The sequence below is a fragment of the Thiomicrorhabdus hydrogeniphila genome (assembly GCF_054656895.1).
Map to the genome: position 1 here is coordinate 1 of NZ_BAAHXL010000002.1, position 55,995 is coordinate 55,995.

At 36.2% G+C, this 55,995-nt stretch carries 69 protein-coding genes (1 of these 69 only partly in view); 48 read left to right on the top strand and 21 right to left on the bottom strand.

What is annotated here, in order from left to right:
* The 14 genes from ACYQ0E_RS13150 to ACYQ0E_RS13215 all read right to left on the bottom strand — a co-directional run.
* On the bottom strand, positions 1–837 hold an 837-nt coding region (locus ACYQ0E_RS13150; RefSeq protein ID WP_460188718.1), incomplete at its 3' end, for a conjugal transfer protein TraH.
* Complete coding sequence (locus ACYQ0E_RS13155) at positions 837–1,670, bottom strand: conjugal transfer protein TraF (protein ID WP_460188719.1); 834 nt, start codon at positions 1,668–1,670, stop codon at positions 837–839. The genes ACYQ0E_RS13150 and ACYQ0E_RS13155, both read right to left, overlap by 1 nt.
* Positions 1,667–2,035 carry a hypothetical protein gene (locus tag ACYQ0E_RS13160; protein WP_460188720.1) on the bottom strand — a complete coding sequence of 123 codons (369 nt, stop codon included), beginning with the start codon at positions 2,033–2,035 and terminating at the stop codon, positions 1,667–1,669. The genes ACYQ0E_RS13155 and ACYQ0E_RS13160 overlap by 4 nt, the downstream gene beginning before the upstream one ends.
* Positions 2,036–2,039: 4 nt before the next feature.
* On the bottom strand, positions 2,040–4,679 hold the full coding sequence (gene traC, locus ACYQ0E_RS13165; protein WP_460188721.1) for a type IV secretion system protein TraC: 2,640 nt from the start codon (positions 4,677–4,679) through the stop codon (positions 2,040–2,042).
* A gap of 12 nt (positions 4,680–4,691) precedes the next feature.
* Positions 4,692–5,132, bottom strand: a complete 441-nt coding sequence (locus ACYQ0E_RS13170; protein ID WP_460188722.1) for a TraV family lipoprotein — start codon at positions 5,130–5,132, stop codon at positions 4,692–4,694.
* 11 nt (positions 5,133–5,143) lie between these two features.
* Entirely contained in the window at positions 5,144–5,851 is a 708-nt protein-coding gene (locus tag ACYQ0E_RS13175) for a DsbC family protein (protein WP_460188723.1), read from the bottom strand.
* A 14-nt stretch (positions 5,852–5,865) separates the two neighbouring features.
* Positions 5,866–7,320, bottom strand: coding sequence for a TraB/TrbI/VirB10 family type IV secretion system protein (locus ACYQ0E_RS13180; protein ID WP_460188724.1), 1,455 nt, complete (start codon positions 7,318–7,320; stop codon positions 5,866–5,868).
* A 10-nt stretch (positions 7,321–7,330) separates the two neighbouring features.
* Positions 7,331–8,068 carry a hypothetical protein gene (locus ACYQ0E_RS13185; RefSeq protein ID WP_460188725.1) on the bottom strand — a complete coding sequence of 246 codons (738 nt, stop codon included), beginning with the start codon at positions 8,066–8,068 and terminating at the stop codon, positions 7,331–7,333.
* 2 nt (positions 8,069–8,070) lie between these two features.
* Positions 8,071–8,664 carry a TraE/TraK family type IV conjugative transfer system protein gene (locus ACYQ0E_RS13190; protein ID WP_460188726.1) on the bottom strand — a complete coding sequence of 198 codons (594 nt, stop codon included), beginning with the start codon at positions 8,662–8,664 and terminating at the stop codon, positions 8,071–8,073.
* Positions 8,665–8,668: 4 nt separating this feature from the next.
* On the bottom strand, positions 8,669–8,959 hold the full coding sequence (gene traL / locus ACYQ0E_RS13195; RefSeq protein WP_460188727.1) for a type IV conjugative transfer system protein TraL: 291 nt from the start codon (positions 8,957–8,959) through the stop codon (positions 8,669–8,671).
* A gap of 11 nt (positions 8,960–8,970) precedes the next feature.
* Positions 8,971–9,261, bottom strand: a complete 291-nt coding sequence (traA, locus tag ACYQ0E_RS13200) for a TraA family conjugative transfer protein (RefSeq protein ID WP_460188728.1) — start codon at positions 9,259–9,261, stop codon at positions 8,971–8,973.
* Positions 9,251–9,466, bottom strand: a complete 216-nt coding sequence (locus ACYQ0E_RS13205) for a hypothetical protein (RefSeq protein ID WP_460188729.1) — start codon at positions 9,464–9,466, stop codon at positions 9,251–9,253. Before ACYQ0E_RS13205 ends, traA begins: the two co-directional genes overlap by 11 nt.
* Positions 9,467–9,582: 116 nt before the next feature.
* The gene (locus tag ACYQ0E_RS13210; protein ID WP_460188730.1) at positions 9,583–10,122 is read right to left on the bottom strand and encodes a hypothetical protein; all 540 of its coding nucleotides are present in this window, start codon (positions 10,120–10,122) and stop codon (positions 9,583–9,585) included.
* 16 nt (positions 10,123–10,138) lie between these two features.
* Entirely contained in the window at positions 10,139–10,420 is a 282-nt protein-coding gene (locus ACYQ0E_RS13215; RefSeq protein WP_460188731.1) for a hypothetical protein, read from the bottom strand.
* A 97-nt stretch (positions 10,421–10,517) separates the two neighbouring features.
* Here ACYQ0E_RS13215 and mobH point away from each other — a divergent pair, with 97 nt between their 5' ends.
* The 8 genes from mobH (at position 10,518) to ACYQ0E_RS13255 (ending at position 22,586) form a co-directional block, all read left to right on the top strand.
* Entirely contained in the window at positions 10,518–12,881 is a 2,364-nt protein-coding gene (gene mobH, locus ACYQ0E_RS13220; protein WP_460188732.1) for a MobH family relaxase, read from the top strand.
* Positions 12,874–14,730 (top strand): conjugative transfer system coupling protein TraD, encoded by a 1,857-nt coding sequence (gene traD / locus ACYQ0E_RS13225; protein WP_460188733.1) that lies wholly within the window; start codon positions 12,874–12,876, stop codon positions 14,728–14,730. The genes mobH and traD overlap by 8 nt, the downstream gene beginning before the upstream one ends.
* The gene (locus ACYQ0E_RS13230; RefSeq protein WP_460188734.1) at positions 14,730–14,945 is read left to right on the top strand and encodes a hypothetical protein; all 216 of its coding nucleotides are present in this window, start codon (positions 14,730–14,732) and stop codon (positions 14,943–14,945) included. The genes traD and ACYQ0E_RS13230 overlap by 1 nt, the downstream gene beginning before the upstream one ends.
* A 2-nt stretch (positions 14,946–14,947) precedes the next feature.
* Positions 14,948–15,577: an IncC plasmid conjugative DNA transfer DtrJ family protein gene (locus ACYQ0E_RS13235; RefSeq protein WP_460188735.1), complete on the top strand. Its 630-nt coding sequence runs from the start codon at positions 14,948–14,950 to the stop codon at positions 15,575–15,577.
* A 13-nt stretch (positions 15,578–15,590) separates the two neighbouring features.
* Positions 15,591–16,289 carry an OmpA family protein gene (locus tag ACYQ0E_RS13240; protein WP_460188736.1) on the top strand — a complete coding sequence of 233 codons (699 nt, stop codon included), beginning with the start codon at positions 15,591–15,593 and terminating at the stop codon, positions 16,287–16,289.
* A 9-nt stretch (positions 16,290–16,298) separates the two neighbouring features.
* Positions 16,299–18,230, top strand: a complete 1,932-nt coding sequence (locus tag ACYQ0E_RS13245) for a putative bifunctional diguanylate cyclase/phosphodiesterase (protein ID WP_460188737.1) — start codon at positions 16,299–16,301, stop codon at positions 18,228–18,230.
* Between the two features lie 95 nt (positions 18,231–18,325).
* Complete coding sequence (gene traN, locus ACYQ0E_RS13250; RefSeq protein ID WP_460188738.1) at positions 18,326–21,880, top strand: conjugal transfer protein TraN; 3,555 nt, start codon at positions 18,326–18,328, stop codon at positions 21,878–21,880.
* Positions 21,881–21,965: 85 nt separating this feature from the next.
* Positions 21,966–22,586, top strand: a complete 621-nt coding sequence (locus tag ACYQ0E_RS13255) for a hypothetical protein (RefSeq protein WP_460188739.1) — start codon at positions 21,966–21,968, stop codon at positions 22,584–22,586.
* A gap of 114 nt (positions 22,587–22,700) precedes the next feature.
* Here ACYQ0E_RS13255 and trbC read toward each other — a convergent pair whose 3' ends face one another.
* From trbC to lepB, 4 genes are read right to left on the bottom strand one after another with little or no spacing between them, the layout of a single operon-like run.
* The gene (gene trbC, locus ACYQ0E_RS13260; RefSeq protein ID WP_460188740.1) at positions 22,701–23,417 is read right to left on the bottom strand and encodes a type-F conjugative transfer system pilin assembly protein TrbC; all 717 of its coding nucleotides are present in this window, start codon (positions 23,415–23,417) and stop codon (positions 22,701–22,703) included.
* Between the two features lie 8 nt (positions 23,418–23,425).
* Positions 23,426–24,466 carry a TraU family protein gene (locus tag ACYQ0E_RS13265; protein ID WP_460188741.1) on the bottom strand — a complete coding sequence of 347 codons (1,041 nt, stop codon included), beginning with the start codon at positions 24,464–24,466 and terminating at the stop codon, positions 23,426–23,428.
* Positions 24,463–25,134, bottom strand: coding sequence for a hypothetical protein (locus ACYQ0E_RS13270; RefSeq protein ID WP_460188742.1), 672 nt, complete (start codon positions 25,132–25,134; stop codon positions 24,463–24,465). The genes ACYQ0E_RS13265 and ACYQ0E_RS13270 overlap by 4 nt, the downstream gene beginning before the upstream one ends.
* Positions 25,122–25,622 carry a signal peptidase I gene (gene lepB / locus ACYQ0E_RS13275; RefSeq protein WP_460188743.1) on the bottom strand — a complete coding sequence of 167 codons (501 nt, stop codon included), beginning with the start codon at positions 25,620–25,622 and terminating at the stop codon, positions 25,122–25,124. Before lepB ends, ACYQ0E_RS13270 begins: the two co-directional genes overlap by 13 nt.
* Positions 25,623–26,117: 495 nt before the next feature.
* Between lepB and mobI the strand changes: the two genes are divergently transcribed.
* The 7 genes from mobI to ACYQ0E_RS13310 all read left to right on the top strand — a co-directional run bounded on the left by mobI (position 26,118) and on the right by ACYQ0E_RS13310 (position 29,506).
* Positions 26,118–26,645: a conjugative transfer protein MobI(A/C) gene (mobI, locus tag ACYQ0E_RS13280; RefSeq protein ID WP_460188744.1), complete on the top strand. Its 528-nt coding sequence runs from the start codon at positions 26,118–26,120 to the stop codon at positions 26,643–26,645.
* Positions 26,632–26,946 carry a hypothetical protein gene (locus tag ACYQ0E_RS13285; protein ID WP_460188745.1) on the top strand — a complete coding sequence of 105 codons (315 nt, stop codon included), beginning with the start codon at positions 26,632–26,634 and terminating at the stop codon, positions 26,944–26,946. The genes mobI and ACYQ0E_RS13285 overlap by 14 nt, the downstream gene beginning before the upstream one ends.
* A complete protein-coding gene (locus tag ACYQ0E_RS13290) occupies positions 26,915–27,736 on the top strand; it encodes a hypothetical protein (protein WP_460188746.1) in 822 nt (273 codons plus the stop codon). The genes ACYQ0E_RS13285 and ACYQ0E_RS13290 overlap by 32 nt, the downstream gene beginning before the upstream one ends.
* Positions 27,733–28,005, top strand: a complete 273-nt coding sequence (locus ACYQ0E_RS13295) for a hypothetical protein (protein WP_460188747.1) — start codon at positions 27,733–27,735, stop codon at positions 28,003–28,005. The genes ACYQ0E_RS13290 and ACYQ0E_RS13295 overlap by 4 nt, the downstream gene beginning before the upstream one ends.
* The gene (locus ACYQ0E_RS13300) at positions 27,968–28,339 is read left to right on the top strand and encodes a hypothetical protein (RefSeq protein WP_460188748.1); all 372 of its coding nucleotides are present in this window, start codon (positions 27,968–27,970) and stop codon (positions 28,337–28,339) included. The genes ACYQ0E_RS13295 and ACYQ0E_RS13300 overlap by 38 nt, the downstream gene beginning before the upstream one ends.
* 180 nt (positions 28,340–28,519) lie before the next feature.
* On the top strand, positions 28,520–28,828 hold the full coding sequence (locus tag ACYQ0E_RS13305; protein WP_460188749.1) for a hypothetical protein: 309 nt from the start codon (positions 28,520–28,522) through the stop codon (positions 28,826–28,828).
* A gap of 411 nt (positions 28,829–29,239) precedes the next feature.
* Positions 29,240–29,506 carry a type II toxin-antitoxin system TacA family antitoxin gene (locus ACYQ0E_RS13310; protein ID WP_460188750.1) on the top strand — a complete coding sequence of 89 codons (267 nt, stop codon included), beginning with the start codon at positions 29,240–29,242 and terminating at the stop codon, positions 29,504–29,506.
* Between the two features lie 890 nt (positions 29,507–30,396).
* Here ACYQ0E_RS13310 and ACYQ0E_RS13315 read toward each other — a convergent pair.
* Together ACYQ0E_RS13315 and ACYQ0E_RS13320 are read right to left on the bottom strand one after the other, a co-directional pair.
* Positions 30,397–30,591 carry a type II toxin-antitoxin system Phd/YefM family antitoxin gene (locus ACYQ0E_RS13315; RefSeq protein WP_460188751.1) on the bottom strand — a complete coding sequence of 65 codons (195 nt, stop codon included), beginning with the start codon at positions 30,589–30,591 and terminating at the stop codon, positions 30,397–30,399.
* Positions 30,592–31,200: 609 nt separating this feature from the next.
* The gene (locus tag ACYQ0E_RS13320) at positions 31,201–33,057 is read right to left on the bottom strand and encodes a UvrD-helicase domain-containing protein (RefSeq protein ID WP_460188752.1); all 1,857 of its coding nucleotides are present in this window, start codon (positions 33,055–33,057) and stop codon (positions 31,201–31,203) included.
* A gap of 173 nt (positions 33,058–33,230) precedes the next feature.
* Between ACYQ0E_RS13320 and ACYQ0E_RS13325 the strand changes: the two genes are divergently transcribed.
* The 16 genes from ACYQ0E_RS13325 to ACYQ0E_RS13400 all read left to right on the top strand — a co-directional run bounded on the left by ACYQ0E_RS13325 (position 33,231) and on the right by ACYQ0E_RS13400 (position 42,805).
* Complete coding sequence (locus tag ACYQ0E_RS13325; RefSeq protein ID WP_460188753.1) at positions 33,231–33,761, top strand: hypothetical protein; 531 nt, start codon at positions 33,231–33,233, stop codon at positions 33,759–33,761.
* Positions 33,754–34,257 (top strand): RDD family protein, encoded by a 504-nt coding sequence (locus ACYQ0E_RS13330; protein ID WP_460188754.1) that lies wholly within the window; start codon positions 33,754–33,756, stop codon positions 34,255–34,257. The genes ACYQ0E_RS13325 and ACYQ0E_RS13330 overlap by 8 nt, the downstream gene beginning before the upstream one ends.
* A 59-nt stretch (positions 34,258–34,316) precedes the next feature.
* A complete protein-coding gene (locus tag ACYQ0E_RS13335; RefSeq protein WP_460188755.1) occupies positions 34,317–34,775 on the top strand; it encodes a hypothetical protein in 459 nt (152 codons plus the stop codon).
* Positions 34,754–35,479: a DNA/RNA non-specific endonuclease gene (locus ACYQ0E_RS13340; RefSeq protein WP_460188756.1), complete on the top strand. Its 726-nt coding sequence runs from the start codon at positions 34,754–34,756 to the stop codon at positions 35,477–35,479. The genes ACYQ0E_RS13335 and ACYQ0E_RS13340 overlap by 22 nt, the downstream gene beginning before the upstream one ends.
* 9 nt (positions 35,480–35,488) lie before the next feature.
* Positions 35,489–36,088 (top strand): hypothetical protein, encoded by a 600-nt coding sequence (locus tag ACYQ0E_RS13345; protein ID WP_460188757.1) that lies wholly within the window; start codon positions 35,489–35,491, stop codon positions 36,086–36,088.
* 229 nt (positions 36,089–36,317) lie between these two features.
* Positions 36,318–36,797 carry a hypothetical protein gene (locus tag ACYQ0E_RS13350; RefSeq protein WP_460188758.1) on the top strand — a complete coding sequence of 160 codons (480 nt, stop codon included), beginning with the start codon at positions 36,318–36,320 and terminating at the stop codon, positions 36,795–36,797.
* 95 nt (positions 36,798–36,892) lie between these two features.
* Positions 36,893–37,093, top strand: a complete 201-nt coding sequence (locus ACYQ0E_RS13355; RefSeq protein WP_460188759.1) for a hypothetical protein — start codon at positions 36,893–36,895, stop codon at positions 37,091–37,093.
* A 9-nt stretch (positions 37,094–37,102) separates the two neighbouring features.
* Complete coding sequence (locus ACYQ0E_RS13360) at positions 37,103–37,639, top strand: hypothetical protein (RefSeq protein WP_460188760.1); 537 nt, start codon at positions 37,103–37,105, stop codon at positions 37,637–37,639.
* Positions 37,636–38,025: a hypothetical protein gene (locus tag ACYQ0E_RS13365; protein WP_460188761.1), complete on the top strand. Its 390-nt coding sequence runs from the start codon at positions 37,636–37,638 to the stop codon at positions 38,023–38,025. Before ACYQ0E_RS13360 ends, ACYQ0E_RS13365 begins: the two co-directional genes overlap by 4 nt.
* 54 nt (positions 38,026–38,079) lie before the next feature.
* Entirely contained in the window at positions 38,080–38,310 is a 231-nt protein-coding gene (locus ACYQ0E_RS13370; RefSeq protein WP_460188762.1) for a peptide chain release factor-like protein, read from the top strand.
* 121 nt (positions 38,311–38,431) lie between these two features.
* Positions 38,432–38,620 carry a hypothetical protein gene (locus ACYQ0E_RS13375; protein WP_460188763.1) on the top strand — a complete coding sequence of 63 codons (189 nt, stop codon included), beginning with the start codon at positions 38,432–38,434 and terminating at the stop codon, positions 38,618–38,620.
* Complete coding sequence (locus ACYQ0E_RS13380) at positions 38,610–39,506, top strand: DNA adenine methylase (RefSeq protein ID WP_460188764.1); 897 nt, start codon at positions 38,610–38,612, stop codon at positions 39,504–39,506. The genes ACYQ0E_RS13375 and ACYQ0E_RS13380 overlap by 11 nt, the downstream gene beginning before the upstream one ends.
* A complete protein-coding gene (locus ACYQ0E_RS13385; protein ID WP_460188765.1) occupies positions 39,499–40,776 on the top strand; it encodes a type II restriction enzyme in 1,278 nt (425 codons plus the stop codon). Before ACYQ0E_RS13380 ends, ACYQ0E_RS13385 begins: the two co-directional genes overlap by 8 nt.
* Entirely contained in the window at positions 40,760–42,106 is a 1,347-nt protein-coding gene (locus ACYQ0E_RS13390) for an ISL3 family transposase (protein WP_460188766.1), read from the top strand. The genes ACYQ0E_RS13385 and ACYQ0E_RS13390 overlap by 17 nt, the downstream gene beginning before the upstream one ends.
* Before the next feature lie 93 nt (positions 42,107–42,199).
* Positions 42,200–42,574 carry a hypothetical protein gene (locus ACYQ0E_RS13395; protein WP_460188767.1) on the top strand — a complete coding sequence of 125 codons (375 nt, stop codon included), beginning with the start codon at positions 42,200–42,202 and terminating at the stop codon, positions 42,572–42,574.
* A gap of 3 nt (positions 42,575–42,577) precedes the next feature.
* Complete coding sequence (locus tag ACYQ0E_RS13400) at positions 42,578–42,805, top strand: hypothetical protein (RefSeq protein WP_460188768.1); 228 nt, start codon at positions 42,578–42,580, stop codon at positions 42,803–42,805.
* Here the strand turns inward: ACYQ0E_RS13400 and ACYQ0E_RS13405 are convergent.
* The gene (locus tag ACYQ0E_RS13405) at positions 42,802–43,065 is read right to left on the bottom strand and encodes a hypothetical protein (RefSeq protein WP_460188769.1); all 264 of its coding nucleotides are present in this window, start codon (positions 43,063–43,065) and stop codon (positions 42,802–42,804) included. The genes ACYQ0E_RS13400 and ACYQ0E_RS13405 overlap by 4 nt on opposite strands.
* Before the next feature lie 224 nt (positions 43,066–43,289).
* Between ACYQ0E_RS13405 and ACYQ0E_RS13410 the strand changes: the two genes are divergently transcribed.
* The 17 genes from ACYQ0E_RS13410 to ACYQ0E_RS13490 all read left to right on the top strand — a co-directional run.
* The gene (locus tag ACYQ0E_RS13410) at positions 43,290–44,945 is read left to right on the top strand and encodes a DUF4942 domain-containing protein (RefSeq protein ID WP_460188770.1); all 1,656 of its coding nucleotides are present in this window, start codon (positions 43,290–43,292) and stop codon (positions 44,943–44,945) included.
* A 37-nt stretch (positions 44,946–44,982) separates the two neighbouring features.
* Positions 44,983–45,912: a hypothetical protein gene (locus ACYQ0E_RS13415; RefSeq protein WP_460188771.1), complete on the top strand. Its 930-nt coding sequence runs from the start codon at positions 44,983–44,985 to the stop codon at positions 45,910–45,912.
* Complete coding sequence (locus ACYQ0E_RS13420; protein ID WP_460188772.1) at positions 45,913–46,233, top strand: hypothetical protein; 321 nt, start codon at positions 45,913–45,915, stop codon at positions 46,231–46,233.
* 148 nt (positions 46,234–46,381) lie between these two features.
* On the top strand, positions 46,382–46,618 hold the full coding sequence (locus ACYQ0E_RS13425; protein ID WP_460188773.1) for a hypothetical protein: 237 nt from the start codon (positions 46,382–46,384) through the stop codon (positions 46,616–46,618).
* Positions 46,619–46,661: 43 nt separating this feature from the next.
* Positions 46,662–47,117, top strand: coding sequence for a hypothetical protein (locus ACYQ0E_RS13430; RefSeq protein ID WP_460188774.1), 456 nt, complete (start codon positions 46,662–46,664; stop codon positions 47,115–47,117).
* A gap of 3 nt (positions 47,118–47,120) precedes the next feature.
* Positions 47,121–47,375, top strand: coding sequence for a hypothetical protein (locus ACYQ0E_RS13435; protein ID WP_460188775.1), 255 nt, complete (start codon positions 47,121–47,123; stop codon positions 47,373–47,375).
* 12 nt (positions 47,376–47,387) lie between these two features.
* Positions 47,388–47,933 carry a hypothetical protein gene (locus tag ACYQ0E_RS13440; protein ID WP_460188776.1) on the top strand — a complete coding sequence of 182 codons (546 nt, stop codon included), beginning with the start codon at positions 47,388–47,390 and terminating at the stop codon, positions 47,931–47,933.
* Positions 47,934–47,947: 14 nt separating this feature from the next.
* Positions 47,948–49,900, top strand: a complete 1,953-nt coding sequence (locus tag ACYQ0E_RS13445; RefSeq protein WP_460188777.1) for a DEAD/DEAH box helicase — start codon at positions 47,948–47,950, stop codon at positions 49,898–49,900.
* Positions 49,897–50,169, top strand: a complete 273-nt coding sequence (locus ACYQ0E_RS13450; protein WP_460188778.1) for a hypothetical protein — start codon at positions 49,897–49,899, stop codon at positions 50,167–50,169. Before ACYQ0E_RS13445 ends, ACYQ0E_RS13450 begins: the two co-directional genes overlap by 4 nt.
* Positions 50,156–50,686, top strand: a complete 531-nt coding sequence (locus tag ACYQ0E_RS13455; protein ID WP_460188779.1) for a hypothetical protein — start codon at positions 50,156–50,158, stop codon at positions 50,684–50,686. Before ACYQ0E_RS13450 ends, ACYQ0E_RS13455 begins: the two co-directional genes overlap by 14 nt.
* Before the next feature lie 11 nt (positions 50,687–50,697).
* On the top strand, positions 50,698–51,051 hold the full coding sequence (locus tag ACYQ0E_RS13460; RefSeq protein ID WP_460188780.1) for a hypothetical protein: 354 nt from the start codon (positions 50,698–50,700) through the stop codon (positions 51,049–51,051).
* Positions 51,052–51,106: 55 nt separating this feature from the next.
* Positions 51,107–51,616 (top strand): hypothetical protein, encoded by a 510-nt coding sequence (locus ACYQ0E_RS13465; RefSeq protein WP_460188781.1) that lies wholly within the window; start codon positions 51,107–51,109, stop codon positions 51,614–51,616.
* Positions 51,617–52,422: 806 nt separating this feature from the next.
* Entirely contained in the window at positions 52,423–53,640 is a 1,218-nt protein-coding gene (locus ACYQ0E_RS13470) for a RepB family plasmid replication initiator protein (protein ID WP_460188782.1), read from the top strand.
* A 161-nt stretch (positions 53,641–53,801) separates the two neighbouring features.
* Complete coding sequence (locus ACYQ0E_RS13475; RefSeq protein WP_460188783.1) at positions 53,802–54,746, top strand: coiled-coil domain-containing protein; 945 nt, start codon at positions 53,802–53,804, stop codon at positions 54,744–54,746.
* A 387-nt stretch (positions 54,747–55,133) separates the two neighbouring features.
* The gene (locus ACYQ0E_RS13480; RefSeq protein ID WP_460188784.1) at positions 55,134–55,436 is read left to right on the top strand and encodes a hypothetical protein; all 303 of its coding nucleotides are present in this window, start codon (positions 55,134–55,136) and stop codon (positions 55,434–55,436) included.
* A 122-nt stretch (positions 55,437–55,558) separates the two neighbouring features.
* Positions 55,559–55,918, top strand: coding sequence for a hypothetical protein (locus ACYQ0E_RS13485; protein ID WP_460188785.1), 360 nt, complete (start codon positions 55,559–55,561; stop codon positions 55,916–55,918).
* 22 nt (positions 55,919–55,940) lie between these two features.
* Positions 55,941–55,995: the 5' end (the start) of a hypothetical protein gene (locus ACYQ0E_RS13490; protein WP_460188786.1), read on the top strand. Its footprint extends 431 nt past the window's final position; 55 of the gene's 486 nt are visible here — the first part of the coding sequence; its start codon is at positions 55,941–55,943; its stop codon lies off the right edge, out of view.

Genomic DNA, 55,995 nt, shown 5'->3' on the forward strand with positions numbered 1-55,995 from the left:
AGGCATCCAATTAGTTGCTTCAGGAAGACCAGCATCCCCACTGCCCTCGGTAATAATTACTGTACCTACCATTGACATAATAATTAATTTCTCATCATCGGATAAACCAGTACCACCGCTTGTAACTTTATCCATCGCTCTCCAGAGAATATTTCCTGGTTCTACCCAAAACTTCTCATCTTCCGTTAAAGGAGAGCCTGAAGATAATAAAGTGTTTTTGGTTTCCTTGACTTTTTCTGGGTTTTTCTGAAAGGCCTCTTGGATACCTGACCAATCAGAAGCCGTTCCTAGCAAACTTGTACCCATTTCTTTCATGTTATTAAAGAATCCATCTTCGAGAGAAGCATTTTTTGTCGCTGTCACAATCCCTTTTGCGGCCTGACAAGAATTAATGTTTGTCGAGTTTATTTTATTAGCCATATCCTGAAAATATTTCATTATGGATGATAATTGGGGTGATACAGACTCTAGGGCTAACTGGAAAGTTGCACCAACGGCATTGTTACCAATGTTTTGAAGCATTTGAACCAATTGTTCAGAGTTTATGAAACTGAAACTACCTGCATAAGCATCAATACCACCGCAAGAAGCTGATAATCGTGGCGGATCAAACGTTGCAAGCTGATAGTTTTTTTCTGGGATGCGAACTGAAAGGCTACCGCCTGTTACATAGTTACGAGTTTGACCCTGAAAAGTATTTGCACCAGAAGCATTGCCATAAACACCAACTTCGTCAAAAAAGGACTGCATATCAGACAAATCGGCATAAGCAGAAGTATTCACAGAAATAGCCAAGGCCATACTTGCCAGAAGAGAATTGAGTTTAAACGACTTCATTAGTAGTTGTCTCCAGGTTTAGTTGCGGTAAGAACATAGATGCGTTTCTCTAGCTCTTGCAATGACACCCATCCAGTCGAAATAGGTTGAATATCTTTGGTTTTAGTATTAACAAGCATGATAGTAGGTGTTTGCGTTACACCTAGACTTTCAGCTTGTCCATTATCGGCCACACTGTTAGGGAATTGGTCAGAGATATTGCCATCGACCGCAATAGACATGACATCCATTTTTGTACTCTGTGCAAGAAGACGTAGAGGGTATTTCATTTGATGACAATATTGACAATCATTTTTATAGAAGAAGAAAATTCCATAACCTTCGGCCTTTAAATGCTCTAAATTAAAATCCCTATTCTTGTTGAGAGTTTGGTTACTAACCGCTTTGGCCATACGAGCTGTTGGATGTTTTTGAGAGTAGTCTAATTCAGGACTTAACCACAAAACACGTTGCCATTTATCAGCAAAGATAGCCGCTTTATTTGTTACTTGGTTTTGAAATGCAATATAGTTGTAAAGGTTTTCATCACTTGGATTAACGTATGCGATATGTAACAACTCTTTAAGTTTTTTCTGAATATTTTCAAATTCACTTAATTCGGGAGCTTTCTCTTCTTTTTTTTCAGGTACGAGCTTCTCTTCTTTAACTTCCTTTTTAATCTCTTTCTTGATGGGAGGTTTTTTTTGTTCTTGCTGCTTAAGTTCATCGCAATACCAGTTGAACTTGTAATTGCCTTCGCATTTAAAAGCCGACTTATAATCCAACATACTATCTGCTTGAGCATAAAGTGAAACCACCATCATTGAGATTAAGAAGAAAGGTTTAAGCATCATTTTTTCCCATTTAAGATTTCTAATTCATACTGTTTGTTTAAGTCAACAACGTCACCAAACAATACATCACCTTTAGAGAAGACAACACAAGGGGCAGCACAGTGAGCTTCTAATCGTGTTTCAAGCCAGTTTTCAACTTGATTTCGACCACCTGACACAATACTTTTAACTTTATTGTTATCAGTGTTTACCTGAAGTTTTTTAACGACTGTTTTGCTAATAGCATCTTCAATATCCAAAACAGCGTAGTGCGTTTTCACTTCTTGTTGAGAGAAATGAAACACTGCTAAACTAACTGGAACGGACAACACTAATATTAATACGATTGATAGAAGAATTTGCTTTGGATTTACTACATTTTTCATAGAATTACTCATATTTTATAGGTTGAACAATAGGAAGGCCGAAATCTTTCATGGTCATTTCAACGGCTGAAATAACGTCATATCCCTGCTTTTTATAACCTGTAACGCTTTTAAAATGGTCATGTTTTGAAGAGAACAAAATCTGCTTAAATGGGTCAGCAACAAAACGAACAACCCCCGCCCCATCTGGATAGTTAATAAATACTTCAGAGTATTGACCTTTAATCATTTTAAGGTCATTAATAACTCTTTTACGGAAAGGGTCGTTTGCTATGTTCAAGATGTTCTTCTGCTCCATAGCAACAATAGATTCATCTTTTTGGCGTAGTGTTAGAGTCCAATCCGCATTTTGAAGAGCGGCTGCTGCCCCACCCTTATAGTCATCATAGTTCTGAGTGGCTGTACCAAAGCAACCTCCATATCGTCTAGCACGTCTATAACCATTTTCAATAAACTCTTCCGTTCCACCTCCTGTCATCAATGACCAGGCCTCATCAATTAGAACCACTTTTTTACGGTCACGAGTAAGGTACATTTCTTGAGAAATTCGATACATCATAATCATTAAAACAACGGCTTGAAGTGCCTTTTTACTCTTAAGCTCTTCAAGTTCTAGGACGGTAAAATCATTTTGGAAGGTGATATTTGCTTCACCATCAAAATACTTACCGTAAGCACCATCTCTCGTCCAAGGGAACAACATAACGCCTAAATCTTTCTTACGCTTATCAGAACCACCTTCATCACTGAGTAAGTATTCAGCTAGTTCAGTTACAGTCATTTTATTACCGTGCTTTTTATAAACAAAAGTAATAGCTTGTTCGATTGTTGATTTTTCCCAAGCAGAAAGCTCATGGTCTGGACTCATCATTTGACAAATAAGAGGTTTAAGCATATCCATTTCATCATCAAGGTCTTGTATGTGACTAAATGGATTAATAATAATGGCCGACTCCTCTGTAAACTCAACAAACTCACCATCAATCATTTTGCAAATATTCTCATACCCTCGGCCAACATCAATTACCCAAATCTTGGCTCCAACCGCTCTGTATGAAAGTAAAACTTCCTGGGTTATAAATGTCTTACCAGAGCCAGAGCTACCTACGATTGCAAAGTTAAAGTTTCCTGCTTCGTTATCAAAGAAATCTAATGAAACTAATTGGCCACGCCTTCCAACGAATGTCATAGTCGGCGTTTCTGTACCTTTCCACTCTGCAATACACGGAGCAAGTGAAACGGCATTTTGACTATATTTAGTAGATAGACGGTGCATTTTGTCTAAATCACTAATCATCGGCTTAGTAAGAGACATTGGAACACACGATAAAAAAGAAACTAATTGCTGGTACTTGTCATCTGCTAATCGAAAGCCTTTAGATCGCCAAATAGCCATAGCATCAGATTTTGCCTTGGCCATATCTTTTTTCTTCGTGATAAGAGTTAAAGTGGTTGATAATTTAATAAGTGTTCCGCCATCCTCAATCGAGCTTAAGGCATACTTCCATTCTTGGGCTTCATCAGCAAGTCGTGAATCAAGTTTCGCCATGTAACCTTCGGATTTACGCACTGCCGTAGCGGTCTTTAGTGTTGCCTTATTTCGCATTGAATCATAATCTTGCACAACGGCTGAAGTTGTAATCATAAATGGACATGGATAGGCTAAAGAGCTTTGAAAGAAGTCACCAACCAAGGATGTCATTTCGGCTAAATGAAAATGCTTTGGGAACTGTGCAACAGATAATTGAGCTAAACAAGTTGACTCTTTTGACATGGAATTATCAATCTGAATACAATCTGTTTTTACATGATATTCTTGTTCTCTTGAAGAGATTTGTCTGCGAATTTTTTCATTACTGTTGTATTCCTTATAAACTTTACTAGGAACATGAAACACTCGTGAATGGTCTAAGAAATCAGACATGAAATTAATTAAATCTGCGGGCTTCCACATAAAAGAAGGGAATCCAGCCGAATTTAAGGTTGACTTAATTTGCTCACGGATCAGTAGCGTTTTTTCAATATTAGATTCATTTTTAACTGAATATGGAGTTACCACAGAGACCACTAATCTAAAGTCTCTTATCAAGAAATTATTACCATTTTCAAATAATGGCTTGTACGTACCGTGCAGTAAATAATCTGTTGACCTACGTGCTACGGCCTGGTAAATATTTTTATTACGCTTTTCGTGTGGTTCTTTTTTAATACCTAACTGTGTGTCGCTGTATCGCTTACGAGCTGAAGCTTTTAATGTAGGCAAGATGTCAGGTGAAGCATACAAGTGTGTGCTAACAGAACTGCCAGGAGGTGCTTGAAGATACAAAGATTGCATAATGCTTTCCATTGAATCATTTGCACCTGTTTGTGGGTTACACTCTAATGTAAAACCAAGATACCCTTTAGAGCTTTCTTTTATTTCTTTAGATTTCGGATTAATAACATCACCACTATCTAAAATAAATAATTCAGAAGTTGGTTCCCACCCTAAATACGGTAACAGAGAGTTAATACTATCCGTGTTTAAAGACTTCTTATATTCTTTACGAGTTTTTAAGTCATCATCAATTCCAAGAACTATTTTCAAAGAATCAAGAACCTCAGCCCCTTTCTCTTTGGCTTGTTCAACTAAAGTATTTACCACAATGAATCCTTTTTATTGGTTTAAAGAAAAACCAGAACGATATTTAGCATCTTTAAAATGCTCTATATCCCACTTCGCTTTTTGAATTAAAAGATAAGAATATTGTTGGTCGTGTAAAACGCCTTTATCATCTTCCCAAGGTGAAAACCAAACTCTTAACGTGACAGGTTTTTGAAATAAAGGTGTACCACTGGCAGGTGCTTGGCCAGTAACAGAACGGCTCACTTTTTCAACCTTTTGGAAAGAAGTTCCAGAAATATGTCTCTCTGCTTGTTGAGAAGGTAAATTACCTTGTTCTGCATTTTGATAAACACCTGAAATAGATTTACATGACACACCAGGTTGAGCTTTACAGGCAAAATCACTAGACGCATCAAAACCGCTTAAAGTTCCACAGCCAGAAAGAAGGGTTATTGCGGAAACGATAAGAGATGTTTTTAAGATTATTTTCATTTTTAAATACCTTATTTACTGTGAGTATTCAGCCAAAGATTTAGCTGTGGTGCAGGTACATAACCTGGTGCAATTTTGCCTGTTTTAGAAAGTAAAGCTGGAGTACCGCTTACACCAATCTTATTCGCCAAGCTCAAAGCTCTTTGGATTTTATCTGTATGGCATTGACCTTTACTGTTTGGTTCAATACCTTTGGCCATCCAGTCTACCCATGCCTTGCCAGGGTCTTTTTCACATAAAATACGCCCCATCATTGTTCTGCCTGAAGCATGGAACGCTGATGGAAAAACATACATTGTGTAGTTGTCTAACTTAACAAGTTCTTTTTCTAGTTTTTTGCAGTACGGACAAGTTGGGTCACTAAATACAGCAAACTCTCTTGAGCCATCGCCTTTGACAACTTTAACGGCATCCTTAAATGGAAGGTCTGAATATGAATAAGTCGAAAGGGAATCTATCCTTAATTGCGTAACATCTGCATTATTACGGGCATCAAACACATGGCCGATAACAAAGTGTGAACCTTCCTTATTGGTGTAAATAATTTTGTTTTTATCAATTATTAACTCAACCAGGCCTGGAATCTCAACCACATAATCCGCACTTGTTATTTTCGTGTTAGGAAATTTCTCTTGTAGAGATTTTGTAAGCTCCCAATTTGTAGCGAAAGCGGATGTTGTTGCTAATGATAAAGCGAGTGTTAAAAGTGTTTTTTTCATCGTTGGATTCCCTTTTAGCGTGGTGTAATCATGTTTTGAACTTGAGTAATCGTTTGGCCAGCACCTTGAGTTAATTGGCCTATCGTTATATCGTTACCACTAGGGGCATTACTACCTTGTGTTGTAGAAGAAGATGAAGCTGTATTTTGTTTACCTGGTTTTAATTCAAACCCACTTGTAAAGACAATATCAATCATTCGTCCTGCATCGACTTCAATAACAGGAAACATCTGCTCTGCTAATTTAATGTAGTATTTAGAGAGACGGTCAAAGGCTGTTCCTACTCCTGATCCCAAACCTGCTACAACAGCATCGTTGGTTGAAGGAAATGACATACTAGAAGTGCCTAAAGCGTTATTACTATATGTTGTAGATGATTGAGAAAACGCCTTACCTATCCCTGAACCAATTCCCGCAAGTAAACTGTTTGCTAAAATCGTTCCAGTTTTCGACACTAAACGCCCTTTCGCTCCAAATTTACCAGTTTCGTCATACACTCCACCCTTGATAAAAGTTTCATAAACACGGTTCTTATCATCAATACAAGAAAGCTTCTCCATGCGGATCATAGCCCTCTCTGAAGAGACATCTCCGTACCCTGCTCCAATTGCACGACAAGAAACAAAATCATATTTCTTACTGTTTGGAAGATTAGCGATATCTGAAATCTCAACAAGAACTGGAACAGGGTTTTCCTCTGCCTGACCACCTGTGGGGGCATCAATACCACCCAAGATAATTCCTCTCACAAAACTACCTGCTGGTACATAGTTGTTTTGAACCACTTCAGTAGATTCTTGTTCTGCCATTGCTTGTCTTTCAGCCTCAAGAGCTATATTTTTTAACTCTGTATCAGTATCAATAATATCGACACCTAGCGTTAGCGACTGAAGAGCGGGTTCTGGTTTTTTGGTTAAATCATCTGAATTGAATGTAGCTAAACCAGGGTTATCCAAACCAGGATTTTGACGTTCAAAAACTTTTCGAGTAACCGAAATTTGATTTGATGGAGTTGATTTACCAACGATAGGATTTGCCACGACAGTCTTCTTGGCTTGTTCTTTATCCTTATCCATTTGATTCTTTAGCTGTTGAATTTGAGAGTTTTGTTTTTGCTCCATTTCCTCTTGAAGTTTGACAGTTTTGTCTTGAACGGCTTTTTTAACTTCTTGTTCAATGCTTCGTTTAAAAGTTGATAATTCATTTTTAAGCGTTTCATTTTGTTTTTTTAGAGAATCAATTTCGTTTGATGATGTTGCTCGCCAAATCTCGTCAGGGTCAACATTAGAGCCAATACCTGAATATCTCTCTAGCACAATATCATCATCAATAATCGGTTTTTGAACGTCATCATCATTACTCTTTTTACTTGTTGCTACGACAAGCATTGAACCACCAATAATGGCTGTCATAATCACACCAATAAGTAGAAATTGTTTCTTTTTTATCGTTTCATTCCAATTAGCCATTTTTATCTACCTACTTAGATTTAACTATGTAAATTAAAGTTTTATCTGATGTATCAAGAACACTCTTTTCAATAGAAACCGCTAAAGTATCTTTATTGAATGGATAGAATTCAGCTTCAGAAAGAACCATCGGTTTATTACTGGCATTCGTTAATTCGTATGAAATACCAATTAAATTGCCTATTTTGTAATTATTCCGCTCAACAATACGTGCTTCATTCCAATATTGAAATTCCTGATTAATCTCAACAATATCAACATTTTTAGGCGTTGAGCCATTTGCCATAACACGCATTAGGTCTAAAATTACGGCTTCATGACCATCCGTTAAATCTACTGCTTTAATTGTGCTTTTTTGATATTTAAACTCTGCCGATTCAACTGCTTTTTTCTTAAGTTCAGCGTCAACATTTTTAATCGTGTACAAGTCTGGCTTTTTATTTTTATCTACCTTCACTTCCACTGTGTATGTATCTTGATGATTATCTGTTAAGAAGATAGTGAAAGGTTTATCGCTGGCTGGTTTGAATACAAGCTTACCAATACTCTTTGTACGTTCACTAGCAACCTCACATTTACTTTGGTCAACATCAACGTGTAAAACTTTACGGTTTAAAACGTCAAGCATTGAATGTTCATTCGCTCCAACAGTAATTGATATTTTTTTGCTATGTATAACCTCTAAGTCTTCTGCAATTGCATTGCATGAAATAAGCCCTAAAAGAAATATTGGTAGGATTTTATTCATTTTTATTCCTTAACTTTCGCTGTGAAAGGGTTCTTAATATTAGTTACATCAGAAAACGATGCGAGAGTAACGTTCTGATTGTAAATATTGAAATTAAACAGATAAGATGCCTTTCTATTTAAAACAGGTTTTTCACCCGAAAAGGTTTTTAGTATTCCTGTAACAACAACATCATTACCGACTAAGCTATATTTGAATTCCGTAGGGAAAAATACAGAGCTTAAATTAGATTTAGCAACTTCTTCTTTTTTCTTTAGAAGAGCTTTATTTAACAAACCGTAATATATGGGATCAGACATCTGTAAAAGACTGTCAAATTTTTGGTCAATTGTTTTCGGACTAAAAATAAAAGCATTGCTAATAACTTTTTCCGCAATCTCTTTTAAATATGTTTGTGACGCATTATTCTTTGTAACCCATCGGCTTACATCATCTGTGCCAATCGGTGTAAGTATTGTCTTGGTGTCAGTTGACTTAGACATAAAAGCAATCGTCATACACGCTAAAGACACTAATAAAACATAGCGTAATCCCTGTTCTCTCTTTAATGAGCGTTCAAGAATGCTGATATTTACTTTTTCATTTTCTGGAGTCATTGTGTTATCCAATAAAGTGTCTTTTATCGCTGGGCGGTAAGCTTTTATATCCACTGCCTAATGGCGTGAACCAATAAAGCAGATGGATTAAAAAACCCCTTGTTCGACCTGAAGACATACGACCATATCCCCAAGCCAACAAAGCACCTAAAATTAGCCCCGATAGTAAAAAGTGCATTACTATTCCGAAGCCAAAAACCAGCAAGAAAAGCATTGATTGATAAATATCCCAAAAACCAAATCTAGCTAGATTATCTAATGTTTTTGGAATATATCCCTGATGCTCATTATTCATGCTGATACCCGTTAAATTGTGGCTGTCATGATGCTAGAAACAACGTCTGGTGAGTATTGAAGTAATACCGCTGAACCAATGCCCGTTAAAATAGGAAACGGTGATTGTTTAGCTAACGAAGCTAAACCACCTAAACCAATCGCACCAATCGCAATCGCCATACCACCGTAACCCTGCACCCAACCTTCAAATGTTGTATAAACCGTTTGAAATTCTGCCCCTGTCGTACCAGCAAAAGCCGCAGCCGAACCAAAAACACCCACTACTGCAAATGCAGCTTTAAATAAAGTTTTAAGCTTCATCAGAAACCATCTCCTTTTTTACTTTTTTAAATTTAGACAAATCTATTAACATCTTGATAGTCCATGCAACCCCGAAACCTAGTGCAATCCCTGACACATGAGAAATCCAAGTCTCAGGAGAAATAGCATTAGGAACAGAAAACGCTAAAATAAAAGCCAACATAACTACTGGAATGTCAGATTTAAGTGTTTTGTTTTTGTCCATTTAGACACCTCTTTAAATTAAATAAATATCCTATTGACAGGATACTAAGCTCAATAATAATCAAATAAAAAAAAAGAAAATCCCTCTTTATCTATAAAAAATGTAGATTTAGAGATTTATTTACAATAAGGGCAGCTATGATGTCTATCTGTTATGTTTGCTTCTAATAAAGGATAAATTGAATTGCAATTACGACAAGTTTTAAACTGCAATGGCTCATAAGACGTTGGATTAACTACGACAAATTTAAAAATCGCTTGAGCTTGCTGGAAATTAAGAAATTCTTTCTGGGAGGGTTCTTTATCTTGTATATCTAACCAAGTTTCATAAACATCTAAAAATAGGTACAAAAGATTATCGTCAGCACCAGCCTTTAATATCAAAGGATAACAAAGCTTTATAAAGTCAGAAATAACAATTGATTTTGCCTTGTTTCTTAATAGAGTTGATATAGTAACTATACGACCATGCTTCACTCGAACCTCTTTAGGCATTAAGTTCTTATGTACTCTGGCAGCTTTCGCTTTGCCGTTCGCCTCATCGTAACCAAAATAATCAGGAAACAAATATTGCAAATCTGAAGGCGAACCTCCTAGCCCAATAATACGTCTAAGGTCGGAAGCGAACTGGTAATCATGGTCGGTTAAAATATTCATTTTCTCTCCATTGCTCTTAGATTGACGCTTTAAAAAAACTATCAATAGAGAGGGAGCTACCAAGTCCATTAGTCTTATTATCAAGATTGTTCATGTTTATAACTAAACCTCTTTCAGCAAATTTAATGGCTTTCTCATTGACTTGATACGGGTCTAACCCACATACTTCGTCAACCATGACTGTTGAAATTCCTAGCTTCACAGAAGCGGAAAACCGTGATGTTTTACCGCTTACATAACGAATATGCTCAAGAATTCCTTTGTTTATTTCAATAAGACCTTTACTGTTATCAATCATGATTAACCTCGTAAAATAATTATTTTAATTGTTATTTTGTTGTAAATATAAGATACTTTTATTAAATTATCTACAAAAAGAATAGGATTACAAGCCAATGTTAAAAAAAATATCGAATTTCTTCCAAAAAAACAGAGACTTTGTTAATAAATCCAAAGAAATAAAGCGTGATAAAGAGATTTTGGAAGAGTTACAAGATATTCCGAGGTACCCACCGTTCATTAAAGGACTACCGTTTGCATCCGTTGAACTCCTTCTTCAAACGCAAAAAGAAATTCTTAGTGAGATTCGATTAGAAGCTGGCATAAGCGTGTATGAACAGATTTATTTAAGTTGCATAAAAGAATACTGTTCATTTGTTCATTTACTACCTGCGAGTGAAAAAAACCATCATAGAGGTGCAGGTGGATTATTTAGACACGGATTAGAAGTTGGTCTTATGGCATTGAAATACAGTAAATATAAGCTATTTGATACACACCTATATCCAAGCGAACGAATTGAGAATAAAGAGAAATGGGTTTTGGCTGCTTTCCTTTCTGGATTAACCCATGACATCGGAAAACCGTTATCTGATTATCAAGTTGTATCAAAGGATGGTCGGCATATTTGGAACCCTTTCACGCAAACAATTACACAATGGGGTAAAGAACACGCTCTGACGGATTATTATCTTCACTGGCAAGAAGACAGATATAGAAAGCATGAGTCGTTATCAAGTGTCGTTTCTAAACGAATAATTTCAGATGAAGCTCTTTCATTTATGAGTACCACAGGAAACGTCATTATTAGAAATATGTTTGAAGTAGTAACAAACCAAGCTGCTTATGACAATAAACTCTATGAGCTTGTAAAGAAAGCAGACCATGATAGTTCTGAAAGAGATAATAAAACCGCTAACTTAAGAGGTGAAGATGTTAACTTATCAATTCCTCTTGAGAAGTATTTAATTGATGCTATCAAACTTTCTAACATCAAAAATGATTGGGGTGATGCTTTTATCAGCAATCCCCCTTTATTGTTTATAGATGAAAATCTGTACATTACTGCAAAAGGAATGAAGCGATTAACGGAAAAATTAGCAGAATCAAAAGTGCCTGGTATTCCTTGGGATCAAAAAGCACTAACTGAAACACTCATTAATAAAGGTTTTGCAGATAATAGAGAAACAACAGATGGTGACATAAGCAATATGTGGCCAATTCAAGACAAGGTAAACAATAAGTTAATTTGGGGTGTAAAAATAAAAGATTGGGCTGTTATATTTCCCGATAAACCAACGTTAGATATAAATCATAAAATATTAACGGATATTGAGCTTGATAATTTACAGACAAAGAATAAAGATAATCAGAAGTCACAAACAAGCAATAACGACAATGTTTCCCACAGGAAACAGGAAGCTCCTCACGCTGAAAATGCTCCTGTAATTGAAAATAACCACCCTGCTCCCGATAATGTTTCCCACAGGAAACAGGAAGCTGTTCACGCTGAAAATACACCTGCAACTGAAGATAACCACCCTGCTCCCGATAATGTTTCCCACAGGAAACAGGAAGCTGTTCACGCTGAAAATGCTCCTGCAACTGAAGATAACCACCCTGCTCCCGATAATGTTTCCCACAGGAAACAGGAAGCTGTTCACGCTGAAAATACACCTGCAACTGAAGATAACCACCCTGCTCCCGATAATGTTTCCCACAGGAAACAGGAAGCTGTTGTTAGTGAAAGCACTGCTGACAACAAAAGCGTAAAAGAAAAAAATGATGAATTAGAAAAAGAAGCAACTCAAATAGAACTAACCAGAAAAGAAGTTGTTAAAGTAAAAATATCTGATTTAGTTACCAGTATAGATAAGAGTGCTTGGTACATAAATAAACAAGGTCAATTATTGCTCAATGTAAAACAGATAGGTGATGAGTTTAAAACTAACGATTACTTAACGGCAATTGAAGAGTCTCTAGTTGTTAATTCGACTGGGAGCAAAACACACTTAATAAATAACATTCCTGTTTTAATTATTGATAACTCTTATCACGACCTAAAAGCACCAAAAAAACAACCACCACCGTCAAAAAAACCAACTAGACAAAAAAAGAAAATGGCTGATAACGACTTAAATCAACATAGAGATGTACCTGAAGACTTTGATCCAAATAATACACACCCTGTTAAAACTAATCCAAAAAAACCAGATGTTTCAAAAAAAGATTCTAAATCTACACTTTGTATAGATAAACCCTCGCAACAAGGATTGACTATTAAAGATAATAATAATCAACGAATACTCATAGCCAATCTAAAATCCTTTTGTGATTATCGGACATTACCTACTTTCAAAAAATTTGAAAATGGTGAGATTGATTTAATTGAGTTATCTAATGAGATGAAAATCCAATATGCAAATGATAATTTTAAACTAGATATGATTAATAGAGTGATGAAAGAATTAAATGGATAGATTTGAATACATTATATCAAGACGACCAAACTACGAAGTCTATTCAACAACTGCGTGGATGACGGGTGCAGCAGCAACATTAGCGTTAGGAACTCCTTTTTCTGGAGAGTTAAGCCTTCCAATTGTCGCAGCTCCTTTAATGTTAAGCCTTGGTTCTTACCGTGCATTTCAAGCATATCAGCAATATATTAAAAACAAGAACTTTACACCTGACCAAAATATAGAATTTATTGACTATGAAGAGTTAAAGAATAAGAAAGCTCGTGATGATGCAATTTGGATGGGTAAAGGTTTTGCTTGGACACCAGCAATAGCACAACGGCTTTATGATGAATTTATGCGAAATCCAGAAGCGATGCAATCTGCCGATGTTGATGATCCTAATACACCAGCAGGGGCTTTCTGGCTTCATAGCTTGGGCTTGGGAGAGAAAGATATTTATAAGAGCTTAAAGGATTTTGAAGGACATAGCCTTATTGCAGGGGTAACAGGAGCGGGTAAAACAAGAACCGTGGATACGGTCATTGCTCAACTCTTAATGAGAAAAGATGAGCCTATGATTATGATTGATCCAAAAAACGATGAAGAAGCGAGAGAAAATATTCGCAAAATTTGCGAAAAAGAGGGGAGACCTTTTTATTTCTTTCATCCTGCGTTTCCTGAGAAAAGTTGTCGAATTGATGTACTACACACTTGGGTTAGGGCTACACAAATATCTGATCGTATAAAAGCAATTATTCCTGGGGCAGATACAGGTGATGGGGCTACATTTGCTAACATTATTTGGAATGTTGTTAATGCAATTGGTTCCTGTCTTGTTTTGATTGGTGAGCCACCTAGCATTGTTTCTTTTAGAAAATACATGACACAAGAAAACATGGATTTGTTAATCGCTCGTTCGATTGAGGCTTATGCAGAATTGATAGAGCCTGATTGGAGAAAATATTATGCCCCTTATGCAGAAAGGAAGTATGAAGCCGCTAGAGGTCAAAAGCCGTTAACCAAAAATGCAACAAAATCTATTTCAATGATGTATTTTTTTAATGAAGTGATTTCTTCGAAGAAACCAAACGCAGATATTCAAGAGTTAATAAATGTGCGACTTTATGATAGACAGCATTTAGATAAATTGATTTCGTCATTATTCCCTGTTTTATCTATGCTTTCATCAGGTGGTTTGGACGAACTATTAAGCCCTGTGCCAAATCCAGATGACGATAGACCAATTATTACGACACAGCAAATAGTCGATAACAGGGCTGTGTTATGGATGGGATTAGATACGCTTTCGGATCAAACTACTGGTTCCATGATTGGGTCTATCATATTAAGTGATATGACAAGCGTTGCGGGTAGTCGATATAACTTCGGTAAAAAGGACGGTGCATTAAAAGTGAATCTTGTGGTAGATGAAGTGGCAGAGGTCATGAACACTCCGCTAATAGCGATGCTTAACAAATCGAGATCGGCGGGCTTCCGAATAATACTATTGACGCAAACACTTGCAGACTTTGTGACTAAACTAGGAAGTGCTGAAAAAGCACGAATGGCAATTGGTAACATTAACAATAATATCATACTTAGATTAAAAGATGGAGAAACTGCTAAATATTTTGCTGAATCGTTGCCAGAAGTATTAATCAGACAAATGGGAACGCAGTATCAGTCTAACGTAGGCCATAATCCATTAAGTGAATATGGTGGTCGATATGGTGAAACCATGCAAGAAGAATATAAAGAAATTTTCCCTGCTTGGGCGTTTGGGGTTTTACCAAACCTGCATTATTTAGGAAATTTTACTGGTGGTTCATTGGTTAAAGGCCGACTTCCAATTATCAAGGTGGATTAATGAAAAATAGAAATTTAAACATTGAATATATTGTAAAGATTTACAAATACTTATACCCTTCTTTGATTTCAGACGAAGCTACTATTGATGTAGTTGATGCTAATGTTGCTCGTTGTTGTATGGAGGTCGAAACAGAACGTTTTAAGAATAGAACCCCAATGTATTCAATTTCTGTAATGGAACTATTAGCTAAGAAAATTACTGAGACAAATTAATTATGGATGCCAGTAACAGTAAAGTAAGCGGGGTTTGGTGGTTAATTACCTTTTTAGCAATCTATTTTATCGGGATTACTATATGGGTTGGTATGGGTGTAAAACAAGATTCTTTAATACAAACACTGATAAATGAACGAACTTCAAATTCAGAACTAATCTATGCACTAGATGACCAGGCCTGGTCAACATCAAAAGAGTGGGCGGTTTTTTCAGGTTTAGCAAACATGGTTAATAATCGGATCACTAACTCTAATGATATTGTGAGCGGTCAAAAAGGCTTTGTGGAGAATGTTATTGATGAAACACCTGTAAAACTAAGTTTGTATGGAAGTTTGCTGGACTACCGACTCAGCCTTGCTTGGTTACTAGCACCTATATTAATCATATTTTTCTTAGTTACCTTAGTTGATGGATTAACTGTTAGAAAAATACAGAGTTATCGAAATTCATTTTCAAGCCCATTACGACATACGATTGGTGGCAAGGTGCTTGGAATAAACTTAGGAATACTTTTGGTTTTTGGGTTTTTCGCCCCTATCGCAATACCATTTTGGGTTTTCACGGTATTTGTTTTTATTAAAATATTTGGTTGGTGGCTATGGGCTGTCAATCTTCCTAAACGTATGTAATAAAGGGTTAGTTATGGAAGTGTTAGTTATTATATTGGCTTTTTGGTTTGGAACAGAGATGGGGGATGGTCACATAGGTTCTCCCGCAGTTACAGACTCATATTTTGATTTTGAGACAGGTAGTGACGACTTTACATCAACGAGAAATAATTATGTCATTAAAAAAGATAACTTAAAGAAACAATATATTGTATTTAAAGAAGATGGGTATGTTGTTTCGGATAAAGATTTAATTCCTACTAAGAAAACAAAATATATTGCACCTTCTAGTAAGGACATAAACGAAGAGGTTCATGTTAGCACTAATCAAACAACCAACTTTGTCGATGGCGAAGGTAGAGATAATAACGTTACTAAACCAGGGAGTAACTCGCAATTTCATGACTCAAGCTACTGCGATAAAAAGTTTTATAAAGTTTATTTTGACCATAATAAATACAACTTGAAAACTGATGCTCTAAAAATCATTTCAGCAGCAGTCAAAAATGCTAAAGAATGTAAGATTACGAATATCGTATTAAGAGGTCATGCAACTATTGATGGAGGCTTGAATCACAATATCCAGCTTGCAACAAATAGAGCTAATTCTGTAAAAAGAAGAATTGAGGAGATTAGTGGTTTAGACATCAAGGTGATGAATCCTTTGTCTGCAAAAGGCACGTTCAGACCTCAACGTTATGTATCTATAACTCTGTCACCAAGACAGGAATAAGTGTGTTTAATGACTTCTTTAGCACTAGAAATAAATAAAAATATCAAAGTTAAAATATTATTTAAAATTGTAGTTATTTTAGTTTTAGGTATTTTTTATACCAACATGGTTTTAATAACTTGGAATATAGAAAACAGTTTATTTCATGAATCACACAAAGCACATCTTTATGAAATCTTATTTTTTATAACTTACTTAATTGCAATACATTATGCGATTTATTTTTGGATCGTTAGCTATAAAAAAGAAAGTAAAACAAGGCAAAAACTTGAGATTTCTTCCGCTGTTTTTTCTAATGCTAAAGAAGCAATAATCATTGCTGATGCAAATAATAACATTGTTGATGTAAACCCTGAATTTACAAAATTAACAGGATATCGAAGAAGTTCTGTTTTGGGTCAACCATCAAAATACTGCTTATCCGATAGTAATGAACTAACAATTGTAGAAGAGTTGCAGAAAGAACTATTGGAAAAAGGTTTTTGGCATGGTGAATTATGGATTAATCGCTTTGATGGAAAAAATGCTTTAGTTGAATTAAAAGTCACTTCTGCAAATTCAAATTCAAAAAATGAACTATTTTATATTTTCAATTTTATTGACATCACTGTGCCTCACAATCAAAAAATCGAAATTGAAAAGCTTGTTCTTTATGACCCGTTAACCTCATTGCCGAATAAACAATTTTTAAAAACTAAGTTATCTGAAGCAATGATAGAAGCTACTAAGGGCAACTACTTTCTGGCAGTTTGTATTATAGATATGGATCGGTTTAATCAAATTAATGAGCTTATTGGAAGCAAAAGGGCAGACGCATACTTAATATCCATTGCGAATCGACTTGTTGAGTTTGTCGAGAAAGGTGATGTTGTTGGTAGAACTGGTGGTGATGAGTTTCTTGTTTTATTAAAAAACTTATCAAGTTATAAAGAAATAGAACACAAACTAAATCAAATGGTAAAGCTACTAAGAAAGCCTATAAATATTGGATTAAATGTTATTAAGTCTTCTGCGAGTATAGGGGTTGCTCTTTATCCCGATGAAAATATTAGTGCTGAAACTTTAATGAGACATTCTGATTTCGCATTATATCAAGCTAAAGAATTGGGTCGTTCACAATATAAGTTTTTTGATACAGAAAAGAAAAAAGCTCGTACTCACCATTTTGAATCAGTAAGTAGAGTTCATAAAGCACTTTCAAGTGATGAATTTGAACTTTACTATCAGCCAAAAATAAATATACAGACGAATGAGGTAATCGGTTTTGAAGCTTTAATTCGTTGGAACCATCCAGAGGAGGGAGTTGTTCTTCCAGGTGATTTTTTACCAAATATTGACGGTCATGGCATCATGATAGACATTGATTATTGGGTCATTCGTCAAGCCTTCAATCAATTATCAAAGTGGTGTCAACAAGGGTTGCTGTTTAGTATTAGTGTAAACATAACTAATGAATCTATTTTAGAACCATCTTTTATAAATAAAATTAAACAAATCATCAATGAGTACAAAAGCGTTCCGCTTGATTTAATCCAGTTTGAAGTGCTTGAAAACTCTCTACTTAAAGATATGACTCTTGCTAAGAAACAATTAATTAAAGTTCGTGAATTAGGAATCTTGGTTGCTCTCGATGATTTTGGTACGGGTTACTCGTCATTAAGCTATTTAAGAAATTTACCAACGGACTTTATAAAAATTGATAGAAGTTTTGTAATGGGTATTTTAAAAAATGATGAAGATTTGGCAATTGTGGAAGGAATTATACAGTTAGCGAAAACGTTTAAAATGAGAGTAATTGCAGAAGGTATTGAAAATATTGAAATTCTGAATAAGTTAAATAAAATGAAATGCGATATGGCACAAGGATTCTTTATTTCTAAACCTATACCCTCTACCAAAATAGAAAATTTTCTATGTAAATACAATTTAACTCCAAAATAATCGCTAATTCTATGTTTTCTGTTGAAAAGTAAAGGCTTAATTAGTGATAAATCATTTTATTATTATTCTAGTCAGTTTGTATTTTAGGAAAAGACATGGATAGTAATAAAAAATGGATGAAGGTGGTTAGTTATATTTTGCTAACCACTAGCCTTGTTACCGAAACAATAAACAATCCCGCATTTGCAAACAGCTTTGATGATGGTGCTAGTTTAGGTCAATCTAATAAAGGGGCAATCAGTAGTTCAATCTCTAGCGGTTCTGCGTTATCAGAATTACCTACTTTTGGCTCTACTGGCACAACTAATCTTCAATCAAACTATCCTGGTAGCGGTAGAGATACCCCCTCATCAATTACAAATCTAATGTCCTCTGGAACCAGTGTTCAAAATCAAGCCTGTGCTGAAGGGGATAATTCATGTTCTGCTCGTTCTTTTGTAACGGAACGCTATGGTCAAGCAAAAACTAATAATTATCGTTCTATTGCCGAAGGAATGCGTAGCACTGTGCAAGGCCGTGACCCTGAAGATGTACTGGGATTGAATATGCCTACCTCTGGTGGTGGTACTGTCTGCACAGAAACAACAACAACACTTCCTGACGGTACTGAAGAAAAAAGCTGTCTTGATGCGACTCTACAACAAACGACCTATTTTTCTAAAATTCCTACTACGGTTGGCCATACCTATACAACACCTACTTGTGTTGAAGGATATGAATTATCTGAAGATCAATCGACTTGTGTTAAGGATGTTTATTCTTGTCCAGTTGGAGGGGTTTTAAACGGACAGGAATGTGTTGAAACAATAGAAAATGAAACTCCTGCTATTTGCCCTGATGGAACAACTTTAAATGCTGATGGATTTTGTGAAAGAGAAGTTGTTTCACAAAAAAGTCAGTGCGATGTCGGGGAAACTCCAATTGAAACCGTTTACGCTCTAAAATACGCTTCTCCTCACAAGAATACCGTTACTTATGCAACTCAAGCATGGAGAGTTACTGAAGAAGGTCAATATGCCATAAGAGTTCACATTGGTTCTAATAGCACGACAGGCTATATTGACATTGGTTATTATAATGTAGGTAGCATAATAAGCACGTCTGGTTCAACAACGTGTAATCCACGATTAAATGGGAATGGTAACAACGGGGTTAAGCTTACATCTACGCCAGATTCAGGCTCTCAACCATCAGCTTGTTTATATGGTATAAAAAAATCATCTAGGGGGTATGACATTATGCTTTATAGAGTTGAGTATAAATGTTCAACCATTGAGAAAACCCCTTTAGAAGATTCAACTACTTGTCCATCAGGGTACGAATATTCTACATATAACAAATTAGCTTTTCATTCAGGACATAAAAATGAACTTGGTAGTTATGCAGCCCAAGCATGGACTGTAAACAAGCCAGCAAATTACTCAATATCAACTTATATAGGCAGTAATGGAACAAGCCCTATTTACGATTTAGGATATTACGATATAGGAGATATTATATCTACTCAAGGCCATAATTGTACCGAAGGTATTTTATTCGGCAATGGTAACTGGGGGGTTAAAGTAACAAGCGACCCTGGGCCTGAAAAGTGTCTTTATGGGATAAAGGAACCTGACAGGGGTTATGAAATAATGGTGTACGAAAAGGTAGAGGGGTGTAATGCAACAGAAACAAATATAACCCCTGCTACACACACCTATGAGGAGGCATCACCTGGCTGTTTAGGTGGTCAAGTAACCTCTGCTGGTCAAGTAGTTGTATCAGAGGAGAAGTTAGTAGATGGCACTCAAACAGGTGGTGTAAAAACTTGCGAAGCTGATACCTATTCATGCCCTGCTGGAATGGCTATGAATGGCAATCTTTGTGAAGACGCTAATCGTATGCAGTACGTCAATAATCCTGAATGTGTAAATCTTGGATATATACCCGATACGGAAACAGAGGGTTTTCTTTGTAGGACTCAAGAACTAACTGAATGTTCTGCAATGCCAGATGATTGTGTAGAAACAGGTTCTACTTGCGTTTATACAGATGAAATAGAGAAAAGCCCAACTTTTGGTCAATGTATCGCTACTGAGAAGACTTATGAATGTCCAGTACCAGGCGAAACCGTTGTTTCTGAAACTTGTGGTTACAAACCCATGTGTATTGATGGGAACTGTTTTGAGCAAGAAGCGAAATGTCCAACCATACCAGGCGTTAATCCCGTTCAACATTATGATGAAACTTGTCAAAACCTTACCCGTGAAGATATTGAATCTTGTCCAGTTACTTATGTATATGGTGAACCCGATGAAGATGGAGATAAACCAATTATAGGTGCTGAAGTTGACCCTGAAACTTGTTCATGGGTTGATGAACCTAATTGTACAGCCGCTCCAGTAACTCAAAGAACCGATGAAGAGGGAAATTCCTATTGGCCAACAGAAGCTAACTTCTCATGTCTTGGTGACACAATGGAGTTGTGTGCTGATTTAGATGCAGATACAGAATGTACTTTAACCAAAGAACAAACTGAACAATGGTCAATTGATGGTGGAACACCAATCGTAACCTCTAAGCATTATAATTGTGCTAGAACCATAACTACCGCAACCGATACCTGTACGGATGACTTTGCAAAGATGGCAGTATCAATGGAAGCTTCTCGACAAGCTGGGGAATACTTTGATGTTGATAATCTAAAAATATTCAGTGGTGAGTTTCATCGTTGTGATAGACGTTCTGCGGGATTTGCTGGCGTAAGTTTTGGAAGTAAATCTTGTTGTAACATTTCTGCTCCCGATCCCCAGAGTAATATGGATGTATTAGGTGAAATGAAATCATCCATTATGTCTCAAGGGGCATTATCCTTAGTGGACTACACAATAGATTCAGGTTCATCGTATGTTTATGACTTTATGATGGATGACAGCTTTTTCCAAGGTGTCTCGACAAAATTATTTGGAACAGCAGTAGATGCGGGTAGTGTCGCTTCACAAGCAGATATGCTTGCAGAGCAAACAGGTGATTTCAATGTAAGTTATGGAGTTAGTTATGCAGGGGTTGGGGTTGCGTACACTGGTACAGCAGCAGCAGCAGGAGAAACAATTGCAGCGGGAGGTTGGACGGGAAGTTCAGCTATGAGTCTTGGTGGAGGGTTTGAGCTACAATTTTCACCAGTTGGATTCTATGTTTTTGCCGCAATGAAATTATATGAAATGTATCAAGCAGCATTAGCCTGTGATGATGAAGATTATAAGACATCAACACTATCCAAAGGTAAGCTTTGTTATTCCTATGGTTCTTGGTGTGAGAAAAAAGATTGTGGTTTATTTGGTTGTACTTGTGCTAAATACCGAACAGGAAAATGTTGTTTCAACTCTAAATTGGCTCGAATTATCAATGAACAAGGGCGTAAACAATTAGGTTTAAATATGAAAGATTGTGGTGGATTTACCGTAGACCAACTCCAGCAACTTGATTGGTCGAAAATAGATTTAACTGAATTTATAGCAGATATGTTAGATGAAGCTCAAAAGAACTTACCAACGGCTAGTGACCTACAACGCTTGAATGACAAAATTATCGACAATATTGATAGCTCATCAAGTGGTGGGGTACAGCCTATTGACCTCGGTGTAGATGGAAATCAAAAAGTCCATAACTAACAATAAAAAGCATTGACTTATAATTTAATTTATATATAATAATAATTGAATTCAATATTTATTCAGCCTTACGGAGATTCTTATCATGAAAAAATTTATTACTGCTCTTTCTATTGCTTCTGTTTTAACGTTATCAGGATGTGGAACATCCCCTATGATAGTCAAGGAGGCTGATAATAAAATCATCAATGGTTTTGATATTAGTATCACCAATCTGGACAAAATCACAGATCGTAAGATTAATCTTACTTTTGTAAAAGATAAAGATGGCGAAATTGAAGATTTTCCTTGGGATAAGGTTGAAGAGGGGGTTAGAAATAAATTAACTGAAAAGGGTGTTATTTTAACCCCTGAAGGTCGCTCTGTTACAGTTGAGTTAAACAAGTTTAGAGGGTTAGGTAGTCAATACGCAACCTTAAGAATTGCAAGAGGTTATGTTCCAGGTGGTGTTGTTTCTAGTCTAGGCGGTTCTGTTGCTCAAGATGTTGCTGTTCGAGCTGTTGATAGAAAAATCGCTAAAGATAAAGTGAGTGGTGATACGGGAGATGGAAAGAATTTTGTCGCTGATTTAGCTTTTACGGTGAAAAGTACAGGCTATGAATCAAAAGTTGGGATGTCGGGTGTAGAAGCTCTTTATGGCTACGTATCTAACGCCAAAGTCTTTACAATTCAAGCTATTTCTGAATTTTTTGTTCCAAAAAAATAATCTTCTTAAGATAATTAAAGGATTTCAAACTTGAGATTCTTTTTAAAACATTAAATTAACTTCTTATATTTTTATAATGCAAAAAATAAAGCCCCTAACGGGGCTTTTTTGTATCTAAAGGACGCTTGGCTTTAGTTTATGCAAAACCTCCTGTAAATAGCCTTTAAATTGCGAATCAGGCTTATCTAGCATCTTCTCTAAAGCATAGCTAATAGAAACGTCACCGATTACACCCTCATAATGTTCAATGTCCTTCTTTTCTGGTTGTTGGCCAGTTGCACACTTAGCTTCATATAACGGGTCATTATAATAAACAACAAGCGTTGGAACCGTTGTAATATTAAAACGCTCAAATGCAGGGGGGTTAATTTCCACAACAACATCAACACCTTTAGTAAGTTGACCAATAACCGCAGAAGTATCTTTCATCCCTAAACCTTGTTTTAACCCTATTAAAGTAAGTGTAATATTCTCTCTTCCTAATTTAGCGGCCTCTTTTATATATTTCTTTATTGATGATTCAGGCATTGAGAAACTAATAAATAAATTCAGCTTGTTGGTTGGATTTTTAACCGTACTTAAACCTTTCAGTTGTTTCCCATAATTTTCAGCACTTGTTGCAAACCCGCCTTTTAATCTTGCTTGAGGTGTAGGTATCGCACCAAGATTTAATTGTGAGGGTTTTGCTTTCTCATAAGCACTTTGAGCTTTCTTTAATGCTTCTGCATTCTGAGCTTTAATTTTATCTAAGTCAGATTGCTCAATTGTTGCAAAAGCTGAATTTGAAAGCATGGCCAAACTAAATAATGTTACTAAAAATCTACTCTTCATAATTACCTCTACTTAACCATATTTGTTACGCTTTTGCCTACACAGCAATCACGTTTTCTAAAGATTTGATAAACCATATCCTCACCGAAATAGGGGAATGACTTGCCTGATCCCCATAACGCAGTAGTACGTCCATAAGGCTGAGAACAAAGACCATTTATCTTTGGTTGTGGTACGGGGAACAACATAGAGTATTTATAGTCTGTTTTATCCATTAAATATTTTGGATATTTGTAACACATACCTGTTTTACCACTCGCACCCCAAATCATTAATTCCCTATGTGCTTTATGAGTAAATCTTTGAAGCAATAAAGAACTTGAATCAACTGCACCGATATGATGGTCAATATTACCTGTTAATGGGAATAGAGAACCTTGACAGCCCCCGCACCAATAAGTAGCTGGATTAGAAAATCCTGCCGAAGCTGTAACACAATCACCCGCACAAGCTAACTGTGCTAAAGGGTTCGCATATAGGAAGGCATCTGGATTTAAAAGTGTAGTTGCTTCCTCATCATTCCAAAGAGGGTCAAGCTCCGTTAAGTAACCAAGTTCAAAAGGTAAGTTGTCCAAACATTTATTATCAATAACAACTTCTAACCAATAAAGAATTGGGTTTTGATACCAATGAACCTGGTAGAAAGATTCTCTTGTTACAGAGCCTCCATCATTACCACTAAACCCTGCTGCTGGTGCATCAATAATATTCCCCATATCTATCCCACCAAGACCTGAAAGGCAGAATGGTTTACGCACAACATCAACCATGACAGATGGTTCCCAAAAGCTAGTTGAAACACCGATGGTTGTATCAAGCCCATCACCGCAAGTACATATTGCATCGGTATGAGTATCTTTATCTTCTTGACCACCAATTAAGTCGAGGCTAACACCTGCGATTTTGATTGGAAAAACTGAACTCCAGCAATAGTCTGTTATAGGATTAGCAAACTTACCATTGCATACTTTTGAGTCAGCATTAGCAGAAAAAGAACTCGCACTAAGAATCGCTACTGAGATAATTCCACTTAAAAAAACATATCTCATAGCTTCACCTCTTCAATAGTTAAAAATAATTCATTTTGAGATTTTTGATATACCAATGTCGGTAAGCTTTTAACACCAAATGCGTCAACTAATGTTCGCCTTTCTCGTGGCCCTGTTTTCATTCTTTGGTCAAAATAAAAGCGAACTTTATATTTTCGTGTTAAATCACCAAAAGAACCTTTAACCAAAATTATCTTATCTCTGTAACCTGATTTTTTTAATTCATTAACTGCATAAATAACCTGTTCTTCTTTGTCACCATCAATGAAAATAAATCTTTTTGTGAATGGTCTAATTTTTAATGGATTAACAACTGTACCTGCGGGATACATAACTCTGCCATCTGGGAGTTTTATATCTCTATTTAATGAAACACTTGGGTCAAAATATCGAACCGTTTCATCTTTAGCTGAAGGAAGGTTTATACCTTTCGGTCTCTCAATATCTGAAATAGAACGTTCAGTCATTTCCTTTTGTAATTTTTCAAATTCACCTTTAGATTGTTTATCTTTCAAAGTGTTCATGATTTTGTCTAAAAGTGACTCTTCTTGAATCTCATAAGTGTTACCAACTACATCAAATTCAGCATGACTAAATGAGCTTAATATCGACAAATAAAATCCTAAAGGTAATAGCCATTTCATTTTATTTTTTTTTACCAAGACCATATAACAGTTCCTTTAATTTGTGATTGTGAAATGTAACCTTGATGAATGTATCTACTGTCAAAACTATCTACATGAGGAGTCCACACAAAATACTCATTATCATCTAAAGTTTTTGAAATGTTAGGGGTTAACTCAGTGCCGTTTTTTGCGTGAGTTTTTGCTATACCAAATGACTTACCGTTGATGAAAAATTCACGGTCAATAAAGGTTACTTTATCACCCGAAACACCGACCACTTTTTTTATCATTTTTGTCTTATCAGCAAAGAAATGTTTACCATCATCTTTGTACTCAAATTGAATTAAATCACCTTTTGTAAATGGTAGATTTTCCTCAACAACAAATACACTTTGCGGAAGAGATTCAGTGGTATTAAAACTAAGACTTAAGTTATTAAAATAAAGCACACTGAACACAATTGAGAATAATAAAAATAACGTGGTAAAGAAGTATTGAAGCCAGTTCATAATTTTTTTCTTATGCTTCATAGAGGGTTCCTTAAATTAAAGAATTAAGAGTCTTAAGTATAGGCTTTAACACTAAATGTAAAGGGGCTGTTTATAGTCAAAAAATATAGATTTTGAGAAAAAACCTGCCTGTTTTAGAAAAAACAAAATCCAAAAAAAACCTTTAATTGAATAAAAAACGTCAATTGAAACTGGAAAAGTTCCGCTTGTATTACAGAATGGAAAGTTCCGCTCAATAAGCAAGTGTGGAAAAGTTCCGCTCATATTGCAAAATGGAAAAGTTGCGCTTGTATTGCAAAATGGAAAGTTTCGCTCAATAAGCAAGTGTGGAAAAGTTCCGCTCATATTGCAAAATGGAAAGTTACGCTTGTATTGCAAAATGGAAAGTTCCGCTCTAACTATAAAAAACATAGAAAAGCGATAAAAAGTGTTGTAAATAAAGCGTAACTAACCTTGTGCTGCATGTTGTTATAGGGAGGAAGTTTAAAAATGAAAAATTATTAAGGGTTATTAAACATGGATATTCAGAATTTAGAAGATATAGATATGGCGATTCAAAAGGAGTATGAGGATATTGTTCAGACAGCTAGGATTGTCAATGACTTGTTTTGGAATCATCGGAAGGAAATGCTAGAAGTTAGAACCAAAGGTGTAACACCATTATTGGGATGTCGGGTTGATGTTCGAGATGCGTCTATTAGGATCACATGGTTTTACTGGAGCTTCTTCAATTCGGGAGGGAAAGTAAAAAGAACTAACGTCCATATATCCAAGGGGAAAAAATCAAATTCCTACTCCATGTCAAAACTGTATGCAAAAGCATTACCGAATGAAATTGACATGGTTAATTATTGCGAACAAGAGTTTTCTAAATTAAGGGCGAGAAGCGAATCATTAAGGAAATTAAAACAGATATATTTCTATTACAAAAAAAGTACGCTTGGTGATGACGTAGAACATTACGAAGAAGCTCTAAAATCTAAATTGGATTTACAGTCTTCTGAAGAAGAAAAAGAGAGCGGAGGTTTTGGTGAAAAAGATTAGAAAGAAAATTGGAGTTTTGATTTTATTCGGCCTTCCTTTTTTGGCAAGTGCTTCTGAGAATGTAAATCAAAATTACCTTAAAGAATTTAAGAAACAGCAAAGTATCTGTATGTCGATAAACGATATGCAAAGTAGAAATAAATGTATTCAAAAATTATCTGGAGAGTATCGAGCTTTTGTTGCAAAAAATAAACAGCAAGTTCTTCAGAAGTTTCATAAGAACAAATCTTATGAAGAAGCTATTGAAAATAGAGAAAGGATATTGAGAGATGCTGAAGGTAAAGTTCCAAAAAGATGGTAAGTGTTTTGATTTAGTGGATGTCCAATCTGAGTCGCCACAAAAGGCATTAAGAACCATCTATGAGAGTGATACTGAGAGTAGGGTTTTTTGTTGTTGTCATGGCCACGAAAAAGAACTTCCATTGGTTATCGCATTAAGAAGAAAAACTGGAAAGTTTGAATTGAGAAAGATGCCTGGTCAAAAAGCCAGTATGCACACTGAGGAATGTTTCTTTTCAAGAGAGAGAGAGTCAAGCGATGCTATTCCGTCTCCTAACAAGAGCCATGATTTTTATTTAATATTTCCTACAAGTGAAAACAGATGGTTTATAGATTTAAAAGGATTGAATAATTTAAACAAAGCTCTACACAAAATGATTCATGAAGAGATTGAGATTAAGAACTGGTATCACCTGAAATCAGAGATGATAGAACTTAGTAAGAAAATAAAGTTAAACGATGAGATTCTTGCAAAGAGTTTGAACATTATCACTCCTAGTACGAAAGAAAACCTAAAGCCGATTTGGTTTCGAGGGGAAGAGACCCGTCTTCTCTTTGGAGAGTGCCTTTATGTTAATTACATAAAAGACAGTGACTCACTTGCATTAAAGCTAAAAGGTTGTAGTGAAACTATCTGGTACAAGAAAAGCCGATTACCAGGCCGTCTTCGTGGAGCAATAACCTCGCTATCCGCTAACAAGAAGCATTACATACTCACAATGGTAAGAAGGTCAGTGAGTGGTAAATACATTCAAGGGTACGGGATTTCTTTAAAGTCTGAATTAAAAGAAATTAAACAGGAGTCAAAATGAATATCTTTAGAACAATTTTTAACGTACTGGTGGTAACACTTATTCTTGCTATGCTACGTTCATCATTAGCGATGTTCTTAGTTGGAATTATTTTAGGCGTTAGTTCCTATCACTTATACCCCTCAAAAGTACAAAGTGTTATCCATTCAATTACGGGAACCATAGATGAAGGGATGGATAAAGTTTACTCAACTCCTGTGAAGAATTTACTGCCTGAAGAGAGAAGTAATTATGAAAGCACGAACCAGTATTCAAGAGAAACTTATTAGACGAGAGCATATACACCAAATGCTTGCGGAGAGTTTTGACACTGATGGAGTACACAAGATTCTTGAATGGGTAAACCTAACTGATGAGCGTTACTACAAACTCATAGTAGGAAAAGACCTTTTAGGGGATATGCTCCTGATAAGAGAATGGGGTAGTACCGTTACCAAACAAGGGCAGAGATTAAATCTAATCACTCAGCCAGAAAAGATGGGGCAGTTTGTTACTTTGGTGGATGGTCTTTTGAAAAGAAGAAGTGTGCATGGTTACGAGTTAATTACACCAGGCGTTCCCGTAGAGTTTTTCATTCCCGTTGAGAATAAATACTGCCAATAAAAACCACGAGCTACGGCAGCAGAAACCCACCTCTTTTCTGGAGAGTGGTTTATGCAAAAGATTTGGTTCCGTTCTATGTTACCAGGCCTGGTAAGTATTGCGGCATTAGGACTCTTGTGAAGATTGGATGGATGTAAGTAGATTGGTTCTCAGTAAGAGAAAATAAAATAGGTATACCAGATGAGTGAACAAGAAATAGCATTTGAAAAAGCTGAAGCGGCCTACGAAGATAGTGTGATTGATATGCTGGCGGGAAAGGTCTATGAGATACACGATGTTGAAGTAAAGCTAACGGATGTTGAGAGATTGATTTTTTCTGTGGCCCTGATGGGTAAGAACGGGTATAAAAGGCATTTCCTAGTAAGAGGTACAGATGAGAAAGAAATCGCACAAGAGATTAACGATGCCTCTGGTATAGACAGGTATGAAGCCACTGAAGAAGTTTGGATTAAGATGTTTAAGAAGATAAACGCTCTAGCCACTTCTTAGCGAGAGATTGAATCACAAATCATGACCAGGCCTGGCCACTATATCCTAATCGAAACAGAAGCTCTTAGTGCAATACCACCTAAAAAGAGAATTAAATAACATCATAGAAAGCCCAAAAAACCCTATTTAAGAAATCTTATAAAGAATTTAATACCAATACAGCCCTAAAAATAAATCGTGGCGTGAATACCGTTTAAATTCATTTTAATGATACCCTTTAATATTAGTGGTATCCATTCTTTGAAAAACCGAGCTGATTGCTTATTGCTGCACAGAACAACAATACAAAATTGTGTGCAGTATCCGCTATTAACCGTTTTAAAGGAGCAGGTGATTTTCAATCGTTAGAATTTACACTGTGTATCTAATAGACTTACAATGGATGCAATAAACATTTAGAGGTTTAAAGTTATGTTGCAAAAATTACCAATCAATTTGCGAGTGTTACCAGAGCAAAAAGCATTAATTTCTCAAGCAGCAGATATTCTAAAAATGGACAGAACTGCTTTCATCTTAAATACAGTGTGCCGTGAAGCAGAAGAGGTTTTATTGAATCAAAGAGTTTTTTTACTAAGCGACAAGGCATTTGACCATTTTGAGCAAATCCTTAAAAAACCGTTGCCTAGCAGTAATGCTTTAGAAAAGCTTTTATCGGATAAGATGCCTTGGGAACAGTGATTAATCCACCTGAATAGTTTTGACGCAGCAAGGAAGATATTTCCTGATGAGACTAAAGAGCTACCGATAAGCCCAAGCAAAGTGCAGCCGAAGTATGTCAATCCAGATGACTCCAAAGAAACATGAGCTGGTCGTGGTAAGAAACCATTATGGCTCATTGACCGAATAAACAGAGATTACGATCCATCAGAATTCCCTACCAGAAACCAATCTAATAATTACCCTCAGTAAGAAACAACTCATCACTAAATAACCCACCATCCTTTTCTGGCAAGTGGGTTTAATCCATCAATTCATATTTGCTATGTAATTACCCTGTCGCATTATTCCAATTTACGTTGTCACAGCAACTTTATTACACATACACATGGTATATATAAATAGAGTCCATTTTCTGGACTTGAAGAATGCTAACTTTAAGAGTAACAAGTCCAAAATATGGACTGGAGCAAATGTAGTTATTACAGAGTAAGTCCAAAATATGGACTTAGTAAGTCCAAAAATTGGACACAGACATTTTTAACAAATTTAGCCTATCTAACGACACGTTCTTGAGAACATGGAAAATACACAAGCTCACCTCCACTGAGTATTTTGGATCCCATAGATAAGGTGATTACGAACAAAGACATAAGGCGTATAAAGGAGAGTGCTACCAAAAGATTGTGTATGAAGTATTAATCACTACCAGAAAGAAGGGGGTTGGGATTTCGTTTTGATTGACATTACACATCTTGAATCAAGAATGGGTCAAGAAATTAAAAGGCCGTAAATCACAGTGTTTACGAGAGTTTATAACCAGGCCTGGTAAATGTGACGGGAAAAATGATAGGCGGGTCAAGAAAGTTCTGGAGGCGTATTTTAACAAAAGGTCGCACTAAGACTGGAGATTAACGGATACTTTCTTCACTGAAGGGCTTAAGCAAACGTGCCGTCTTCATGAGATTATTAAAACGACACTGAGACATCACAACAGCGTCTTGTGAATCATTTCGAGCTATGACAATAACCTCTTTATTCTCAATCACTGAATCCAGAATAGTTTTAAAACTCTTCTCGGCATCTGTGTAATTTACAATCTTCATAACACCAGTTACTCCCTTTCCAATATTTAAAATCTTAGCATGAACTTAATTTAAAGATTTAAAGATAAAGAATAAAAGAAAACCCCCTTGTGTAAATGCTAACATGCACTAAACAAAACATAAATATCACATATAAAACATAAACTTAATTTCATTTTGGAGCAAGCTCTTGTTCCAATCTTGTTCCAACTTTGTTCCAGTTTAAGCATCGAAAAAAGCCTTTAAACACTCATTCTGCTCTAAATAAACAATAACCACCACTGTACCTAAAAAGACCTTATAGGCGTTTAGCATAAAGGGCTAAAGAGATACTTACTGTTCCAGTATGATTTATCAAAAATACAATAGTTATCTTTATCTATTAGAATGCATTAAAAAAAGAACCCAATCGCTTGCTAGGAAAGGGTTTCAGAGGAATAGCCTGTTCCGATTTTGTTCCAGTTTGATATTACTTACCAAGCCTGGTAACTCAAGATAATACCGTTAGAGTGTACTAAAAAATGAATTCAATCATTTACCAGGAAAGGGATTCAGGGGAATGGCCTGTTCCAGTTTGGTATTGCAGTTTACTAGCAGACTGCAATGTTAAATTGAAAACTACTCGTAGCTTTAATCACCAAAGCCTGGTTTGTTCCATTCAAGAATTCCCGCCTCCTGCAAAAACAGAGCATCAGGCTTTTGCTCATTGCCTACCATAGAAGTATAGAGATGGTACTTAGCTCTTGTCATGGACACGTAGAACAATCTTCGCTCTTCTTTAATATCGGACATCGAGCCATCCTTTTTCGGTTCAGTAAAGTTTGCAGACTCGCAACCAGATAGCCAGACGTTATCAAACTCCAACCCTTTACTAGAGTGCATCGTAAGAAGACTGATAAATAATTTATTTTCCTTTCGGGCCGCTTCACGCTTCTCATCAATACTCTTCCCTTTGTTCATAGCAGGGCTAGTTCTCAAGAAGATTTTATTTTTAAGGTCTTTACCCTTAGTTTTGCTCAAGATGAGACAGGCATCTCGTATCAGATTAACTTGCTTCTCTCTAGTTTTAAGATTTTGAGTTGTTAAGTTTCCTTCAACAAACGCAGCAACATCTATTAAAAGCTCCTCCTCCTTTTCTTGGCTGCCATCCATAAGCATATCCAGCCAGACTCTTTCATAATAGATGAGCGTTTTCAATTTCTTCTTAAGACCCTCATCTTTTGCCAACTGATAAAGAGAGTTTAAATTATTCACTCTATGGTCGAACACCAAGTCAGACCCAAGAAAATTATTAATAAAGATAGCAAACCCAAACCATTTCCCTTCAGTTAAATACTTCAGGACAGAAAGGTAGCTGCGTAAAACAGGTTGATCCCAAAAGGAACCAGATTTCCGTCCGTACTCAATTCCCTCATTAAGCAATTCTCTCTCAATCTCATTAAGAGTAATATTTCCTCTGGCCAATATCGCCCAATCATTACTGAAGTAAGGACTCTCTTCTTCAGTAAATTTATGTTCCTTTATTTTGTTAATCATGTGACTGTATTCATAATGACTTTTAGATTCACCATCTTCATCACAAGGACTAAGAATGGCCGTTTTATGAATTACACCGTCATAATCAACACCAGCCTCAATCGGTTTATCAATCCTGTTAGGAGAATTAAAACTAATCAGTTTAGCGGCAGCCGCCAGAATTGCTTTCCCGCAGCGGTAATTAATCGGGAGCATCTCCATTTTCGCATTAAGAGCCATTTTAAATTTTTCCATACCGCCAAACCCTTGTGCAGCTCTGAAGGCAAAGATAGATTGGTCATCATCACCAACCAGCGTCACATCTGTACCATTCTCAGCGTGAATTTTAATCCACTCGTGCTGCAACTCATCCATATCCTGAGACTCATCACCTAAAATCCATTTAACAGGGTAGGGCTTAATCGTGCCATCCCTCATCCCTCTTACTGCGAGCAATAAAAGGTCTCCAAAATCAACCTTACGGGCATTATGCTTAATCTTCTGGTATTTCTCCCAAACATACTTTGTAATCTTGTTACCAACGACTAAAGGGTGGTCGTTTTGATTTAAAGAAGATTGGATAGTTGTAAAATCGGATGTTATGACATCAATTTCAGGCGGCTCATCCAAGCTATCCAGAATACTCTCGATAATACTTCTAACCTCTCTATCATCCATAAGGTCAATAACCACATCAGCTCTTTTCAACTGCCTCATAGCAAGAGAGTGAAACGTACCAGAACCAATTCGATTCTTAGCGTGAGGTACTTTTTTAACCATCCTTCCACGCAGCTCGCCAGCAGCGTCTTTTGAGAAAGTAACCCCAAGCAAATTGCCATCTGAATTCTTATCAAGAAGATATTCTGCTCGATGAGTCAAAACGGTTGTTTTTCCTGATCCTGGACAAGCAACGATCAGCAGGTGGCCATCAGCCTCCACGCACTTTGTTTGAAATCTATTAAGTTTAGCCAATTTCCCGAACCTTCTTTCTTTGGATAGTATTGTTGAGATTTATGATAGAGGAGAAAAATCGAGGATGTAGAGGGTTTTGCTACATTTTTTGCAGAAAAACTAAAGAAAGTAGCTTTGACTTTGTGATTAAAATAGATTTGTCACAATTCCAGAATAAAAAAAAGGAAGGATATATGTCTCCACTGGTTCTAACGATTATTTCAGACCCGCTCTTTATCAGGGATACAGTAAATACACCAAAGATATTAGAAAGCTTCACGATGGAACAAATAAAGCAGTTTGTTGTATCAATAGGGGAAGCTAAATCTGATAAAGAATTTAACGGCTGGTTAAAAGAGTTTGTTCAAAACAGCATCTATGTAGTGGTGGTAAATGAAAAATCAAATATTGAAGGATTTATCACGGCCAAAAATAATCAAGAAGTGTTAATGGACGGGGAGGCAAAAATTGAACCACTTGTTGTAACGGGGTTTTACTCCAACCCTAGAGACATTGAAAAAGAACAAGGAATGATGGAAGTCCTTATTGAGGTCGCAGTAAGAACGGGGCATCAAGAGCTAAAGATTCCAAATTCGACAAAGTTAATGAGGAGTTTTACAGACTGCCTTATTGCCAGACCAGAATTTCGTGAAGTTGAAGTTATAAGCTCAGATAGTTCAGATTTTGACTGCTTTGATTTAACGAGCTTTCAGCAAGTTGCTTAGTTCAGCTCAGAATAAAGAAACTCTTGCTAAGAATGAAGGAATTAAAAAGCTGCCATCACCCTTCGTTCGGTTAGCAGCACAAATGATAGACGCTTTGCTGTCATGGGTGGTAGGCCTGGTATTCATATTGCCACCACTGATATTTACCGATTTAAGTGTAAAAGAAGCTCTGGTAAGTATATTAGGGCTTCAGGAACATTCTTTATACGATTTTAAGATTGCCTTAGTAAGCTATTTATACTTATTCATCATAATAGGATTTTGGATAAAACTAAACACAACGCCAGGAAAGATGTTGCTCAACATTCGGATCGTGGACTTTAAGACAAAACAGCCTCCTAGTAAGAAACAATATTTTTTAAGAGGTATTGGATATGTCTTGGCCGCCATCCCTTTTTTCCTGGGTTACTTATGGATATTTCTCGATAAGAATAACAGAGGATGGCACGACCATCTAAGTGGCACTCAAGTTCTTTATCAAGAAAAGAGGTGTTGACCAATAGGGCAAACTGTATATAATATAAATTAACCGTTAATTACAAAAGGAACTAAACTATGATTGAGATTTCACACACTGATGCAGCCGAAGTATTGAGTGATGCCAGTTATGACCAGGTTATTCAAAGAGCAGGTGGTGACAGACACATTATGCGTTACCAAACCGACACTGGTTACATTATCGAATTCCAAACAGCTCAAGAGGATAAAAAATTCTTTTATCTCGATGAATCTCAAGCAGAGCTTAATCCATTAGAAAGTTTATTAAGAGCCAATATATCTCAAATGCCCTCAAACCTTAAAGAGATTGAACTTTATCGCTGGGGGCTAGAAACTCCTGAAAAAGCGACTCTGGATACCTTTGGTCTATACCGTGTTCTCATCACGAAAGAAAATGGTGAAATGGAGTGGCTGTGCGATCAAGATGGTACTCAGCTTAATTTCTCAACTTTGACCGAAGCCCAAGAAGTATGTAAAAGTAAAAAGCTTAAATCATGCACTCCAATGGTTGTTTAACAGAAGGAAAAAAGATGATAAAGCGAGCGAGAAAAACAATCAAAACCATCCTCTTGTCAGGAGTTATTTTAAGCAGTTCCTTGTCTGCTGCCAATGCAAGCGGATATGAATGCGATACGATTGTGAAGAAGCAAGGTTATCAGGCTTGTTATAATTATGGCTTAAAAGGCACATTGTTTACCAAACACCACATGACAGCCGCAGACCTCAAGAAAGAAGGATTAAGCCGAAAAGGGATACGTTTTTATGAAGAGACATCTATTCCAAAAAAATACCGTGCAACCCTGGCAGATTATCGTGGTAGCGGATTTGACCGTTCACATCTTGTTAGTAATGACGACATGAACCATGACGCACGATTACAGAAAGAAACTTTCTCTTTGGTCTGTCAAAGCCCTCATTACCCAAACGTCAATCGAGGTAGTTTATTAAAGGTTGAGAAAGCCATTAGAAGGCTTACTATTCGTCATGGCGAAAGTACCGTTTACAGTGGAAACGTATTCGACACGATAAACCCAAAACGCATGGGGGTAGGTCGTGTTGCAATACCAAAAGCTGTATTTAAAATTGCTCTTTTCCCAGACGGGAAAAATATTGCCTTTCTAATTCCTAACGTGAAAGAAAAACAGGGCAATCGCTTAAAAGATTTTGTTGTACCGATAGCTCAAATAAACAAACTTACGGGTTTTGATTTTAGGAAATAAAATATCAATATGAACTGGAGCGACAGAATAAACAATGGCTTTGTTATAGATGGCACTCATTACCCTGTAACGCATTTAAAAGCTTTTAGACATGATTACCATATAAACAAGAAGAAGATTAAGTGTTACATTGTTTTAGAAAGCCATTGCGTCAGCAGTGGTTTGGGGCATAATGCTTCAACGCAAAATCACGGCATTCCTGACTCTCATCTTGTTATAGACAAAAGAGGGAATCCTAGAAGGTTTTGCAAAACACGCTACCAGGCCTCATTCAATCTAAAAGAATTAATTAAAAACCTTACAGATTTCCCATTTTATGAAGGGGCGGTCAGAAGTGAAAATGTCTTTTTTGTAAATCTGAACAAAGATGATCCCGATGATATTTATAAAATCATTATCAATTTTGTTAAGGCCCGAAATGAAAATTATCATCTTAGAATTAATGTTGAGAGTGCTTTTGTGCAGTACCGACCTGAAGACCCTTTATACGATGAGAACACAGCGGTAAATACTCAAGTGCTAAAAAGACTTCCTAGAATGCTGGGGAAAGTGATTCTTGAAAAAGCGTATTCAAATGAAAAAATAAAATTTGCCAAAAAAAGGCGGTAAATAAAAAGAGGGGAAAAACTTTACCCTAGAAAGACAAAAACCCCAATTAAGGGGTTTTCTAAAAGTGAGAACCCTCTTAAATATTCCAGCAGTCGCTAGAACCAACTTTCATTGGCGGGTAAAGCAAACGCCCTTTCGGACTCTCATACTTATTTGCTTGATTAAAATTATATGAAATTATTCTCAGTATGACAACACCCAAGTATAAGTTTTTTTAAAGTGAGCCATAATGAAGCTAAAGATTGATATAAACAACAATCCGCCAACCGATAAGCAAATAAAGTCTATAAAGCGTTTTCAAAGAGTTTTTGATGCAATAATCACTCTATTCTTTTTCACAGCGGCCATATCTGCTTTATTAGGCGTTACCTTAGAATTATCATTAAGCCTGGATATAACAGAGTTTAAAGGGATTCAATATGACTCTGTTTTAAGTTGGTCTTATGCCAGTTTTGCAATTAGTATCTTTTTAATGCTTTTGGCTTGGTATTACCAAGAAAAAAGAGAGATTCGCTATTTAGGCGATGAAGAGGCAGATTATCAAAAACTGGACACTCTAAAAAGGATTCGCAACGAGAACTTAAGAGTGGATAAATATTTAGAGCAAATAACGGATAGAGGAGTTTCAACAATTGAGTTTGATGAGATTTTTATTACATACGTACAAGAAAAGGCTTTGTCAGCAGATACTTGTTCTGTCAAGGGTTAACACAAACCTGTTTAATAGCAGGTTTTTTTATACCTCAATGTTGACTAAAATGTAAATTAGTATATAATACACCTTAACAAGACAAGGAACCCATTATGCCAAAAAATACTGAGCTAGAAAACAAGCAGAAAGAAACTTTCTTTCAAATCCAAAATAAAGGATTCAATATCTGTACTTGTGGTCAATGCGGGGCCGTTTTACTTATGAACGAACAAGAGAAAACATCTGAAGAGTTTGAGTGTTTTGATTGTGGTTTTACAGGTGAGCAATGCGACTTTCCTGATTTTTGGTTTTAAGGAGGGGTTATGACTATAATGATGACCCAAGATGAATACATTAACTCTTTTCAATCATATTCTTTACAAGAAGTTAAAGAAACGTTTACAGGACGCATTGTTGACGAGATAACCTCGATTCCTCAAATCAAAAACCGTCAACGTTCTATTTATATCTCTTCAAAAGAGGGCGTTATTTATGGATACGCTCATAAAAAAGAAGATGGGAGTTTTGGTGGAAGCATTGTGGCCACCAATAAAGACACTAGCATAGAGCGACCACGAACAACAGTGGGTGTTCTAACGGTTTACGTTTGGCTTTATTACAATCATTATCTACCGTTGTTCAATGCGGAACAACTCGTTAAGCCTGGACAAGTTTGGGAGCATGAAAATGGTAACTCTTATGAAGTTCTTTATTTAGCCAATACAGCTCATATCAATCTTAACAACCCTATAACGGTTGTTTACAAGACTTTAAATAAAAACCATCTTTGGACAAAGCCGCTTTCTAACTGGTATAAAAAAATGAACTTGGTATCACAACCTACTGTGGAGGTAGTATGATTTTTGATAAAAGCATGATTGGGAATACTGTATTTGCTTTGCCTACGGGCAATGCCCTTAGAAAGTATGGTAATAGTATCTTTAAGTTCGAGGTTGTTGCTGTAAAGCGTAAATATGTGGATTTAAAAGAAATATTTGAAGACGGAAGTGTATCTCCAACCACAACTGCATACTGCACTGAAACTGGAGCGACACAAAAAGCTATAAATTCTGGGTACGGTTCCAATTCGGGCTTAAAGTTTTTTAGAACAACAGAAGAACTTGAAGGTTATTTAACTCTTGTCGAGCTTAGAAGCATCTTAAAAACACAACTTAATGAGTTAAATATTGATGACTTAAAAGCTGAACAAATTAAAAGCCTAAACATTATTCTCAATGAGAGTTAATAGCTCAAAAAGAAATCAATAATAACCAGGCAAGCAGGTCGAAAAGGATTAGATATGATTATTGAAATAAACCCACAAGACATCACTGTTGAACTCTTCAGCTCTAAAAAAAGAGGAGCCTGGAGTGTAGAGAAAGACAAAGGCGTTCGGATCACACACTTGCCAAGCGGTATTCGTGTTGAGACTGAAGAATTTCGTTCGCAGCACCGCAACCGTGCAAAAGCAATGCTAATGCTGCAAGAAGCATTGGAAAATTTGGGTAAGCGCATTTTAGTGTTGATTTGACAATTTCAGGCTTAATGTTTATATGATATAAAATTGCATTTTGGTGTTGATTTGTTTTTCTAACTAAGTACAATAACTATAAATTAATTTAGCTTAAATTTGAACTGGCAAGAAGGTAAACATGGGTTCTGGAAGTCTAACAAATGATGCAACTTACACTATTGAATTATCAGGTTCAAAGACCATTCCCTATTATCAGTTGATTTCTGAAAAATTAGAGGTCATTGATATGATGTTTGATTCAATTGAGGATGCAAAACAATATGCTAAATCAAAGGGTCTATCTATAAAGGAAAGTCATGTTAGCTAGAAAAGAAATGGAAGATACCTCTCGAAAAAAAGCTAAGGCAAAAGTCCTAGATTTTAAAGAAAAACTACCAAAACCTTTCATTAAATGGGTCGGGGGAAAGCGTCAATTATTGCCTGAATTACATAAAAGACTACCAACTAAAGTTGATAGCTATTTTGAACCTTTCATCGGTGGTGGTGCTTTAATGTGGTCACTAGATAGATCTAAAATTCAGCGAATCGTCATAAATGACTACAACCCTGAATTAGCAAACTTATATCAAGTTGTTAAAGATTCACCAGATGCCCTATTAAAAAATCTGAGCAAGCACCGCAATACCGAAACCTATTACTACCAAATGCGAGAAATGGATAGGTTCGAGAGCTATTCACGTAGAACATCTATTACCAAGGCAAGTCGATTCATTTATCTAAACAAGACAGGTTTTAACGGTCTCTATCGCGTAAATTCAAGTGGTCAAAACAACGTTCCATTTGGACGATACTCAAACCCTTGCATTGTTGAAACAGACAATATCTATGCTTGCTCTTCTTTTTTACAAGGCGTTGAAATATTGAATGGTGACTTTGAACTAATTCGTCCAATGCTTGACGAAAATTCATTTGTGTATCTTGATCCTCCTTATGCACCGTTATCAGCTACATCGAGCTTTACAGGCTATACAGATAAAGGTTTTAACGATGATATGCAGTTAAGACTTAAAGAGTTTTGCGATTATATTAATAGTATTGGTGCAAAATTCATGCTCTCAAACTCATCCGCTCCGTTAATTTATGACCTATATAGTGACTATCAGATTGATGAAGTCTTGGCTAATCGTGCAGTAAATTGCAAAGCTAGTGGGCGTGGCAAAGTAACTGAATTGGTCATTAGAAATTATGGCTAAGAAAAAGAATCAGAATGACGTTGCTTGGGAAGCGCTTTTAAACGATATACCTATTGTGGACGAGGTAGATTCAAACGGTTTTTACGATATAGATTCCGCAACCATAAAAAAGTATCGTGAAGCACGTCTTATGTGCAAAATAGATTTTAAAGAGAACATCCCTTCCATCTTTAAAACTCACGATTTATCCGTTCTTTCTATTGTAAATAAACAGTATCGTATCGCAAGAACGAATCCGTTCCTTGATATTGATCAAAGGCTATTACTGTCAAAAACTGTCGATAAAACTTTTTCAATACCTTCCTACCTAGAAAGCCTTTCATCTGAGAATATTACCAGTGAATCTAAAGCACTTGATGCCGCTCAAGCATCTGGAATGCTGGATTACTTAACCAGCGATAAATCGTTCCTAACCGTTAGAGGTCGAGTTTATTCTCAAGGGTTTGAGTTTAATCTTACAAACACTACAAATACCGTTATTAATTACCCAATTCAAAGTGTTCAGCTAGAGGTTGATGGTGGTTACGAAGGAAGAAAGGGGTTGTCGTTAATAGAAGCCAAAATGGGCTTTTCAAATAACATGAATTTACGCCAACTTCTTTATCCGCAAATTAACTTTTCTACTCTCTTAACGAAACCTGTTAGAACCTACCTTTTCTTTTATGAAACGGGTGGCTTTTTTCACTTTATTCCATTTGTATATAACGGTAAAAATAGTCAATTTGACTATACAGAACACAAGTTATTTAAACTGACAACGCCTAGCAGAGTTCAGCCGAAAGAGCTTTTAAAAACTCCAGTTGATAATGACTTAACTGGATTTAACGCCCCATTTCCTCAAGCAGACAAGTTAAGTAAAATCATAGAGGTTTATCTAAAGCTAGGTGAGCTAGAATGTGCTACTAAAGAAGAGCTATTTTTTGATTTTGATTTAGTAACTAGGCAGTGGGATTATTATTTAAACGCTCTAATCTGGTTAGGCTTAGTACACAAAGACAATACGAATGAGTGTTTTGTATTGAGTGCTAAAGGCATCTCGTTATTTAGCTCACCTGAAAATGAGAGGGTTTACGAAATAGCAAAAATTGCTTTCTCAAATGATATTTTCAATGCTTTTCTATCAATAGATAACCCAACCATTAATCAACGTTTAAAAAACAGGAATGGGTTAACATCTGAGTCCACTTTTTTAAGAAGAATACAAACCGTAAAAAGTTGGAAAAAATATATATTTTCTCTGCTTGGATTGAACGATGCCCAGCATACTTAACCTCAATTCTTATCAAGTGCTTGGTGTTGAAGAAAATGAGCATGACTATCATATACAGGCTAAAACGGTTTTAAATCCGACTAATTGTCCCCATTGTAACGGCAATGACTTTGTTGGTTTCGGTCGAAAAGAACAGTTGGTTCGTGACTTGCCAATACATGGTAAGCGTGTAGGAATTTATGTCGATACAAAGCGTTTTAAATGTAAGTCATGTAAAAGAACTTTTTTGGAACGCTTGCCCGATGTAGATGAAAAAAGACAAATGACAAGCCGCCTATTGGCTTGGATGGGCAAGAAATCAATCAAAAACACCTTTGTGAGTATTGCCGAAGAGATAGGTGTTACTGAAAACACAGTCAAAGCCGTGTTTAATGACTATATCAACGAATTAGAGCGCACTGTACGCTTTGAAACGCCACAATGGATGGGTATTGATGAAATCTATCTAATCAAGCCTCGTGGAGTGATTACCAACATTCAAAATAACACCGTTGTTGAGATTCTTCACAACCGTAATAAAGAAACTGTTATTCAGTATTTATCTAACCTGCGAAATAAAGATTCCATTAAATACGTTGCAATGGATATGTGGAGACCGTACCGTGATGCTGTTGAGCAGGTGTTACCGAATGCTAGCATTTGTATCGATAAATTTCATGTGATCAGAATGGCGAATGAGGCGTTAGAAAAAGTTAGGAAATCTCTACGCTCTGAACTTGAACCCAAGCAAAGGCGCTACTTAAAGAATGACCGTTTAATTTTGCTAAAACGTAGGAAAGAATTGTCCGACAAAGAAGAGTTTTTAATATCAGGTTGGTTAAATAATTACCCACAATTGGCTTTGGCTTATGTTGCGAAAGAAACATTTTATGAGATTTACGAAGCAGATAATCTAATTGAAGCAAATAGACGCTATGCAGAATGGCTGACAATGATTAAGCCTGAGATTGCACCAGCTTTTTCTGATTTAATTAAAGCCTTTGAGAACTGGCAACCTTACATCTTGAATTACTTCACACACCGAATCACCAACGCTTATACAGAGTCGCTAAACAACCTTATTCGTGTAATGGATAGATTGGGGCGTGGTTACAGCTTTGAAGCCCTTAGAGCTAAGATTTTATTCTCAGAAGGCGTTCATAAGAATAAACTAAAAAGACCAAAGTTTGAAAAGAGAGCTAAGCAACAAGATAGTACGATGTATAAAATGTGCCTTGCTTCAGAAACTGTTTTTGATGACTTATTTGATAAATCTGAGGATGAAATTATTGGCAATTATGGTGCTGATATTTCGATCTTAGTCCAGAAGATTTTGAGCGATGAACTTTAGCCGAATCAACATAGTATAGAAGTTTTCAAAAACTTAAAATTTTGGGCTATCAACACCATAATGCGGATACCCGAAAATTTTAATGGAAAAGTAGTGCCAAACGTAGCGATTAAATATGAGTACGCTGAAGCGGCACTAAAGCGACTTAATGAATTAGGTTTTGAAACCAAGCAAGGTTCTTATGAAGAAGATGCTATGGCAGTTTCATCAGTGTTAGTGAACTATGAGCTAGACAAACCAATGCCATCATTTCAAGAAACGGATATTCTACGTCCTATGCAAAAGGTTATCACTCGATGCGGGAATACAGGTGTCGTAGTGAGAGTAGATAACGGGATACCAACTATTTTTCTTGATGAAAATTATGGTGGAATGTCTTATTTTGAATGCCAAGAAGACGGAAAATACCGTGATGATGGCGGAGAGCATTCACTCGACCTGATGAATTTTTCACTTATTTGGAATTAATGGATGAAATTCTCAGAAGAACAGCAGACAGAGCTTTTTAATTACATTGATGGCAACCAAATGCCTTCAGAAGAAACGATGGCCGAACTACTCGGAATTAACGAGGAAAATATCATTGAGGCAATGGTTGAGCTAGGTTATGAGCAATGCAGTGATTGCGGTTGTTGGGTAGAAGACTCTGATGGAGGTTTTGTTGATAATGATTTTGTATGCTCGGATTGCATCAATTAGACATTCTCTTTCTGGCTCTTCTTAAGAATTAAGATAGTGAATAACGAAACAATAAACACAACAGTCATTATAGACAGATACCATAGATAAGATTCTAGCGTCTTAGTTGTATCAAAAGAAGTGTTTAAAGGCATTAACCAAGCGTAAGCAACAGTAACAGCAACAGGAACCTCCTTTCCAGACAATCTTTTCGTTCTCGCTAGGAATAAAGAGCCTAAAGTAAACACCATATTTGTAATAAACCATAAAACCCAAAACATAATCACACATCCTTAATTAGTTATACATAAGAATATCATGCTCCCTATAAAATAACTACATTTTTATTGACTAATATATAAATTAGTATAATATATGTATAAAGAACAAACAAACCAAAACTGAGAGTGAGAAGCTACTTAACGCATTTCTTTGTAAACTGTCTTGCATCCTTAGTGTTATGGATATTGGTTTGTAAGTCTAAAACTCTTAAAGGGAGATTGATATGAGCGTATATTCACTGGTAAACAAGCTTAAAGAAGCAGACGAAGACCATGAATTCTATCCCACTACGATTGAAATAATCGAAGCGATGCACCGTGACCTAACCGTTCAATTTGATGGTGGTTACTCATTCCTAGATTGTGGTGCTGGTAACGGTAAAGTAATCACTGAACTAAGAAGTCTTGGTGAGAAACATAAACCTACTTTCGGTCAAGCTGTTGAACCTGCTAAATGCTATGCCATCGAGAAGTCATCTATTCTTCTGGAAAGTTTACCTAAAGACGTTTTTATTGTAGGAACTGATTATTGGCAAAGCCAATTAATAGACAAAAATATTGACGTTCTGTTCACAAATCCTCCATATAAACAAGCAAGAGAGTGGGTGTACAAAGCCATACGTGAAGCGAATGCAAAACACCTCTATTTTGTAATACCGCAAAGAATTAAATCTGACCCTAGCATTCAAGAAGCTATTGATGCCAGACAAGGGAATGCTCACGTTGTTGGAACCTTTGACTTTATTGATAGTGAAGACCGTAAAGCGAGAGCTAAAGTTGATTTAATCCGTATTGACCTTACGTATTCTGGATACAGCTCAAACAGTAAGGTTGACCCGTTTGATTTATGGTTTGATGAATCTTTCAAAAAACCACAGCCAGAAAAAGGGGTGGCTTCTGAAGGAGATTCTCAAGAAGAGACTGAAAGCTCAAAGAATGAATTGATTCAGGCAATAGGCCTGGTTGAAGCACTGGAGCAGCTATACCAACAAGAACTTCAGTCTCTTTTAAGTAATTATGAAAAAATCCAAAGCCTTGATGCCTTTATTTTTGAAGAATTAAACATCGACTTAAAGAGCGTTAAAGAATCTCTAAAGCTGAAGATCAGTTCATTAAAAAGCCAGTATTGGCGAGAATTATTTTCTAATCTGGATAAAGTCACCAGCCGCTTGACGCATAATAGTCGTGAAACAATTATGGGTAAGCTATTCTCTAATATGCACGTTGATTTCTCGGTCTCAAATGCACACGCCATTATGGGATGGGTAATTCGCAATGCGAATACTTACTACGATATTCAGTTAAAAGAAGTCTTCACAAAGCTTATGGAACAAGCTAATGTAATTACCTTCAAATCAAACAAACGTGTGTTTAGCGATAACGAGTGGCGTTATCACCGTAAGCCAGAAAATCTAACTCATGTTAAATTAGATTTAAGAATTGTACTTGAATGTGCGGGTGGTCTTGATATTTACGGAAGCTATGATGCTGTGAATGGGTTGCAAAAAAGAGCGGCTACCGCCTTTAATGACATTGTGACCATAGCAAATAATTTAGGGTTTACCTCAACAGATAAAGCCAGTGACTTTGACTGGAGTGAAAAAGGGGCGAAAAACTTTATATTTCAAAGCCTGAAGACAGGCAAACAAGAAGTTCTTATGTCTGTAAAAGCCTTTAAAAATGGCAATTGTCATATTAAATTTAACCAGGCCTTTATATTCGCATTGAACGTAGAAATGGCAAGATTGTGCCACTGGGTTCAGAATGCCGCTGAAGCAGCAAATGAACTAGAAATTCCTATTGAGATTGCAGAGCAACACTTCAATACTAATTTCTATTTAAGCGGATCAGTAACCAATGAATTATTACTGGCATCTTAACGACACCACAAAACGAATCCGATAAAGAGGTGAATACATGAATAATATAACCGAATCACAATCTCATAAAACAATTCCATTTCAATTTCGCATTCCTGATAGCTTACGGAGCTTTGTAAATCAAAAATTCCCAAAAAACGCTTCAAAAGGAATTAGTGAGATTATAGACGCAGAGAGAATTCGTGTAGAAACTGGGGTGAAACGCCTAGAAATGCTAAAAAATGCTAGAGAGACTCTCGATGAAATCAAATTGCTTGAGAAATCTGGCGGTACTATAAGCAACCTGTACTATGATTTTCTGTTCAATTTAATTAGTTATGCAAACTTTCACAAGGAAGAATGTGATTACTTCGAGATTAAACACGCTGTAAGACTTTTTATAGAGCCAGTTGATTTAATTCTGCAAGACATTAAACGCTCAATGCCAAACATTCAAGAGATTGATTATCTTGATTATCTTCTTGATAAGATTTCAAATAAAGAGTTCAAATCAGCTTCATCAATAAATACTCTGGTAGAGCTTGTAAATAGACTATTCAGAACTTTGCTTCAGTACAAAATGGTCGATAATTACCTTCGTATTGGATTAAACAGATTTATTAGTGTTATAGAACCACTTCCTGAGAAGACTTATAGCTTAAAGAATAACAAGGGAGTGCCTATTGTATATGGTTCTTCCACCGCACCTTTATTGACATCTGTTGCGATGATCGAGTCTTTAGGCACGGAACCTTCTTCAAAAGAAATTCTTCTTATAAAAAAGGCGGTAATTGGTTTTGATTCTCCAGAGAATTTTATTGAATATATTATTTCTAGTTATTTAGACTCTTTACAAGAGAAAAAATCTGTTCAAGATTACAAATGGATAATAGAAGATGAAAAGGGGAATCGCTGTTCGGTTCATTTTGATATAACAGGTGATAAATCCTTTAAAATGAGTCGCTTAATTAATCAAACGGTTACATAGATGAAACACTTAAAAAATACACTCTTAGTAATACCTGTTTTCCTGTTCGCCATGAGTGCTGAAGCGGGTCAAACTATCGTAGTTAAGTACCAGGCCATATCCTGTCCTGACAGTATGAAAACTATGCGATTCACGAGAACCAATGTTATCAGGCCTGGTTACAACTGTGTCATCATTCCCGCAGGAACAGAAGTGGAGTACATCGGTGAAAAAGAATTAGTATTAAGCGAAGACACGCTTTCTAAAATAACGCTTGATACAGTCGAATACGGGATTTATGAAGGGTATGTTGATAATAGGTTTCTCTCCGAAAAAGAATGATTTGAGAAGTTAAATACATCGCTAAATCTAAAAGCCGATTAATTTCGGTTTTTTTGTTTTTTTTAATTGACTTAAATATAAATCTGTATATAATAGTTAATTAAAGATTACAAACAATATTAACAATACTAATTATTAGGTGATTCTTATGTGCAACGTATTAGACTTTGAAGTATTGGAAGCCAATACCGCTCAAGATATTCAAAAACTCGTAAAAGATAAGATAAGTAACGGTTGGGAATTACATGGTGGCCTTTTGTGTGTACCTATCTCATCAAAATCACCGTATGTAAACGGCAAAGAAAAATATATCCGTAATCGTTACTCTCAAGCGATGATTCTCACAAAATCCAATGCCAAAATTAAAAATTTCTTAGCCGAATAACAGGGCGTACTCGATTACGTCCACAATAAAAAAGGAAAATAAAATGTCTAAAAATAAATTCTTTGTAGTAACTGAAGAATCAGGTGTAAGTTCTTTAACACTGGATACCGATACGGATAACGTCCAAAAACTAAATCAGCTTAATGACATTAGCCACATCAACCCCGTTCTGAATGAACCTGACGCAATAGGAGCAGCACTATACATTCTTAGTGAGACTCAAATCCCTGTATTACTTGTTGTTCAAAGCGTACATGACGATATTGATTACATCACGGTTTACCCTTCGCTTTACTTCGCATTAAAAGCATTAATTTCAGAATTTGAAAGCACCGCTACCAGTTACGGACTTGAAGATTGTGAGATTGAGAGAATTGTAGATTCAATTGAAAAGCGTGGCTTTAAGACCGTTGAAGAATACAACTCAAGCGAGATTTCTCAAATCGTATGGGATACAGGTTGCCACCTGTCTTTACAAGCTTTATCAGTGGGAGATTAGTTAATGCAAATTTCTCAAGGCGTAGAACGCCAACCTTTCCTTTCTGGCCAGTGGATTTCTCTAGTTGAGATACAGCCACCAGTTTCATACGACTACTCTGAAGATGAAGATGTGGCAATGTCATCACTGCTCACATTCAAAATTGGAGAGAGTGTTTTTGAAGGTTATTACTGTTCTGATTCGGAAATGGGTTGGGTGGCCAATGAAGATAATACCGTAGCTTCTTATGACATTGATGCTATTGAGTATCGCAGATAAGGACTGAAAACGATGAATAAAATTGATGAAAAAATCATTGAAAAAGCTAAAAAGTTACTCCTGTTGGCAGAACAAGGTGTCGGTGGCGAAAAAGTAAATGCTGAAAAATTCCTACACCGACTTTTAGCCAAGCATGGCATTAAAATCTCAGACCTTAACGACACTAAAACTGAAGAATTTCGAATTAAAATCAAAGGTAAAAAGTTACACACTAAATTATTGGCACAAATCTGTTATTCAGTTAACCCCGATGTAGCTCTCTTCAGCACTCGCGGAAATAGAAGTGCATTTGTTATCGAAAGCACCAAGTCTGATTTTATTGAAATTGAGCTGAAATATACAATTTACGCTAAAGCTTTTGATGAACAATTAAGCACTTTATCCAATGATTTCTATCTGGCCTTTATTCAGAAAAACAAAATATTTCCCACTAAGAAAAAAGAAAGTGACAAAGTTGCAACCAGGCCTAGTGAGGCAGAACGAGAAAAGATGCAACGGGTCATGTCTCTAGCAGATGGAATTGAGGTTACTCCAGTGAATAAAGCGATTGAAAGTTAAGAAAGGCATACGCTATGACTGACAAATTTAAACCAGGCCGATTAAAGTCATTAGGAATTGAATCTGAGAAGCAGGTAGCTCTTTACTTGCCTGACTCTTATCTTGACCTAAGAAATGTCATAAAAACGCACAGTGAAGCTCACAATGCGTCCATGAGTGGTTATGAGATAGTTATTCAAGGCGTGTTGAACAATGAGCCTGTTATAAATTACGCACCTGGCAAGCAACCTCGATTAGAAATCAACCTTGCTTTAAGCGGTGGCGGCACGATTGGCTTTTCTGTATTTGATACCGACAAGGCCTTAAAAACCTTAATTGAATCTCTTAATGAGCAAACCGCACAACCAATTACCGTTTCGGGTATTCCGCTCTTGATGGGAAGTAAATTAAAACTAAACAAGGCAGAAATTGTACCAAGTCAATTTGCTGGACGGATACTGCCTGTGTACAAAGGAAAAACAAAGATTGTTAAGCCTGAAACAGTTAGAAACTTAGTCTTAGCGAGATTATCTAGTTCAATTCCTTTAGCTACCGAACACCTGAAGAAACTTCTGGTTGGAGCGGATGTTTCAAAAATCGTAGATATTTCTAAGCTTGAAATGATTTTAAATGAAGTCCATCTACCTACCTCAATGAAACACGCTGACCGTGCAAATGAAGTTTTGAACTTGATTGCCGCCAAGGTATCTCAAAACAAAATCATGAGCCACTATCGTCCAGATGACAATTGGGAGGTCTCATCAAGAATTAATATTTCTTCACGCTGGCCACAAATCGCTCAACTGGTAGATTTTGAGCTTACGGGTGAACAGGTAGGTGTCATTCAGGATATTGCAAATAGTTTAAATAAAGCCGTTCCAATGAGAGGAATGCTTCAAGGCGATGTCGGTTCAGGAAAAACCGTGTGCTTCAGTATTCCCGCTATTTCAGCGGCTTTAGAAGGCAAGAATGTCGCACTATTAATTCCAAATTCTTCATTGGCTTACCAGGTGTACAACGAAGTTTGCCAATGGATTCCAAAAGAGTCTGGATTAGAACCGATTTTCATTAGCGGCAGCTCGAAAAAGGGTGTCGGAGAAAGCACTTCCTCTTCTGGGAAGTTGTTTATTGGTACGACAGCTTTATTGTTTAGAGAGTTAGGAAAAATAGATTTTTTCATTATTGATGAGCAGCAAAAGTTCTCAAACGAACAAAGAAGACAACTTGTATCTGAAGGTACTCATTTACTAGAAGCATCAGCCACTCCAATACCTCGTTCGGTTGCACTGGTTAAGTACGGTGCAATGCAGGTCTGGAGACTAAACACCAATCACACTAAGAAAGATATTGATTCAAAACTATTTACGGATCGCCAGTCTGGGAAGGAGATTATCAGATTAGTTAATCACACACTCTCGGTAGGAAATCAGGGAATTATTGTTTATTCCCTAAAAGAAGAGTCTGAAGCTGAAGGGATGTCGGATTTAATGTCTGCGGAACAGGCCTACGAAAAGTGGAACAAGATGTATCCAGGCCTGGTAAGACTGGTTCATTCAAAAATGAGTGAGGACGATAAGAATGCCGCTTTGAATGACATGAAAGAGGAAAGAGCCAAGCTTTTAATCTCAACAACCGTTATTGAGGTCGGTGTAACGATACCTGGCGTGATGTTGTTAGCGGTTATAAATGCAGAAAGATTTGGCCTTACAACGCTTCATCAGCTTCGGGGCAGATTAGCCCGTCACGGAAATAAAAATGGTCAACGTGGTGAATTCCTTATGTTAACCAAAGAAAACCCCTCTATGAAGACCATAGAGCGTTTAAATGTAATGTTAGAAACTAATGATGGTTATGTTATTGCTGAAAAAGATGTTCGACTTAGAGGATTTGGTGATTTGCATTTAGAGTCAGAGTCTCAGAGTGGAGCTGATAACTCGGTATTCATTGGTAGAAAAATTGATATTGACTTAATGGAGGCTGTTTTATGAGCCATATTTATAACAGTGGACGAATAGCAAGAATAAATCTTGAGGTTATTAAAAAAGCTCTCGGCAAGAAGCGTATGTCGGTCATTGAAGAACTAGAGCTAGAGCCTGATGGTGTAGAAATTCTTCTTTATGAAGGCTATGTCGGTGACAACGAAGCCAGTCTAACAGTTATTGAGATTTCCGATTGTGATAACCAGGCAAACTTACTTCAGATTGCAAGGGATTTTGTAGATACAGCGTTAACTAGAGGTAAAGATGGCTTTAAATGAATTATCTCAACAAGAGATACGAAACAGAATTAATGGCCAGACAGCAGAGGAACTATATTCCCCTAACGACTTGGACTTATTGCCTAGCGAGGCAGAGGTGCTTCAGCGTTATTTAAACGCACGTCCTGAATATTTGTTTGTAGATATGCCAGAAGACTATTGGGTTGGTGATGAATTGGCTGCACTTAAACGTCATGGCTTTAGGTTGGGAACTATTTCGCCTTTTAAAGACCTTTTTTACAATTGTTCTGAATTACTGCTGAGAGATAAAAAACCATCTGTACCAGAGTTTACTTCTGAAGAAATCTCTCTCATTAAGAATGCTTCTAGCTTTACCGTCACAAAAAAGATGCTGATCCAAATCTGTGTTCGACATGGGATTAGTCGTTTCAAGAATAATGGGAGCCACAGTTTTGTCAGTATGGAATGTGCCAAAATGCCGATGGCTAATGGATTGGTTAATAAATTAATCGAATTAGGTCTTGCTACGAGTGATGATTTAATTTTTAAACAATGAAGAGGTTACGAATGACGTTAAAGAAAGTGCTGCATGAATGGCGGCTTGATATGGAATTTAATAAAAGAAACGGCCAACTTACCAAAGAAGGGGAATTGGGTTTAGAGGCTTTTGTTAAAGCGGATAATTCGGATGTGTATTCTTTGAGTAACAATGAGCTTGAGGCTATTGTTGAGATCGCAAATTTAATCTTACTAGGAGAAAAACGAACTAAAAATGAAATTATAGCTTCTTTGCTAGAACAAGGGGTTCCAGCTTTAAAAGTACCAGGCCTGGTAGAGCAGACGCTTAACCTACGTAAAGAGGCAAAATTAATTGTAAAGGCTTTAAATTCAATGTTAATGGAGAGAAAAAATGGAAAATAAAAAAGACTTCTTCTTTGGAGAGTTGCTGGGTGTGAATGCTACTGGAAATCTCAGTATGAATATTGATTCTTTTAAATCAGTAACTCAAAATGTTCCTAGTAGCCACGTTGTTTCGCATATAGAGCGTGTTCTAAAAGAATGTGAATCTAGCTTTGATATATCAACATCTGCAAGTTATGATGATTTGGGTGGCATTTTAACCGCAATTGGTTCTGAAAATATTAGCAAGCTTAAAATCTATACGGTTCCTGAAAGTGGTGTTGTTAAATACACTTATTGGATTGATATTGTTCTAGTAAACGGTGTTGTTAGAGTGAAAGGAAATTGGACTGATTATAAAGACATTCGCTTTGATGAGATTGTTTGGCATTTATTATTACCAATATACCAAAATGGTCTAAATAGTCGTACATCAGTAAATACGGAAGGTCTTCAGTTAGACAATCTAAGTGATGATTATGGTTCGGTGATAAAATCATTTATGGAAAAAGCGAGTGGTACTGAATATCTACTGCCAAGAGCGGATGGTCTTATTCAGTCTATTAGCAAAGAGCTGAAGGTTTAATATTCAGGTGTTCGCTATTGTTATTATTAGTTTTTAATATAAAGAACAACAACAATAATAATAGCGTTTGCAAAATCCTTTACCTTTCAAGTGACAAGTTCTTATATATCAATAAGATAAGCATCTCAATGGTAAAGGATTTTGCACGAAAAGTAAGGGATTTTGCACGAATAGTAAAGGATTTTGCACGAATAGTAAAGGATTTTGCAATTCTGGGTTACAAAATCCTTTACTTTTCTCCCCAATAGTAAAGGATTTTGCAATTTTCGATAATCTGTATTTTACAAAATCCTTTACCTTTCATCTGCAAAATCCTTTACCTTTCTACAAAATCCTTTACTTTTCATCTGCAAAATCCTTTACCTTTCTACAAAATCCTTTACTTTTCTCTGCAAAATCCTTTACCTTTCTACAAAATCCTTTACTTTTCGTAGCGGTTTTTATGGTGAAACAGCGATTTTATTTCTACGTAAATTCATTATTGAGTTCTATACAGGTTAACTTTTAAAGTCCTTTCGAGCTTTTATCGGCTAAATTCAAGAAATCAACAACTTACAATCGTGTATTAAATAGAAAAGTAAAGGATTTTGCAGAAAAACGATATTTTATGTAGAAAAAGTAAAGGATTTTGTAGGCTGTTTTGTGGTTAAGGCGGAGAAAAGTAAAGGATTTTGTAGAAAAACGATATTTTATGTAGAAAAAGTAAAGGATTTTGCAGTTTTAATAAGAAAAGATAAAATGTATATTTACTTTTTACCATTCGTAAGTCTATACTTCTTATTCACTTAATTTAAAGAGATGTTTTTATGTCAAGCAATAGTAGCGACCATCAATTCTCCTTTGACCTTCCTGAGTTTGATGATTCAAATTATTCTGTTAAGAGTGATGCCCTGGCCTTGGCTGCATTAGGTAGTAAAGTAAAAGCTGTTCACAAGAGAACGTTTGAAGGGTTGTTAAGTAAGATTAAAAGCATTGATTTAGATGATTTTATAAAAAACGATAAACCATTATGGGTAACTCTTAGTGAGAATGAGTACCGAGCGATGTTCCCAAGAGACTCTAAAGTGCCTGAAATTTTTAAGAGTGCCGCACAATATTATTCAAAAAACACAACTGTTGAAGTATGGGAGAGTGGTAATTACGATGAAGAGCCAACTTATGTCAATGTTGTAGATACTGCAAGGATTCGAGAAAATGGTGACTTGCAGATTCTTTTCACTAGAGGTGTTATGCCTCATTTGAGCGAAGTGAAAGAAAGAGCGTTAATAATGGATATTAGGCAGTTTTCAAAATTGTCTAGCAAGTATGCTCAAAAGCTTTTTGAGATATTTTCAGACCTGATCGCCAAAGATATTGTTTCTACCAGGATAGAAATAGTTGGACTAAGAAAAATATTATCGGTTCCTGTTAGTTATAACAATAATCGTTTCATGAAGCTTTTGCTAGATGTCGCTATTGAAGAGATTCTTGAAAAGACAAAATTAGTTATTGAGTACACTCCAGCTAAAGGGAGGGTTGGGAAGGCTTTTCAGTATATTGATTTTATTGTAACGGTTAACGATTCTGACAACAGTAATGATATTGATGAAATTTCATTAGATTTAGATTTAGAAATTAGACCGCAAAACCTTTATGGTGAATTAGGTATTACAGATAAGCAATTTAATACAATTGTTAAAATGCGTGAAGATAAAAAGAAACCAATATATCAAGAATCTCTTAATGAATATTTTAAGATATTAAAAACGATTTCTGAAGACCCTAAAACGAAATCTTTTGATGAGATTCTCGGAATCATCATTATGCAAGGATATGTCACTCGTCTTGAGAAAAGTTGGTTTATTGATGAGAGTAAAGTCGATAATACTCAACCCCCTTTAGATAAGACTAGCCAAGAAAAACCTAAAACTACTTTAGATAAAACAGCCTCTCCACCACCAGAAGACGAGCAATTTAAAGGGGTTAGAACGCCTAAAGACTTACTTGCCAATGTAAAAACAAGATTTACCCCTGAAGACAATTAATTATTTGTCTTTTAATGGACTGATAGAGTAAAGCCAGGTACGAAAAATATCTACCTGGCTTTTTTGTGTCTGGCTGGGTAACGGGGAACAGGTGTTACCAATAAATAAGTGTTAATAAGAATTATTTTTGGTAAACTTACTAAAACTTTCTGGGGATCACTATGAGCAATACTAAAGATTTAACGTATGAAAAAGTCGCTTCTGCGGCAGAGGATATGATTAAAAGCGGCATAGAGCCAAGCGTAAGAAAAATTCGTGCCGTGACGGGTGGAAAAACAGAGTCGATTGCCGAATACTTGAAAAACTTTAAAGACAAACGTGACCAAGAGCTTCTTTTGTTGAGTAATGAATTTGGTAGTAGTGAGATTGCAAAATTACTCGCTAGTGAAATACATACTTTAGTGGCCAAACGGACTGAACACCTGACGGAGAAATCTGGCAGCCTTAATACACAGGTAGAAGAATTAATTGAACTTCTCAACGAGAAAGAAAATGATATTCAAGAGCGTCAAGAAGAGTTGGAAGCAAAAATGGCAACTATGTCCAGAGAGGCAGATGACAAAATTAAGGCTGCACTGGAGCAAACTAAAAAAGCAGAGCTTTCTCTAAAACAAACTCTTAGTGAGATTGAAAAGATTAAACAAGAGGCGGATGTGAAGGTTAGTGCAGCAGAGCAGCGTTCACAGACATTAGTTAATGAGGCTGATAAACGAGTCCAGCAAGCAGAGCAAGAATTAATCACGCTAAGAGGGCGTGTTAATGAATTATCTATTGACCAGGCGAAGCGTGAAATGGAGCAAGATGAGTTAAAATCCACCAGACAGCAGCTTGAGTCGCTGAGACTTGAATTAGCCACTCAAAATTCTAGCATCTCTCGCTACGAAGCTATTGTCCAATCAAATGACAAAGATATTGCTCGTTTGGAATCTGATAATAAAGAGCTTAAAGGAACCGTTAAAGAAATTCCGCAAATACAAGCTCAACTTATCGAAAGCCAGAGACATAATAACGCTTTAAATAAAGAGCTGAATAAAACGAATACTGAATTAAGTGCAGCGATCCAGAAAGTCGCTGAATTTTCTCAACAAGAGAAAAATAATAAATAAATTAGGAAAACATAAAAATAAATTAAGTTTTTCATTAAAAAGTGTAGAAAACCCACCGCTCAAAACGCTTGAAATTAGGTAAATTAATACTCTAAACAAACCCTTTATTTGGAGAGTATTAATGAGACTAACCCCCTTGTACGCAGAAATATTTGAAGTAGTCACTATCTTAAACCAAAAAAACAAAACTCCTGTTACGCCAGACATTGTAGTTAAGAATGTCAAGTTAACTAAGCACTCATCACGAGTTAGGCTTGGCTTGGAATGGTTGACCAAAAAAGGTCTATTATGCTCATCGGGAGCCTGTTACACACTGCAAAAAAATATAGTTGACTTATAGTGCAATTAATATACAATTATTGTTAATAACTCATAGGAGCGTTTGTTTTGGAAATTTTGCATAATGAAGACCAGCTAAAAGCAGCGTATTTTAATAAATGCCGCCAATCACAACGCTTCTTGATGGGTGTGAAAAACAGTCAAGATAAATCCATGAAGTCTTACTGTTTAATAGGATTTGCAAATGGCACTCAATTGCAAGGCGAAATTCAGCCTATTAACTTTGCCGACCCATTTTGGTGGCCAGCTATTGCGACATTCACAGATGCAGTCCTAGCAGGAGAATTAAAACGAAAAATAGAGTCTCTTAACTGTGTTTATGATGACATTATCTATTCTTCAATACAGTAAATAAATAAGAATTTTTTTTGTTTTATTATTGATTAATACGTTAATTTGTATATAATAGATTACAGAAACAAAGAAACTTACTAAACAGGGCTAACGCTCTACAACTCAAAAAGGATTACATGATGAAGCTACCAATTAACAAATCTCAAATAACTTTGACTCACGCTCCAGTATTAGACTTAATGGATGTACTAGAAGAGAGTATTGTAAAGACAAATGAAACCCCTTATTTATTTACTATACGTACCAATTATGGGGGGTATGAAGAAGAATCTGTGTATCTTATGTACACTAATAACCCTGAAAAAACGGGTAAAGAACTCGCACAAGAAGAGCGTGATTCCAATGAAGATGATTGGGATGAAAGTGTCAAGGGTTATTGGTTTGATGGAAACATGGTTAGACATATAAAAACAAAAAAAATTTCCCATGCCGAAGCGAAAATATGGCTTTTGGCCAAAGCTATTGAGAACCAATACTAACCAATTAAATCAGGGAATTAACATGACTACACAAACTAAACTTAATTACTCTTTTGAAGAGCGTATAGATAGTGATA

Bases quoted from the DNA above. Each gene is read 5' to 3' on its own strand.
- ACYQ0E_RS13385 (WP_460188765.1), top strand. From the start codon at position 39,499: ATGGCTAAGAAAAAGAATCAGAATGACGTTGCTTGGGAAGCGCTTTTA.
- ACYQ0E_RS13255 (WP_460188739.1), top strand. From the start codon at position 21,966: ATGAAAAAATTTATTACTGCTCTTTCTATTGCTTCTGTTTTAACGTTA.
- ACYQ0E_RS13230 (WP_460188734.1), top strand. From the start codon at position 14,730: ATGAAAAATAGAAATTTAAACATTGAATATATTGTAAAGATTTACAAA.
- traD (WP_460188733.1), top strand. From the start codon at position 12,874: ATGGATAGATTTGAATACATTATATCAAGACGACCAAACTACGAAGTC.
- ACYQ0E_RS13440 (WP_460188776.1), top strand. From the start codon at position 47,388: ATGAATAAAATTGATGAAAAAATCATTGAAAAAGCTAAAAAGTTACTC.
- ACYQ0E_RS13420 (WP_460188772.1), top strand. From the start codon at position 45,913: ATGAAACACTTAAAAAATACACTCTTAGTAATACCTGTTTTCCTGTTC.
- traA (WP_460188728.1), bottom strand. From the start codon at position 9,261: ATGAAGCTTAAAACTTTATTTAAAGCTGCATTTGCAGTAGTGGGTGTT.
- ACYQ0E_RS13425 (WP_460188773.1), top strand. From the start codon at position 46,382: ATGTGCAACGTATTAGACTTTGAAGTATTGGAAGCCAATACCGCTCAA.
- ACYQ0E_RS13400 (WP_460188768.1), top strand. From the start codon at position 42,578: ATGAAATTCTCAGAAGAACAGCAGACAGAGCTTTTTAATTACATTGAT.
- ACYQ0E_RS13340 (WP_460188756.1), top strand. From the start codon at position 34,754: ATGCACTCCAATGGTTGTTTAACAGAAGGAAAAAAGATGATAAAGCGA.
- mobH (WP_460188732.1), top strand. From the start codon at position 10,518: ATGTTAAAAAAAATATCGAATTTCTTCCAAAAAAACAGAGACTTTGTT.
- ACYQ0E_RS13450 (WP_460188778.1), top strand. From the start codon at position 49,897: ATGAGCCATATTTATAACAGTGGACGAATAGCAAGAATAAATCTTGAG.
- ACYQ0E_RS13390 (WP_460188766.1), top strand. From the start codon at position 40,760: ATGCCCAGCATACTTAACCTCAATTCTTATCAAGTGCTTGGTGTTGAA.
- ACYQ0E_RS13235 (WP_460188735.1), top strand. From the start codon at position 14,948: ATGGATGCCAGTAACAGTAAAGTAAGCGGGGTTTGGTGGTTAATTACC.
- ACYQ0E_RS13455 (WP_460188779.1), top strand. From the start codon at position 50,156: ATGGCTTTAAATGAATTATCTCAACAAGAGATACGAAACAGAATTAAT.
- traN (WP_460188738.1), top strand. From the start codon at position 18,326: ATGGATAGTAATAAAAAATGGATGAAGGTGGTTAGTTATATTTTGCTA.
- traL (WP_460188727.1), bottom strand. From the start codon at position 8,959: ATGAATAATGAGCATCAGGGATATATTCCAAAAACATTAGATAATCTA.
- ACYQ0E_RS13445 (WP_460188777.1), top strand. From the start codon at position 47,948: ATGACTGACAAATTTAAACCAGGCCGATTAAAGTCATTAGGAATTGAA.
- ACYQ0E_RS13325 (WP_460188753.1), top strand. From the start codon at position 33,231: ATGTCTCCACTGGTTCTAACGATTATTTCAGACCCGCTCTTTATCAGG.
- ACYQ0E_RS13355 (WP_460188759.1), top strand. From the start codon at position 36,893: ATGCCAAAAAATACTGAGCTAGAAAACAAGCAGAAAGAAACTTTCTTT.
- ACYQ0E_RS13465 (WP_460188781.1), top strand. From the start codon at position 51,107: ATGAATATTGATTCTTTTAAATCAGTAACTCAAAATGTTCCTAGTAGC.
- ACYQ0E_RS13215 (WP_460188731.1), bottom strand. From the start codon at position 10,420: ATGATTGATAACAGTAAAGGTCTTATTGAAATAAACAAAGGAATTCTT.
- ACYQ0E_RS13300 (WP_460188748.1), top strand. From the start codon at position 27,968: ATGAAAGCACGAACCAGTATTCAAGAGAAACTTATTAGACGAGAGCAT.
- ACYQ0E_RS13365 (WP_460188761.1), top strand. From the start codon at position 37,636: ATGATTTTTGATAAAAGCATGATTGGGAATACTGTATTTGCTTTGCCT.
- ACYQ0E_RS13380 (WP_460188764.1), top strand. From the start codon at position 38,610: ATGTTAGCTAGAAAAGAAATGGAAGATACCTCTCGAAAAAAAGCTAAG.
- lepB (WP_460188743.1), bottom strand. From the start codon at position 25,622: ATGAAGCATAAGAAAAAAATTATGAACTGGCTTCAATACTTCTTTACC.
- ACYQ0E_RS13290 (WP_460188746.1), top strand. From the start codon at position 26,915: ATGCTGAAGGTAAAGTTCCAAAAAGATGGTAAGTGTTTTGATTTAGTG.
- ACYQ0E_RS13335 (WP_460188755.1), top strand. From the start codon at position 34,317: ATGATTGAGATTTCACACACTGATGCAGCCGAAGTATTGAGTGATGCC.
- ACYQ0E_RS13475 (WP_460188783.1), top strand. From the start codon at position 53,802: ATGAGCAATACTAAAGATTTAACGTATGAAAAAGTCGCTTCTGCGGCA.
- ACYQ0E_RS13430 (WP_460188774.1), top strand. From the start codon at position 46,662: ATGTCTAAAAATAAATTCTTTGTAGTAACTGAAGAATCAGGTGTAAGT.
- ACYQ0E_RS13190 (WP_460188726.1), bottom strand. From the start codon at position 8,664: ATGACTCCAGAAAATGAAAAAGTAAATATCAGCATTCTTGAACGCTCA.
- ACYQ0E_RS13245 (WP_460188737.1), top strand. From the start codon at position 16,299: ATGACTTCTTTAGCACTAGAAATAAATAAAAATATCAAAGTTAAAATA.
- ACYQ0E_RS13160 (WP_460188720.1), bottom strand. From the start codon at position 2,035: ATGAAAAATGTAGTAAATCCAAAGCAAATTCTTCTATCAATCGTATTA.
- ACYQ0E_RS13470 (WP_460188782.1), top strand. From the start codon at position 52,423: ATGTCAAGCAATAGTAGCGACCATCAATTCTCCTTTGACCTTCCTGAG.
- ACYQ0E_RS13270 (WP_460188742.1), bottom strand. From the start codon at position 25,134: ATGGTCTTGGTAAAAAAAAATAAAATGAAATGGCTATTACCTTTAGGA.
- ACYQ0E_RS13315 (WP_460188751.1), bottom strand. From the start codon at position 30,591: ATGAAGATTGTAAATTACACAGATGCCGAGAAGAGTTTTAAAACTATT.
- ACYQ0E_RS13460 (WP_460188780.1), top strand. From the start codon at position 50,698: ATGACGTTAAAGAAAGTGCTGCATGAATGGCGGCTTGATATGGAATTT.
- ACYQ0E_RS13410 (WP_460188770.1), top strand. From the start codon at position 43,290: ATGAGCGTATATTCACTGGTAAACAAGCTTAAAGAAGCAGACGAAGAC.
- ACYQ0E_RS13360 (WP_460188760.1), top strand. From the start codon at position 37,103: ATGACTATAATGATGACCCAAGATGAATACATTAACTCTTTTCAATCA.
- ACYQ0E_RS13370 (WP_460188762.1), top strand. From the start codon at position 38,080: ATGATTATTGAAATAAACCCACAAGACATCACTGTTGAACTCTTCAGC.
- ACYQ0E_RS13415 (WP_460188771.1), top strand. From the start codon at position 44,983: ATGAATAATATAACCGAATCACAATCTCATAAAACAATTCCATTTCAA.
- ACYQ0E_RS13240 (WP_460188736.1), top strand. From the start codon at position 15,591: ATGGAAGTGTTAGTTATTATATTGGCTTTTTGGTTTGGAACAGAGATG.
- ACYQ0E_RS13295 (WP_460188747.1), top strand. From the start codon at position 27,733: ATGAATATCTTTAGAACAATTTTTAACGTACTGGTGGTAACACTTATT.
- ACYQ0E_RS13205 (WP_460188729.1), bottom strand. From the start codon at position 9,466: ATGGACAAAAACAAAACACTTAAATCTGACATTCCAGTAGTTATGTTG.
- ACYQ0E_RS13305 (WP_460188749.1), top strand. From the start codon at position 28,520: ATGAGTGAACAAGAAATAGCATTTGAAAAAGCTGAAGCGGCCTACGAA.
- ACYQ0E_RS13175 (WP_460188723.1), bottom strand. From the start codon at position 5,851: ATGAAAAAAACACTTTTAACACTCGCTTTATCATTAGCAACAACATCC.
- ACYQ0E_RS13265 (WP_460188741.1), bottom strand. From the start codon at position 24,466: ATGAGATATGTTTTTTTAAGTGGAATTATCTCAGTAGCGATTCTTAGT.
- ACYQ0E_RS13405 (WP_460188769.1), bottom strand. From the start codon at position 43,065: ATGTTTTGGGTTTTATGGTTTATTACAAATATGGTGTTTACTTTAGGC.
- ACYQ0E_RS13350 (WP_460188758.1), top strand. From the start codon at position 36,318: ATGAAGCTAAAGATTGATATAAACAACAATCCGCCAACCGATAAGCAA.
- ACYQ0E_RS13180 (WP_460188724.1), bottom strand. From the start codon at position 7,320: ATGGCTAATTGGAATGAAACGATAAAAAAGAAACAATTTCTACTTATT.
- ACYQ0E_RS13345 (WP_460188757.1), top strand. From the start codon at position 35,489: ATGAACTGGAGCGACAGAATAAACAATGGCTTTGTTATAGATGGCACT.
- trbC (WP_460188740.1), bottom strand. From the start codon at position 23,417: ATGAAGAGTAGATTTTTAGTAACATTATTTAGTTTGGCCATGCTTTCA.
- mobI (WP_460188744.1), top strand. From the start codon at position 26,118: ATGGATATTCAGAATTTAGAAGATATAGATATGGCGATTCAAAAGGAG.
- ACYQ0E_RS13310 (WP_460188750.1), top strand. From the start codon at position 29,240: ATGTTGCAAAAATTACCAATCAATTTGCGAGTGTTACCAGAGCAAAAA.
- ACYQ0E_RS13485 (WP_460188785.1), top strand. From the start codon at position 55,559: ATGAAGCTACCAATTAACAAATCTCAAATAACTTTGACTCACGCTCCA.
- ACYQ0E_RS13185 (WP_460188725.1), bottom strand. From the start codon at position 8,068: ATGAATAAAATCCTACCAATATTTCTTTTAGGGCTTATTTCATGCAAT.
- ACYQ0E_RS13210 (WP_460188730.1), bottom strand. From the start codon at position 10,122: ATGAATATTTTAACCGACCATGATTACCAGTTCGCTTCCGACCTTAGA.
- ACYQ0E_RS13375 (WP_460188763.1), top strand. From the start codon at position 38,432: ATGGGTTCTGGAAGTCTAACAAATGATGCAACTTACACTATTGAATTA.
- ACYQ0E_RS13170 (WP_460188722.1), bottom strand. From the start codon at position 5,132: ATGAAAATAATCTTAAAAACATCTCTTATCGTTTCCGCAATAACCCTT.
- ACYQ0E_RS13155 (WP_460188719.1), bottom strand. From the start codon at position 1,670: ATGATGCTTAAACCTTTCTTCTTAATCTCAATGATGGTGGTTTCACTT.
- ACYQ0E_RS13435 (WP_460188775.1), top strand. From the start codon at position 47,121: ATGCAAATTTCTCAAGGCGTAGAACGCCAACCTTTCCTTTCTGGCCAG.